44 protein-coding genes and 1 pseudogene (1 of these 45 running past the window's edge) are annotated in these 57,671 nt (G+C 68.5%); 28 read left to right on the top strand and 17 right to left on the bottom strand.

What is annotated here, in order from left to right; all coding sequences use genetic code 11:
* The 3 genes from BSE24067_RS25955 to metH all read left to right on the top strand — a co-directional run.
* Positions 1-148, top strand: partial view of a BTH_I0359 family protein gene (locus BSE24067_RS25955; protein ID WP_006477667.1) — the 3' portion only. Its footprint begins 110 nt before the window's first position; the window shows 148 of its 258 coding nt (coding positions 111-258); the start codon falls outside the window, past its left edge; the stop codon is at positions 146-148.
* A gap of 309 nt (positions 149-457) precedes the next feature.
* Positions 458-1,525 (top strand): homocysteine S-methyltransferase family protein, encoded by a 1,068-nt coding sequence (locus BSE24067_RS25950; RefSeq protein ID WP_151065609.1) that lies wholly within the window; start codon positions 458-460, stop codon positions 1,523-1,525.
* A gap of 42 nt (positions 1,526-1,567) precedes the next feature.
* Complete coding sequence (metH, locus tag BSE24067_RS25945; protein ID WP_151065610.1) at positions 1,568-4,285, top strand: methionine synthase; 2,718 nt, start codon at positions 1,568-1,570, stop codon at positions 4,283-4,285.
* Between the two features lie 107 nt (positions 4,286-4,392).
* Here metH and BSE24067_RS25940 read toward each other — a convergent pair whose 3' ends face one another.
* A complete protein-coding gene (locus BSE24067_RS25940) occupies positions 4,393-4,716 on the bottom strand; it encodes a DUF1840 domain-containing protein (RefSeq protein WP_040142233.1) in 324 nt (107 codons plus the stop codon).
* Positions 4,717-4,917: 201 nt separating this feature from the next.
* On the opposite strand from BSE24067_RS25940, the gene argS reads away from it, so the two are divergent.
* From argS to BSE24067_RS25910, 6 genes are all read left to right on the top strand, one after another.
* The gene (gene argS, locus BSE24067_RS25935; RefSeq protein ID WP_151065611.1) at positions 4,918-6,699 is read left to right on the top strand and encodes an arginine--tRNA ligase; all 1,782 of its coding nucleotides are present in this window, start codon (positions 4,918-4,920) and stop codon (positions 6,697-6,699) included.
* A gap of 96 nt (positions 6,700-6,795) precedes the next feature.
* The gene (locus BSE24067_RS25930; protein ID WP_151065612.1) at positions 6,796-7,686 is read left to right on the top strand and encodes an SPOR domain-containing protein; all 891 of its coding nucleotides are present in this window, start codon (positions 6,796-6,798) and stop codon (positions 7,684-7,686) included.
* A gap of 69 nt (positions 7,687-7,755) precedes the next feature.
* Positions 7,756-8,397, top strand: coding sequence for a thiol:disulfide interchange protein DsbA/DsbL (locus BSE24067_RS25925; protein WP_151065613.1), 642 nt, complete (start codon positions 7,756-7,758; stop codon positions 8,395-8,397).
* A 19-nt stretch (positions 8,398-8,416) separates the two neighbouring features.
* A complete protein-coding gene (locus BSE24067_RS25920) occupies positions 8,417-9,190 on the top strand; it encodes an SDR family oxidoreductase (protein WP_151065614.1) in 774 nt (257 codons plus the stop codon).
* 437 nt (positions 9,191-9,627) lie between these two features.
* Entirely contained in the window at positions 9,628-11,223 is a 1,596-nt protein-coding gene (locus BSE24067_RS25915) for an ABC transporter substrate-binding protein (RefSeq protein ID WP_151065615.1), read from the top strand.
* Positions 11,224-11,369: 146 nt separating this feature from the next.
* Positions 11,370-13,013, top strand: coding sequence for an ABC-F family ATP-binding cassette domain-containing protein (locus BSE24067_RS25910; RefSeq protein WP_151065616.1), 1,644 nt, complete (start codon positions 11,370-11,372; stop codon positions 13,011-13,013).
* A gap of 16 nt (positions 13,014-13,029) precedes the next feature.
* On the opposite strand, the gene BSE24067_RS25905 is transcribed toward BSE24067_RS25910, so the two are convergent.
* Positions 13,030-14,109, bottom strand: a complete 1,080-nt coding sequence (locus BSE24067_RS25905; RefSeq protein ID WP_151065617.1) for an MBL fold metallo-hydrolase — start codon at positions 14,107-14,109, stop codon at positions 13,030-13,032.
* Between the two features lie 325 nt (positions 14,110-14,434).
* Between BSE24067_RS25905 and aceK the strand changes: the two genes are divergently transcribed.
* The 10 genes from aceK (at position 14,435) to BSE24067_RS25855 (ending at position 25,382) form a co-directional block, all read left to right on the top strand.
* Positions 14,435-16,261, top strand: a complete 1,827-nt coding sequence (aceK, locus tag BSE24067_RS25900; protein ID WP_151065618.1) for a bifunctional isocitrate dehydrogenase kinase/phosphatase — start codon at positions 14,435-14,437, stop codon at positions 16,259-16,261.
* Between the two features lie 65 nt (positions 16,262-16,326).
* Positions 16,327-17,094, top strand: coding sequence for a carbonate dehydratase (can, locus tag BSE24067_RS25895; RefSeq protein WP_151065619.1), 768 nt, complete (start codon positions 16,327-16,329; stop codon positions 17,092-17,094).
* A gap of 154 nt (positions 17,095-17,248) precedes the next feature.
* A complete protein-coding gene (locus BSE24067_RS25890) occupies positions 17,249-17,926 on the top strand; it encodes an SDR family oxidoreductase (protein WP_151065620.1) in 678 nt (225 codons plus the stop codon).
* A 39-nt stretch (positions 17,927-17,965) separates the two neighbouring features.
* Entirely contained in the window at positions 17,966-18,403 is a 438-nt protein-coding gene (locus tag BSE24067_RS25885; protein WP_151065621.1) for a YchJ family protein, read from the top strand.
* Between the two features lie 107 nt (positions 18,404-18,510).
* The gene (locus BSE24067_RS25880; protein WP_151065622.1) at positions 18,511-19,785 is read left to right on the top strand and encodes a dienelactone hydrolase family protein; all 1,275 of its coding nucleotides are present in this window, start codon (positions 18,511-18,513) and stop codon (positions 19,783-19,785) included.
* A gap of 546 nt (positions 19,786-20,331) precedes the next feature.
* Positions 20,332-21,675 carry an adenosylmethionine--8-amino-7-oxononanoate transaminase gene (bioA, locus tag BSE24067_RS25875; protein WP_151065623.1) on the top strand — a complete coding sequence of 448 codons (1,344 nt, stop codon included), beginning with the start codon at positions 20,332-20,334 and terminating at the stop codon, positions 21,673-21,675.
* A complete protein-coding gene (gene bioF, locus BSE24067_RS25870; protein ID WP_151065624.1) occupies positions 21,672-22,865 on the top strand; it encodes an 8-amino-7-oxononanoate synthase in 1,194 nt (397 codons plus the stop codon). Before bioA ends, bioF begins: the two co-directional genes overlap by 4 nt.
* Positions 22,866-22,992: 127 nt before the next feature.
* Positions 22,993-23,712 (top strand): dethiobiotin synthase, encoded by a 720-nt coding sequence (bioD, locus tag BSE24067_RS25865; RefSeq protein ID WP_151065625.1) that lies wholly within the window; start codon positions 22,993-22,995, stop codon positions 23,710-23,712.
* A 35-nt stretch (positions 23,713-23,747) separates the two neighbouring features.
* Complete coding sequence (gene bioB, locus BSE24067_RS25860) at positions 23,748-24,767, top strand: biotin synthase BioB (protein ID WP_151065626.1); 1,020 nt, start codon at positions 23,748-23,750, stop codon at positions 24,765-24,767.
* A 213-nt stretch (positions 24,768-24,980) separates the two neighbouring features.
* Positions 24,981-25,382, top strand: coding sequence for a hypothetical protein (locus BSE24067_RS25855; protein WP_151065627.1), 402 nt, complete (start codon positions 24,981-24,983; stop codon positions 25,380-25,382).
* A 41-nt stretch (positions 25,383-25,423) separates the two neighbouring features.
* On the opposite strand, the gene BSE24067_RS25850 is transcribed toward BSE24067_RS25855, so the two are convergent.
* Positions 25,424-26,149, bottom strand: coding sequence for a copper homeostasis protein CutC (locus tag BSE24067_RS25850; RefSeq protein ID WP_151065628.1), 726 nt, complete (start codon positions 26,147-26,149; stop codon positions 25,424-25,426).
* Between the two features lie 74 nt (positions 26,150-26,223).
* Positions 26,224-27,510, bottom strand: a complete 1,287-nt coding sequence (locus BSE24067_RS25845; RefSeq protein ID WP_151065629.1) for a sensor domain-containing phosphodiesterase — start codon at positions 27,508-27,510, stop codon at positions 26,224-26,226.
* Between the two features lie 290 nt (positions 27,511-27,800).
* Between BSE24067_RS25845 and BSE24067_RS25840 the strand changes: the two genes are divergently transcribed.
* Positions 27,801-29,468, top strand: coding sequence for a Na+/H+ antiporter (locus BSE24067_RS25840; protein ID WP_151065630.1), 1,668 nt, complete (start codon positions 27,801-27,803; stop codon positions 29,466-29,468).
* 118 nt (positions 29,469-29,586) lie between these two features.
* On the opposite strand, the gene BSE24067_RS25835 is transcribed toward BSE24067_RS25840, so the two are convergent.
* The 4 genes from BSE24067_RS25835 to BSE24067_RS25820 form a co-directional block, all read right to left on the bottom strand.
* Positions 29,587-33,162 carry an indolepyruvate ferredoxin oxidoreductase family protein gene (locus BSE24067_RS25835; protein WP_151065631.1) on the bottom strand — a complete coding sequence of 1,192 codons (3,576 nt, stop codon included), beginning with the start codon at positions 33,160-33,162 and terminating at the stop codon, positions 29,587-29,589.
* Positions 33,163-35,278: 2,116 nt separating this feature from the next.
* Positions 35,279-35,704, bottom strand: a complete 426-nt coding sequence (locus tag BSE24067_RS25830; protein WP_244130478.1) for a lysozyme inhibitor LprI family protein — start codon at positions 35,702-35,704, stop codon at positions 35,279-35,281.
* Positions 35,705-35,709: 5 nt separating this feature from the next.
* Positions 35,710-36,270 carry a LysM peptidoglycan-binding domain-containing protein gene (locus BSE24067_RS25825; protein ID WP_244130477.1) on the bottom strand — a complete coding sequence of 187 codons (561 nt, stop codon included), beginning with the start codon at positions 36,268-36,270 and terminating at the stop codon, positions 35,710-35,712.
* A gap of 576 nt (positions 36,271-36,846) precedes the next feature.
* A complete protein-coding gene (locus BSE24067_RS25820; RefSeq protein WP_151065632.1) occupies positions 36,847-37,404 on the bottom strand; it encodes a sugar O-acetyltransferase in 558 nt (185 codons plus the stop codon).
* Between the two features lie 554 nt (positions 37,405-37,958).
* On the opposite strand from BSE24067_RS25820, the gene BSE24067_RS25815 reads away from it, so the two are divergent.
* Positions 37,959-38,573, top strand: coding sequence for a glutathione S-transferase family protein (locus BSE24067_RS25815; protein WP_151065633.1), 615 nt, complete (start codon positions 37,959-37,961; stop codon positions 38,571-38,573).
* 76 nt (positions 38,574-38,649) lie between these two features.
* On the opposite strand, the gene BSE24067_RS25810 is transcribed toward BSE24067_RS25815, so the two are convergent.
* Together BSE24067_RS25810 and BSE24067_RS25805 are read right to left on the bottom strand one after the other, a co-directional pair.
* Positions 38,650-39,621, bottom strand: coding sequence for an ion channel (locus BSE24067_RS25810; protein WP_151065634.1), 972 nt, complete (start codon positions 39,619-39,621; stop codon positions 38,650-38,652).
* A 151-nt stretch (positions 39,622-39,772) separates the two neighbouring features.
* Positions 39,773-40,792, bottom strand: a complete 1,020-nt coding sequence (locus tag BSE24067_RS25805; protein ID WP_151065635.1) for a sulfate ABC transporter substrate-binding protein — start codon at positions 40,790-40,792, stop codon at positions 39,773-39,775.
* A gap of 449 nt (positions 40,793-41,241) precedes the next feature.
* Between BSE24067_RS25805 and dapA the strand changes: the two genes are divergently transcribed.
* Entirely contained in the window at positions 41,242-42,135 is an 894-nt protein-coding gene (gene dapA / locus BSE24067_RS25800; RefSeq protein ID WP_151065636.1) for a 4-hydroxy-tetrahydrodipicolinate synthase, read from the top strand.
* Between the two features lie 333 nt (positions 42,136-42,468).
* On the opposite strand, the gene BSE24067_RS25795 is transcribed toward dapA, so the two are convergent.
* Positions 42,469-43,503 carry a LysR substrate-binding domain-containing protein gene (locus tag BSE24067_RS25795; RefSeq protein WP_244130476.1) on the bottom strand — a complete coding sequence of 345 codons (1,035 nt, stop codon included), beginning with the start codon at positions 43,501-43,503 and terminating at the stop codon, positions 42,469-42,471.
* A 106-nt stretch (positions 43,504-43,609) separates the two neighbouring features.
* On the opposite strand from BSE24067_RS25795, the gene BSE24067_RS25790 reads away from it, so the two are divergent.
* On the top strand, positions 43,610-44,878 hold the full coding sequence (locus BSE24067_RS25790) for an MFS transporter (RefSeq protein ID WP_174904902.1): 1,269 nt from the start codon (positions 43,610-43,612) through the stop codon (positions 44,876-44,878).
* A 53-nt stretch (positions 44,879-44,931) separates the two neighbouring features.
* Here BSE24067_RS25790 and BSE24067_RS25785 read toward each other — a convergent pair whose 3' ends face one another.
* Both BSE24067_RS25785 and BSE24067_RS25780 read right to left on the bottom strand, forming a co-directional pair.
* Entirely contained in the window at positions 44,932-47,133 is a 2,202-nt protein-coding gene (locus BSE24067_RS25785) for a TonB-dependent receptor (protein ID WP_151068577.1), read from the bottom strand.
* Positions 47,134-47,264: 131 nt separating this feature from the next.
* Positions 47,265-47,903 carry a glutathione S-transferase family protein gene (locus BSE24067_RS25780; RefSeq protein WP_151068576.1) on the bottom strand — a complete coding sequence of 213 codons (639 nt, stop codon included), beginning with the start codon at positions 47,901-47,903 and terminating at the stop codon, positions 47,265-47,267.
* A gap of 112 nt (positions 47,904-48,015) precedes the next feature.
* Between BSE24067_RS25780 and BSE24067_RS25775 the strand changes: the two genes are divergently transcribed.
* Positions 48,016-48,933 carry a LysR substrate-binding domain-containing protein gene (locus BSE24067_RS25775; RefSeq protein WP_151068575.1) on the top strand — a complete coding sequence of 306 codons (918 nt, stop codon included), beginning with the start codon at positions 48,016-48,018 and terminating at the stop codon, positions 48,931-48,933.
* A gap of 18 nt (positions 48,934-48,951) precedes the next feature.
* On the opposite strand, the gene BSE24067_RS25770 is transcribed toward BSE24067_RS25775, so the two are convergent.
* From BSE24067_RS25770 to BSE24067_RS25760, 3 genes are read right to left on the bottom strand one after another with little or no spacing between them, the layout of a single operon-like run.
* A complete protein-coding gene (locus BSE24067_RS25770; protein ID WP_151068574.1) occupies positions 48,952-51,177 on the bottom strand; it encodes a xanthine dehydrogenase family protein molybdopterin-binding subunit in 2,226 nt (741 codons plus the stop codon).
* Entirely contained in the window at positions 51,174-52,175 is a 1,002-nt protein-coding gene (locus BSE24067_RS25765) for an FAD binding domain-containing protein (RefSeq protein WP_151068573.1), read from the bottom strand. Before BSE24067_RS25765 ends, BSE24067_RS25770 begins: the two co-directional genes overlap by 4 nt.
* An 18-nt stretch (positions 52,176-52,193) precedes the next feature.
* Entirely contained in the window at positions 52,194-52,949 is a 756-nt protein-coding gene (locus BSE24067_RS25760) for a (2Fe-2S)-binding protein (RefSeq protein ID WP_174904901.1), read from the bottom strand.
* Between the two features lie 569 nt (positions 52,950-53,518).
* Between BSE24067_RS25760 and BSE24067_RS25755 the strand changes: the two genes are divergently transcribed.
* Both BSE24067_RS25755 and BSE24067_RS25750 read left to right on the top strand, forming a co-directional pair.
* The gene (locus BSE24067_RS25755; protein ID WP_151068234.1) at positions 53,519-53,803 is read left to right on the top strand and encodes a hypothetical protein; all 285 of its coding nucleotides are present in this window, start codon (positions 53,519-53,521) and stop codon (positions 53,801-53,803) included.
* Positions 53,804-53,862: 59 nt separating this feature from the next.
* Entirely contained in the window at positions 53,863-55,983 is a 2,121-nt protein-coding gene (locus BSE24067_RS25750; RefSeq protein WP_151068235.1) for a phosphocholine-specific phospholipase C, read from the top strand.
* Between the two features lie 62 nt (positions 55,984-56,045).
* Here BSE24067_RS25750 and BSE24067_RS25745 read toward each other — a convergent pair whose 3' ends face one another.
* Positions 56,046-56,669 (bottom strand): RBBP9/YdeN family alpha/beta hydrolase, encoded by a 624-nt coding sequence (locus BSE24067_RS25745; protein ID WP_151068236.1) that lies wholly within the window; start codon positions 56,667-56,669, stop codon positions 56,046-56,048.
* A 391-nt stretch (positions 56,670-57,060) separates the two neighbouring features.
* Here BSE24067_RS25745 and BSE24067_RS25740 point away from each other — a divergent pair, with 391 nt between their 5' ends.
* Both BSE24067_RS25740 and BSE24067_RS25735 read left to right on the top strand, forming a co-directional pair.
* A complete protein-coding gene (locus BSE24067_RS25740) occupies positions 57,061-57,498 on the top strand; it encodes a VOC family protein (RefSeq protein WP_170297555.1) in 438 nt (145 codons plus the stop codon).
* 4 nt (positions 57,499-57,502) lie between these two features.
* Positions 57,503-57,671: pseudogene (locus BSE24067_RS25735) on the top strand (glyoxylate/hydroxypyruvate reductase A); the annotation flags it as partial.

Here is a 57,671-nt window from a genome sequence, read left to right as displayed (position 1 = left end):
GCGCGAGATCTTCATCGACGGCGAGCTCGCCGAGCGGTTCCGCGCACACGTGAAGCAGCTGATCGAAGATGAACCGTCGCTCGACGAAGTCGACGAGTTCCTCGGACAATTCGACAGCCTGATGATGATGCCGGTCGTGCTGCACTGACGACCTTGCGGCCCGGCCGAGCGCCGGGCCGTTCGCCGCGCGCTTGCGCGGCATCGCGAGCACTCCGATCCAAGCCCCCGCCCCGGTTCGCCGGGCGGGGGTTTTCGTTTGGTTCCGGCCCGCGCGCGTTCGTTGCGCGGGCAACGCTCGAACGCAAGCGTCGTGGGGGCACGGCTTCGCACGCGGCAACGGCGCAACGGGCGCGCCACGCGCAGGCCGCGCTGCGCGGCCACGCGCCGCGCAAGGCCGGGCGGCGCACCGGCGCACCGGCTACAATGACGGTTTTCCCGTCTTCGCCCGTCTTCCGCCATGTCTGCGACCCCTCTCGCCGCTTCCGCCCCGCTCGACGCGCGCTACACGCGCGGCGCCGAACTGCCCGCGCTGCTGAAATCGCGCATCCTGATCCTCGACGGCGCGATGGGCACGATGATCCAGCGCTACAAGCTCGACGAGGCCGCGTATCGCGGCGAGCGCTTCAAGGACTTCCCGCGCGACATCAAGGGCAACAACGAACTGCTGTCGCTCACGCAGCCGCAGATCATCAGCGAGATCCACGATCAATACTTCGCGGCCGGCGCGGACATCGTCGAAACGAACACGTTCGGCGCGACGACGGTCGCGCAGGCCGACTACGGGATGGAAGACCTCGTCGTCGAGATGAACGTCGAATCGGCGCGGCTCGCGCGCGCGTCCGCCGCCAAGTATGCGACGCCCGACAAGCCGCGCTTCGTCGCCGGCGCGATCGGGCCGACGCCGAAGACGGCGAGCATCTCGCCGGACGTCAACGACCCGGGCGCGCGCAACGTCACGTTCGACGAGCTGCGCGACGCGTACTACCAGCAGGCGAAGGCGCTGCTCGACGGCGGCGTCGACCTGTTCCTCGTCGAGACGATCTTCGACACGCTGAACGCGAAGGCGGCGCTGTTCGCACTCGACGAGCTGTTCGAGAACACCGGCGAGCGCCTTCCGATCATGATCTCGGGCACCGTGACCGACGCGTCGGGCCGCATCCTGTCGGGCCAGACGGTCGAGGCGTTCTGGAATTCGCTGCGTCACGCGAAGCCGCTCACGTTCGGCCTGAACTGCGCGCTCGGCGCGGCGCTGATGCGCCCGTACATCGCCGAGCTCGCGAAGCTGTGCGACACCTACGTGTCGTGCTACCCGAACGCGGGCCTGCCGAACCCGATGAGCGACACCGGTTTCGACGAGACGCCGGACGTCACGTCGGGCCTGCTGAAGGAATTCGCGCAGGCCGGGCTCGTGAACCTCGCGGGCGGCTGCTGCGGCACGACGCCCGAACACATCGCCGAGATCGCGAAGGCGCTCGCCGACGTGAAACCGCGCCGCTGGCCGAGCCAGTACAGCGACGCCGCCTGACCGATAGCCTCAACGCCCCACATCACACGAATTCGCACCGCCATGACCGATCACACGATGCGCCTTGCCGGCCTCGAGCCGTTCAACGTCACGTCCGGGACGCTCTTCATCAACGTCGGCGAACGCACCAACGTCACCGGCTCGAAGGCGTTCGCGCGGATGATCCTCAACGGCCAGTTCGACGAGGCGCTCGCCGTCGCGCGCCAGCAGGTCGAGAACGGCGCGCAGGTGATCGACGTCAACATGGACGAGGCGATGCTCGATTCGAAGGCGGCGATGGTGCGCTTCCTGAACCTGATCGCGTCGGAGCCGGACATCGCGCGCGTGCCGATCATGATCGACTCGTCGAAGTGGGAAGTGATCGAAGCCGGCCTCAAGTGCGTGCAGGGCAAGGCGATCGTGAACTCGATCTCGCTGAAGGAAGGCGAGGACGCGTTCCGCCACCATGCGAACCTGATCCGCCGCTACGGCGCGGCCGCGGTCGTGATGGCGTTCGACGAGACGGGCCAGGCCGACACCTACCAGCGCAAGATCGACATCTGCAAGCGCTCGTACGACTTCCTAGTGAACGAAGTCGGCTTCCCGCCGGAAGACATCATCTTCGACCCGAACATCTTCGCGGTCGCGACCGGCATCGAGGAGCACAACAACTATGCGGTCGACTTCATCGAAGCGACCCGCTGGATCAAGCAGAACCTGCCGTATGCGAAGGTGAGCGGCGGCGTGTCGAACGTGTCGTTCTCGTTCCGCGGCAACGACCCGGTGCGCGAGGCGATCCACACCGTGTTCCTGTACCACGCGATCCAGGCGGGGATGGACATGGGCATCGTGAACGCGGGCCAGCTCGGCGTGTACGCCGATCTCGACCCGGAGCTGCGCGAGCACGTCGAGGACGTGATCCTGAACCGCCGCGCGGATTCCACCGACCGCCTGCTCGAGATCGCCGACAAGTTCAAGGCCGGCGGCGCGAAGAAGGAAGAGAACCTCGAGTGGCGCAACCAGCCGGTCGAGAAACGGCTGTCGCATGCGCTGGTGCACGGGATCACGACCTTCATCGTCGAGGATACCGAGGAAGTGCGCGCGAAGATCGCCGCGGCCGGCGGCCGCCCGATCAACGTGATCGAAGGCCCGCTGATGGACGGGATGAACATCGTCGGCGACCTGTTCGGCCAGGGCAAGATGTTCCTGCCGCAGGTCGTGAAATCGGCGCGCGTGATGAAGCAGGCCGTCGCGCACCTGATCCCGTTCATCGAGGAAGAAAAGCGGCTGCTCGCGGAAGCGGGCGGCGACGTGCGCGCGAAGGGCAAGATCGTGATCGCGACCGTCAAGGGCGACGTGCACGACATCGGCAAGAACATCGTGTCGGTCGTGCTCCAGTGCAACAACTTCGAAGTCGTCAACATGGGCGTGATGGTCCCGTGCAACGAAATCCTCGCGAAGGCGAAGGTCGAGGGCGCGGACATCATCGGGCTGTCGGGCCTCATCACGCCGAGCCTCGAGGAAATGGCGTACGTCGCGTCCGAAATGCAGCGCGACGACTACTTCCGCGTGAAGCAGATTCCGCTGCTGATCGGCGGCGCGACCACGTCGCGCGTGCACACGGCCGTGAAGATCGCGCCGCACTACGAAGGCCCGGTCGTGTACGTGCCGGACGCATCGCGCTCGGTGTCGGTCGCGTCGAACCTGCTGTCCGACGAAGGCGCGGCGAAGTACCTCGACGAACTGAAGTCCGACTACGAACGGATTCGCGACCAGCACGCGAACCGCAAGGCGCAGCCGATGGTCACGCTCGAGCAGGCGCGCGCGAACAAGACCAAGATCGACTGGGCGAACTACACGCCGGCGAAGCCGAAGTTCATCGGGCGCCGCGTGTTCAAGAACTACGACCTGAACGAGCTCGCGAACTACATCGACTGGGGCCCGTTCTTCCAGACCTGGGACCTCGCGGGCCCGTACCCGGCGATCCTGAACGACGAGATCGTCGGCGAATCGGCGCGGCGCGTGTTCTCCGACGCGAAGTCGATGCTCGCACGGCTGATCCAGGGCCGCTGGCTGACCGCGAACGGCGTGATCGCGCTGCTGCCGGCGAACACGGTGAACGACGACGACATCGAGATCTACACCGACGAATCGCGCTCGGAAGTGCTGCTCACGTGGCGCAACCTGCGCCAGCAGAGCGTGCGGCCGGTGGTCGACGGCGTGATGCGCCCGAACCGCTCGCTCGCCGATTTCATCGCGCCGAAGGATTCGGGCGTCGCCGACTACATCGGGATGTTCGCGGTGACGGCCGGCCTCGGCGTCGACGTGAAGGAAAAGCAGTTCGAAGCCGACCACGACGACTACAGCGCGATCATGCTGAAGGCGCTGGCCGACCGTTTCGCGGAAGCGTTCGCCGAAGCGATGCATGCGCGCGTGCGCCGCGAGCTGTGGGGGTATGCGAGCGGCGAGACGCTCGACAACGATGCGCTGATCGCCGAAAAGTACACGGGTATTCGTCCGGCGCCCGGCTACCCGGCGTGCCCGGATCACCTCGTGAAGCGCGACATGTTCGCCGCGCTGCACGCGGACGAAATCGGGATGAGCGTGACGGATTCGCTGGCGATGCTGCCGGCGGCGAGCGTCTCGGGCTTCTATCTCGCGCATCCGGACAGCCGCTACTTCTCGGTCGGCAAAATCGGGCAGGATCAGCTCGTCGACTATGCGCGGCGGATGGCGCTGTCGCTGGACGACGCACGGCGCGCACTGGCGCCGCAACTGTAACCGCGCACGCGACGGGCGCCGTTCGCCCGTCATTTGATCAGACGAATCAAAAAGCCCGCATCGTGCGGGCTTTTTCTCGTCTTACCGAACCTTCTGCATTCGCCTGATCAGAAGCCCCAATGCACGTCAGCCTGCCCGGCCTTCGCTTCGCGAAGCATCGTGAGGAACGGGGCGACGCGCTGCGCGAGGCTCGGCGGCACTTCGTGGTGCGCGTGGTCCGCATCGTCTTCGTGGAAATGGCCCGCGTGCTCGGCGCGCTCCTGCTTGGCCTGCGCGACCGCGCCTTCCAGCTTCGCGATCGCGTGGTCCAGTTCGTCGTGCGTAATCACGCCGCGTTCGCCCAGCTGCTTGCCGACGAGGCCCAGCACGTATACGGCGAAATCCTTCAGCACGTCGAGATCCTGTGCCGCCTTGCTCTTGAACGTAATCATGACAATTCCCTTTTCATCTTGTTGTGCCTGCGCGGCGCGGTTGGGGGGACGCCGGCAGGCCGGCGTCCGGCCTCGCGGACGCGGGGCGCCTGAGCGGCATATTAGCACCTGTTAAAATTCTGCGATCCCTGAAACGCGCGCTTAAAAAGCGCGCCGGCCGGCCGGCGTTTCCGGCCGCCACCAACGAAGCCTTCTACCAGCATGCTGCCAGCACACAAACAGACCCTCGAAGCCCTGCTCGCGGATAGCGTCACGCAGGTCGCACACGCGCTGAAAGGCGCCGACGCAGCGTTCGTCGCCCCCGCCATCACGCTCGAGCGCCCGAAGGTCGCCGCGCATGGCGACGTCGCGTGCAACGTCGCGATGCAGCTCGCCAAGCCGCTCGGCACGAACCCGCGCCAGCTCGCCGAGAAGATCGTCGCCGCGCTGACGGCGCAGCCGGCCGCGCAAGGCCTCGTCGATGCGGCCGAAATCGCGGGCCCCGGCTTCATCAACCTGCGCCTCACCGCCGCCGCGAAGCAGGCGGTGATCGGCGCCGTGTTCGCGCAGGGCCGCGCATTTGGCACGTCCGACCGCGAAAAGGGCAAGCAGGTGCTGCTCGAATTCGTGTCCGCGAACCCGACCGGCCCGCTGCACGTCGGCCATGGCCGCCAGGCGGCACTCGGCGACGTGCTCGCGAACGTGATCGCGAGCCAGGGCTACGCGGTGCACCGCGAGTTCTACTACAACGACGCCGGCGTGCAGATCGCCAACCTCGCGATCTCGACGCAGGCGCGCGCACGCGGACTGAAGCCGGGCGACGCGGGCTGGCCGGAAGCCGCGTACAACGGCGAATACATCGCCGACATCGCGCGCGACTACCTGAACCGCGAGACGGTCGCGGCGAAGGACGGCGAGCCGGTCACGGGCGCGGGCGACATCGACGATCTCGACGCGATCCGCAAGTTCGCGGTCGCGTACCTGCGGCACGAGCAGGACATGGACCTGCAGGCGTTCGGCGTGAAATTCGACCAGTACTACCTCGAATCGTCGCTGTACAGCGAAGGCCGGGTCGAGAAGACGGTCGACGCGCTGGTCAAGGCCGGCATGACGTACGAGCAGGACGGCGCGCTGTGGTTGCGCACGACCGACGAAGGCGACGACAAGGATCGCGTGATGCGCAAGTCGGACGGCACGTACACGTACTTCGTGCCGGACGTCGCGTATCACGTGACGAAATGGGAGCGCGGCTTCACGAAGGTGATCAACATCCAGGGCTCGGACCACCACGGCACGATCGCGCGCGTGCGCGCCGGCCTGCAGGGTCTGCACATCGGCATCCCGAAGGGCTATCCCGACTACGTGCTGCACAAGATGGTCACCGTGATGCGCGACGGCCAGGAAGTGAAGCTGTCGAAGCGCGCGGGCAGCTACGTGACGGTGCGCGACCTGATCGAATGGTCGGGCGGCGCGGCGCCGGGCCAGGAAGCGGCCCCCGACCTGATCGACGAGGCCACCATCACGCGCGGCCGCGACGCGGTGCGCTTCTTCCTGATCTCGCGCAAGGCCGACACCGAGTTCGTGTTCGACATCGACCTCGCGCTGAAACAGAACGACGAGAACCCGGTCTATTACGTCCAGTACGCGCATGCGCGGATCTGCTCGGTGCTCAACGAACTGAAGGCACGCTACAACGTCGACGTCGCGCAACTGCCGGGCGCCGATCTGTCGCAGCTCACGAGCGCGCAGGCCGTGTCGCTGATGCAGAAGCTGGCCGAATATCCGGACATGCTCACGCACGCGGCGAACGAACTGGCGCCGCACGCGGTCGCGTTCTACCTGCGCGATCTCGCTGGTGAATTCCACTCGTTCTACAATGCGGAGCGCGTGCTGGTCGACGACGAAGCGCCGCGCAACGCGCGCGCCGCGCTGCTCGCCGCCACCCGGCAGGTGCTCGAGAATGGCCTGACGGTGCTCGGCGTGTCCGCGCCCGCCAAGATGTAAGCAGCCCGGACCGGGGCAGCGAATGGCCGCGGCAGCGGCCGCCGTCGGGCGGCCGTCCCGGCCTTTTCACGATTCTTTTTGCAGGTGACTCAAGCAATGGCACAACCACGCCGAACTTCGAAGCAATCGAAACAAGCCGGAGGGACATTTCTTGGAATCGTGCTGGGCCTGATCGTCGGCCTCGCGATCGCGGTGGTGGTGGCGCTCTACATCACGCGTTCGCCGTCGCCGTTCGTGTCGAAGGTCGCGCCGCCGCCGGCCGACAGCGGCGCGAGTCAGCCACAGCAGTTCGATCCGAACCGCGCGCTGCAGGGCAAGACGCCCGGCCAGCCGGTGCCGCAGGCCGCGCAGTCCGCGCCGCCCAATACCGCGCCCGGCCAGGCCGCGAACCAGACCCAGGGCGGCCTGCTGCCCGAGCCGCAGATCGTCGAAGTGCCGCCGTCGGGCAATGCGAACGGCTCCAGCGGCTCGAACAACACCACCGCTTCGAACAACGCGTCGTCGGGCAACGGCGTCGCCGTCGCGCCGAAGCCGGCCGACACCACGCCGCCGCCGAAGAAGACGCAGCAGGCACAGCAACAACAGCAAGGCGGCGAGGACGACCTCGCGCGCTTCGCCGCGCAGAAGCAGGCGCAGCAGGCTGCCGCGCAAAAGCAGCAGCAACAGCAACTGGCGAACAACACGCCGAAGCCGACGTCGTCGGCCACGGCCGCCGCGGCAGCGAAGCCGCCGACCGCGAACGACGCGAACACCGGCTACTTCCTGCAGGTCGGCGCGTACAAGACGGAAAGCGACGCCGAGCAGCAGCGTGCGCGCCTCGGCTTCCAGGGCTTCGAATCGAAGGTGTCGAAGCGCGACGTCAGCGGCGTGACCTACTTCCGCGTGCGCGTCGGCCCGTTCTCGAAATTCGAGGATATGAACTCGGCCCGTCAGCGCCTGTCCGATGCAGGTGTCGACACGGCGGTGATCCGTTTCACGAAGCAGTAAGCAACCGGCCGCGCCCACGCAGATTCCGTTACGTTTCGTAACCCGAGCAACTGATTCGACGTTCACAACATGAAAAAACTGCTTAGCACGCTCCTTCTGTCCCTGGGTCTGGCCGCCGCCGGCTTAGCCCAGGCATCGCCGGCCGCACCGGCGTCCGGCAAGGACTTCGAGGTGATGAAGTCGCTGCAGCCGGTGTCCGCGCCGGCCGGCAAGGTGGAGGTCATCGAATTCTTCTGGTACGGCTGCCCGCACTGCTACGAATTCGAGCCGACGATCGAGGCGTGGGTGAAGAAGCAAGGCAACAACATCGACTTCAAGCGCGTGCCGGTCGCATTCCGTGACGATTTCATTCCGCACTCGAAGCTGTTCTACGCGGTGTCCGCGCTCGGCATCTCGGAGAAGGTCACGCCGGCGATCTTCAACGCGATCCACAAGCAGAAGAACTACCTGCTGACGCCGCAGGCGCAGGCCGACTTCCTCGCGACGCAGGGCGTCGACAAGAAGCAGTTCATGGACGCGTACAACTCGTTCAGCGTGCAGGGTCAGGTCAAGCAGTCGGCCGAGCTGCTGAAGAACTACGCGATCGACGGCGTGCCGACGGTCGTCGTCCAGGGCAAGTACAAGACGGGCCCGGCTTACACGAACAGCATCCCGGGTACCGCGCAGGTGCTCGACTACCTCGTGAAGCAAGTCCAGGACAAGAAGCTCTGATCCCCGCCCGCGCGCCGGCATGACTACTCCGCTGAAGGTCTTCATCACCGGCGCGTCGAGCGGCCTCGGCCTCGCGTTGGCCGACGAATACGCGCGCCAGGGCGCCACGCTCGCCCTCGTCGCGCGCCGCACCGATGCGCTCGATGCGTTCGCGCGTCGCTTCCCGAAGCTGTCCGTTTCCGTCTACTCCGCCGACGTGCGCGACGCCGATGCGCTCGCGACGGCCGCCGCGTCGTTCATCGCCGCGCACGGCTGCCCCGACGTCGTGATCGCGAATGCGGGCATCAGCCAGGGCGCCGTCACGGGCCAGGGCGATCTCGCGACGTTCCGCGACGTGATGGACGTCAACTACTACGGGATGGTCGCGACGTTCGAGCCGTTCGTCGGCCCGATGACGGCCGCGCGCCACGGCACGCTGGTCGGCGTCGCGAGCGTCGCCGGCGTGCGCGGGCTGCCCGGCTCCGGCGCGTACAGCGCGTCGAAGTCGGCCGCGATCAAGTATCTGGAGGCGCTGCGCGTCGAGCTGCGCCCGGCCGGCGTCGGCGTCGTGACGATCGCGCCCGGCTATATCCGCACGCCGATGACCGCGCACAACCCTTACCGGATGCCGTTCCTGATGGACGCCGATCGTTTCGCGGCCCGCGCCGCGCGTGCGATCGCGCGGCAGCACGCGTTTCGCGTGATTCCGTGGCAGATGGGCGTCGTCGCGAAGGTGCTGCACGTGCTGCCGCGCTGGCTCTACGATCGCCTGTTCGAGAAGGCGCCGCGCAAGCCGAAGGCCGGCGCGCACTGAGTTCAGCGCGCGCCTGGCGCGCTGCCGTGCCGCGTTGATGTTGCGCTGATAGCGCCGCGGCCGGTCCGGTTCATTGCGCATCGCACGCGGCCGCCGCGAGGCCGACGGTTCCGCGCCACTGATCGGCGCATTTCCGCACCGGGTTCGTCGCCAGCCCGCCGTCTCAACTGTCTCGTGTGCCTCACTGCCTCACCTGCCCACCCACCTCAGCCGCGTCGACTCGCTGTCTAGCGTCGCTCGCGCTCCCGCCGCCGCAACACGCATTCCGTCGCGAACGCAGCCGTTTTTTCGCTCAATTCACCGCGTTCCGACGCCTTATTCCACGCGCCGTGCGCTTTGACGGTATGCTATTCGCCAGCCGCGCGGCCCTTGTCCCCGACCGGGCCGCGCCCGCATTCCGGCATCCAGCAAAAATCACAAATCAGATGGGAGAACCTATGCACGTCAAGCTGTTCGCCGCGGCCGCGCTCGCCGCCGCCCTCGCCGCCCCGGGCCTCGCCGCCGCCAAGCCGCTCACCGTGTGCACGGAATCGAGCCCGGACGGCTTCGACGTCGTGCAATACAACTCGCTCGTCACGACCAACGCATCGGCCGACGTGATCTTCAACACGCTCGTGTCGTACGACGAAGCCGCGAAGAAGGTCGTGCCCGCGCTCGCCGACAAGTGGGAAGCCAGCGCCGACGGCCTTACATACACGTTCCACCTGCGTCCGAACGTCGCGTTCCAGACGACCGACTACTTCAAGCCGAGCCGCCCGCTGAACGCGGACGACGTCGTGTTCACGTTCTCGCGCATGCTCGACGATGCGAATCCGTGGCACAAGGTCGCCGGCGCGAGCGGCTTCCCGCACGCGCAGTCGATGGGCCTCGTGAAGCTCGTGAAGTCGGTCGCGAAGGTCGACGACAACACGGTGAAGTTCGTGCTGAACGAGCCGAACGCGACGTTCGTGCCGATCCTGACGATGGGCTTCGCGTCGATCTACTCGGCCGAATACGCCGACCAGCTGCTGAAGGCCGGCAAGCAGGCCGACCTGAACGCGAAGCCGATCGGCACCGGCCCGTTCGTGCTGAAGAGCTACACGAAGGACGCGCTGATCCGCTACGACGTGAACCCGACCTACTGGGGCGCGAAGCCGAAGGTCGACCGGCTGATCTACGCGATCACGCCCGATCCGTCGGTGCGCATGCAGAAGGTGAAGGCCGGCGAATGCCAGATCGCGCTGTCGCCGAAGCCGCAGGACGTGCTCGCCGCGAAGGGCGAAAGCGCGCTGAAGGTCGTGCAGACGCCCGCGTTCATGACCGCGTTCGTCGCGCTGAACACGCAGAAGAAGCCGCTAGACAACGACAAGGTGCGCGAGGCGCTGAATCTTGCGTTCGACCGCGCGACCTATCTGAAGGTGGTGTTCGACAACACGGCGACGCCGGCGAACAACCCGTATCCGCCGAACACGTGGAGCTACGCGAAGGACGTCGCGCCGTACGCGTACGATCCGGCGAAGGCGAAGCAGCTGCTCGCGCAGGCCGGCTTCCCGAACGGCTTCTCGACGACGATCTGGACGCGCCCGACCGGCAGCGTGCTGAACCCGAACCCGAAGGCGGGCGCCGAACTGCTGCAGGCCGATCTCGCGAAGATCGGCGTGAAGGCGGAAGTGAAGGTGATCGAATGGGGCGAGCTGATCAAGCAGGCGAAGCTCGGCCAGCATGACATGCTGTTCATGGGCTGGGCCGGCGACAACGGCGATCCGGACAACTATCTGTCGCCGCTGTTCAGCTGCAACGCGGTGAAGTCGGGCATCAACTTCGCGCGCTTCTGCGACGCGCAGCTCGACAAGCTGATCGGGGACGGCAAGTCGACGGCCGACCAGGCCAAGCGCGCGAAGCTGTATGAAGCGGCGCAGAAGATCATCCACGACCAGGCACTGTGGATTCCGCTCGGCTACCCGACCGCGGCCGCGCTCACGCGTCCGAACGTGAGCGGCTATCGCGTCAGCCCGTTCGGGCGGCAGAACTTCACGACGGTCGCCGTGCAGTAACCGCGCGTGGCGCGCTTGCTACACTGCGCGCTCATTCCTCGTACCGGACGCCAGCCAAAGTGAACAACTAAGCCTTTCCAAAAATGTTTTCGCCGCCGTGCCACGCACGCCGCGCGAAGGGTTTCACGCATTTTTCGGAGGTGCTTATGGCTGCTGCCACGCCGACCGGCGCGCTCGTCGCGCTTCATCACGTTTCCTTCCGCTTCGACGACGGCATCACGCTGTTCGATTCGCTCGACCTTTCCATCGACCGCACGCCGACAGGCATCGTCGGCCGCAACGGCGCCGGCAAGAGCCTGCTTGCGCAGTTGATCGCGGGCCGGCGCACGCCGAGCGCGGGCACGATCGAGCGGCACACGCCGGTCGTGTACGTCGCGCAGCAGCACGACGACACACCGGCCGGCGGCCCGCGGACGGTGGCGCAGATCGCCGCGCTCGATGCGCCGCTCGCGGCACTCGCGCGTGTCGCGGACGGCCGCGCGAGCGCGCACGACTTCGACCTGATCGGCGCTCGCTGGGACTTGGCCGAGCGGCTGCGCGCGGCGCTGGACGCAGCGGGCCTGCACGACGTGCATGCCGACATGCCCGCGGATGCATTGAGCGGCGGCCAGATGGCGCGCGTCGCGCTGATCGGCGCATTGCTGTCGGACGCCGGGCTGCTGGTGCTCGACGAACCGACGAACCACCTCGATGCGCCGGGCCGCGCGTGGCTGCGCGCGGCGCTCGACGGCTGGCGCGGCGGCGTCGTGCTCGTCAGCCATGATCGCGCGTTGCTTGCGCACGTCGAGCGCATCGTCGAAGTGACGCCGCACGGCGTGCGCACGTATGGCGGCAACTATGCGCTGTATCGCGCGCAGCGCGACGCGGAGCAGGATGCCGCGCAGGCCGCGCTCGATCACGCGCGGGCCGAGCGCGGGCGCGTCCGGCGCCGGCTCGAACGGGAACACGACACGATCCAGCGCCACGCGGCCGGCTCGCTGCGCGATGCGAAGACGGCCAACCTGTCGTCGATGGCGCGCCAGAGCCGCAAGGGCGCCGCACGCAACATCATGGGGACGGTCCGGCGCGATCAACGCGCATTCAAGGCGACGCTCGACGCGCGCGTGCACGACGCGGCCGCGCGCGTCGAAGCCGACGCGCCGGTGCTCGTGGCGTTGCCGGGCACCGAGGTCAGCGCGCGCCGCCAGCTGTTCGCGCTCGAATGCGCGCAATTGCCATGGCCCGCCGCGGGCCGCACGCACGCGCTCACGTGGTCGGCCAGCGGCCCGGTGCGCATCGCGCTGACGGGCCCGAACGGGTGCGGGAAATCCACGCTGCTGCGCATGCTCGCCGGCGAACTCGCGCCGCGCGCGGGCACCTGCACGACGCACGTGAGCACCGCGTATCTCGACCAGCGGCTCGCGCTGCTCGATCCGGATCGTTCGATCGTCGAGCAGTTGGGACGCCTCGGCACGCCGCTCGCCGAAGGCGACCTGCGCACCCGCCTCGCGCTGCTGCAGCTCGATGCCGCGCGCGCGACGCAGCCGGCGCACCGCCTGAGCGGCGGCGAGCGGTTGAAGGCCGCGCTCGCGTGCGCATTGTGGCGCGCCGTGCCCGCGCAGTTGCTGCTGCTCGACGAGCCGACCAATCACCTCGATCTCGAATCGGTGCGCGCGATCGAAGCCGCGCTGGCCGGCTTTCCCGGCGCGATCGTGGTCGCGTCGCACGACAGCGCGTTTCTCGCGGCGCTCGAACCGACGCACACGATGCAATGGCAGCACGACGCGTGGCGCTACGAACCCGCCGCGTGACGGCGACGATGCGCGCTCAGCGCGCGGTGCGGAAGCGAATCACGCCGTCGTCGCCCGGCTCGCGCACGAGTTCGCCCGCGAGCCACAGCAGGTTCAGGTGCGCGAGCGCCTCGCCGAGCGCGAACGTCATCTGGTGGATGTCGAGCTCGCGGCGGCGGAACATGATCGGCACGATGTCGGCCGCGCTCGCCGGCTGCTCCGCGCACGCGGCACGCACTTCGTCGAGCCGCGCGTCGTGGTGCGCGCGCAGTTGCGCGATGCGCGTGCGCACGCCGCGGAACGGCTTGCCATGCGACGGCAGCACGAGCGTGTCGGGCGCCATCGTCTCGTAGCGGCCGAGCGATTCCAGGTACAGCGCGAGCGGGTTCGCCTCCGGTTCGAGATCGAACACCGATACGTTGGTCGAGATCCGCGGCAGCACCATGTCGCCGGAGATCAGCACGCCGTCCGCGTCGCTGTGGAGTGCGCAATGTTCGGGCGAATGGCCGTAACCGGTCACGACGCGCCACGTGCGCGCGCCGATCGTCACCGCGTCGCCGTCGCGCAGGCGCCGATAGCGCGGCGGCACGGCCGGCACGAGATCCGAGTAGTAGCTGCGGCGGCTGCGCAGCTTGTCGAGCGCGACCGGATCGGTCAGCCCGTGGCGCGCGAAGTGATCGGCCGCAGCCGCGCCGCCGGCGTTCGAACCGTTGCCGGCGGCCATCAGGCAGCCGAACATGTATTCGCCGAGCGTCATCCACAGCCGTACGTTCCAGCGGCCCTTGTCGCCGCCTTCGCAGATCCAGTTCGCGAGGCCGAAGTGATCGGGATGACAGTGCGTGACGAGCACGCGCAACACCGGCAGCCCGTCGAGATGCGCATCGAAGATATGTTCCCAGTGCGTACGGATCGCGTCCGACGAAATTCCGCAGTCGACGATCGTCCAGCCGGCCTGCCCGTCGATCTCGTCACGCAGCAGCCACAGGTTGATGTGGTCGAGCGAAAACGGCAGCGGCATGCGCAGCCAGCGCACGCCGGGCGCGACCTCGAACGTGTCGCCCGCGGCGGGCAGCGTGTCGGCGAAGGGATAGTCGAGTTGGTGTTCCAGTGCGTTCATCGGTGGGGTGTCTCGTCGTTGTCTGGCCGAATGCGGCGGCGAATCCGGGAGCCGGCGCGCGCGGGCGGCGCCGCGGCAGGCATCGCGCCGATTCTATCGCCGTCGCGCGGAACGCGTGTCCGGGCGGCGCCGGCCGGTCAAAAAGTTCGTGTCAGAATCGGTTCCGTACCCGTATCTTTACGCGAAGATGCACCGAACGGCATTCAACGGCCAATAAACTGCCGATTGGCGACGCTCGGCACCGGACCCCGAAACTCATTGAAACGCCGACTTGGGCGCTAAAATGGCGAGTGCTTACAGTCCCTCTCGAACGAGCCTGCACGCAATGAATCACTTCCCCAAACTGCTGTCGTCGCAGATCGGTTTCGACGTCGCGCAGACGATGCTCGAATACTTCGACCGCCACTACCGGATCTTCCGGGAAGCGGCCGTCGAAGCGAAGACGCTATACGAGCGCGCCGACTGGCACGGGCTGCAGCGGCTGGCGCGGGAGCGCATCACGTCGTACGACGATCGCGTGAAGGAGTGCGTGGAGGTGCTGCAGGACGAATACGACGCAGAGGACATCGACGACGACGTGTGGCAGCAGATCAAGCTGCACTACATCGGCCTGCTCACGTCGCATCGCCAGCCGGAGTGCGCGGAAACGTTCTTCAATTCGGTGTGCTGCACGATCCTGCACCGCTCGTATTTCAACAACGATTTCATCTTCGTGCGGCCGGCGATCTCGACCGAATACCTGGAGAACGACGAGCCGGCCGCGAAGCCGACCTATCGCGCGTACTACCCGGCCACCGACGGGCTCGCGGCCACGCTCGAGCGCATCGTCACGAACTTCCAGCTGGAGCCGCCGTTCGAGGATCTCGCGCGGGACATCGGCTGCGTGATGCAGGCGATCACCGACGAATTCGGCCAGTTCGACGAAGCGCCGAATTTCCAGATCCACGTGCTGTCGTCACTGTTCTTCCGCAACAAGAGCGCGTACATCGTCGGCCGCATCATCAACGGCGATCGCGTGCTGCCGTTCGCGGTGCCGATCCGCCACGTGCGCCCGGGCCTGCTCGCGCTCGACACCGTGCTGCTGCGCCGCGACCAGCTGCAGATCATCTTCAGCTTCTCGCACTCGTATTTCCTCGTCGACATGGGCGTGCCGTCCGCGTACGTGGATTTCCTCTGCACGATCATGCCGGGCAAGCCGAAGGCGGAAATCTACACGTCGGTCGGCCTGCAGAAGCAGGGCAAGAACCTGTTCTACCGCGACCTGCTGCACCATCTGTCGCATTCGAGCGACCGCTTCATCATCGCGCCCGGGATCAAGGGCCTCGTGATGCTCGTGTTCACGCTGCCGTCGTTCCCGTACGTGTTCAAGATCATCAAGGATCACTTCCCGCCGCCGAAGGAAACGACGCGCGCGCAGATCATGGAGAAGTACCAGCTCGTGAAGCGCCACGACCGGCTCGGGCGGATGGCCGACACGCTCGAGTATTCGAGCGTCGCACTGCCGCTCGCGCGGCTCGATCACGCGCTCGTGCGCGAGCTGGAGAAGGAAGTGCCGTCGCTGCTCGAATACGAGGACGACAACCTCGTGATCAAGCACCTGTACATCGAGCGCCGGATGACGCCGCTGAACCTGTACCTGCAGAACGGCACCGACGCGGACGTCGAGCACGGCGTGAAGGAGTACGGCAACGCGGTGAAGGAGCTGATGAAGGCGAACATCTTCCCCGGCGACATGCTGTACAAGAACTTCGGCGTCACGCGCCACGGCCGCGTCGTGTTCTACGACTACGACGAGATCGAGTACCTGACCGACTGCAACGTGCGCCGCGTGCCGCCGCCGCGCAACGAGGAAGACGAACTGTCCGGCGAACCGTGGTACACGGTCGGCCCGCACGACATCTTTCCGGAGACCTACGGTCCGTTCCTGCTCGGCGATCCGCGCGTGCGCGCGGTCTTCATGAAGCATCACGCGGACTTCTTCGACCCCGCGCTGTGGCAGGCCAGCAAGGACAAGCTGCTGCAGGGCGAGTTGCCCGATTTTTACCCGTACGACGCGTCGCTGCGCTTTTGCGAGCGCTACCGCGCACGCTTCGACGCGACGGCAGACGCCGGCGACAGCGACCGCGCGGCCGCCGCGCAGCGCGCCGCGTGACGCACGGCCGATACGAACCGATCCCAACCTTTATCGACCGCTTTCCGCCAACGGAATCCACACCGATGAATACCCAAGACAATCCGCTTTCACATCTGTTCGACAACAACGACGCATGGGTCAAGCGCCAGCTCGCCGACGATCCGGAATTCTTCGCGCGTCTCGCGGACCAGCAGGCGCCTGAATATCTGTGGATCGGCTGCTCGGATTCGCGCGTGCCCGCGAACCAGATCATCGGCCTGCCGCCGGGCGAAGTGTTCGTCCACCGCAACATCGCGAACGTCGTCGTGCACAGCGACCTGAACTGCCTGTCGGTGATCCAGTTCGCGGTCGACATCCTGCGCGTGAAGCACATCATGGTCGTCGGCCACTACGGCTGCTCGGGCGTGAACGCCGCGCTGCACAACCGCCGCGTCGGCCTCGCGGACAACTGGCTGCATCACGTGCAGGACGTGCGCGAACGCCACGCGGCGCTGCTCGACGAATGGCCGGTGGGCGAAGCGCGCTATCGCCGCCTGATCGAGCTGAACGCGATCGAGCAGGTGGTCAACGTGTGCCGCACGACGATCGTCAACGACGCGTGGGCGCGCGGCCAGTCGCTGACCGTGCACGCGCTCGTGTACGGCGTGCACGACGGCCGGATGCGCAACCTCGGGATGGCCGTGTCGAACTTCGATGCGCTCGACGATACGTACAAGCGCTGTGTCGCCGCGCTCACCGCGCGCGGCCAGCATGCGCCGGACAACGACATGGTCGCGGCCGACGCCGCGCGGCTCGAGGGCGTCGCGCAGGCGGTCGCCGATACGCTGAAGCCGTGCGGCGACGCGCAGTAACCGGCGCCGTGGGCAACGCGGCGCGGCGCAGCGCCGCGCGTCGCGTTGCGTCATCCGGACGAATACGTGTCATCACCGCGGCCGCGACGGCATCGAACTGATCTGACACCGATACACTGCCGCGACGGCGGTGCAACGCAAAGGAGCGGCGAACATGAAAACCGTATTGATCGTCGGCGCATCGCGCGGCCTCGGACGCGAATTCGTCCGGCAATACCGGCGCGACGGCTGGAACGTGATCGCGACCGCGCGCGACGACGCGTCGCTCGCCGCGCTGCGCAGCCTCGGCGCGCACGCGCACGCGCTCGACATCGCGCAGCCCGAACAGATCGCGGCGCTCGGCTGGAAGCTCGACGGCGAACGGCTCGACGCGGCCGTGCTGGTGTCGGGCGTGTACGGGCCGCGCACCGAAGGCGTCGAGACGATCTCCGCCGAGGATTTCGACGCGGTGATGCATACGAACGTGCGCGGACCGATGCAGTTGCTGCCGCTCCTGCTGCCGCTCGTCGAGGACGCGCGCGGCGTGCTGGCCGTCGTGTCGAGCCGGATGGGCAGTATCGCGGAAGCGACCGGCACGACCGGCTGGCTGTACCGCGCGAGCAAGGCGGCGCTGAACGACGTGCTGCGCATCGCATCGCTGCAGACGCGCCACGCCGCGTGCATCTCGCTGCATCCCGGCTGGGTGCGCACCGACATGGGCGGCGCGCAGGCCGCGATCGATCCGGAAACGAGCGTGACCGGCATGCGCCGCGTGATCGCCGAAGCCGGTGCGGACGTGTCGCAGGCCAACGGCCGTTTCTTCCAGTACGACGGCGTCGAGCTCAGCTGGTAAGCCGGCATCACAACCCGGCGTCGTTAATTCCCGATTCGCATGATTTTGAACCGACCCGACGCGTGCCCGTGCGGCGGCGCGTCCCCTGCCCCGGCCGGCAAAGCCGCGCCGCCGCGCTACGCGGCCTGCTGCGGCCGCTTCATCGACGGCGGTGAAGCCGCTTCCACCGCGCTCGAGTTGATGCGCTCGCGGTACAGCGCGTACGTGCTCGGCGCGACCGGCTACCTGCGCGCGACCTGGGATGCGCGCACCTGCCCGGCCGATCTGGATGCCGACCCGAATGCGCCCGACGCGCCGCGCTGGCTCGGCCTCGCGGTCAAACGCCATGTCCAGTTCGACGAACGGCGCGCGGAGGTCGAATTCGTGGCCCGCTACAAGGTCGGCGGGCGCGCATACCGGCTCCACGAGACGAGTCGCTTCACGCGCGACGAGCACGGTTTCTGGCGCTATGTCGACGGCGAAGTAAGCGAACGCTGACAAATGGTTGCTGTGTCAGACGCCGGGTAATTCCTGCATTGCACAACCTGATTTTGTCGGGCTAGGATGGCCGTCAGATTGGTCATGTTGCATGGCAGGGCTTACGAATGGCGTTCAGCAAGGTATTGGTGGGATGGATGGCGGCCTGTGCGCTGTCGGCCGCTCAGGCCGGTACGCTGTCGAACGCAAATGCCGGTGCGGCCACGGCCAGCGGATCGCTCGCTCACGCCGAGCGCTTCGATTACGGCGACTCGCGCCTCCCGCAGGTCGCCGCGAACCTCAACGAACAGATCATCAGCATTCCCGCCAACGCCGCGGGCTCCGTGATGCTCGAGGCCACGCTATTCAAGCCGGACGGCCCCGGCCCGTTCCCGCTCGTCGTCTTCAACCACGGCAAGAACGCCGGCGATCTGCATCAGCAGCCGCGCAGCCGGCCGCTCGCGTTCGCGCGCGAATTCGTGCGCCGCGGCTATGCGGTGATCGCACCGAACCGCCAAGGCTTCGCCGGATCGGGCGGCACGTATCAGCAGGAAGGCTGCAACGTCGGCAAGAACGGCCTCGCGCAGGCGGCCGACGTCGCCGCGACCGTGCGCTACATGTCGCATCAGTCGTACATCGACGCATCGCGCATCGTCGTCGCGGGCACGTCGCACGGCGGGCTCGTGTCGGTCGCGTACGGCACCGAAGCGGCGCCCGGCGTGCGCGGCATCATCAACTTCTCCGGCGGGCTGCGCCAGGATCTCTGCGACGGCTGGCAGCGCAACCTCGTCGAAGCGTTCGACCAGTACGGCGCGCATACGGCCGTGCGCTCGCTGTGGCTGTACGGCGACAACGATTCGGTGTGGACGCCCGCGCTCGTCGCGCGGATGCACGACGCATACGTGTCGCACGGCACGCAGGCGCAGTTCATCGATTTCGGCCGCTACAAGGACGACGCGCATCGGCTGATCGTCGATCGCGATGGCGTGCCCGTGTGGTGGCCGGCCGTGCATGCGTTCCTCGCGGAGCTGAACCTGCCGACGTCGGTCCGCTACGCCGTTGCCGACCCGCACGAACCGAAAGCGACCGGCTACGCGTCGATCGATGCGGTCGATGCGGTGCCGTTCGTCGACGAGGCCGGCCGCGAAGGCTATCGCCGCTTCCTGAGCCAGCATCCGAGCCGCGCATTCGCGGTGTCGTCGGAAGGCGCGTGGTCGTGGGCCGAAGGCGGCGACGATCCGATGGCGCTCGCGCTCGACAACTGCGCGAAGCAAGGTGCGGGCGCATGCCGGCTGTATGCGGTGAACGACCGCGTCGTGTGGAGCGGCAACGCGACGCAGACGGCCGATAACGGCGACAGCAGCACGCACGACGCCGCTACGCACGCGCTGGCTTCGCGCTGACGCGCGACCGCGCAAGTCGGCGTGACGCTTCGCGCGTCGAACTTTTCCTTCTTTCCCGTTTCCTGAACGCACTCGCCGGCCGCGACGGCATTCCCATGCCCGTTCCCGCGCTCATGCGACGCATCGGTATCTTCCGTCGCCCGCGCGCGTCCGCCGGCGCCCTTTCCCGGCCTTCGCCGGACCCCGGCCGTGCCAGAGTCGCGGCCTCGGTTGCCGGTTGCCGGTTGCCCCGGCATCTCATCCTCGCTCACGCCCCATTTGTATTCCCGCCCCTATTTCCCGCCTGTCGCGCAGACGCGCGCCGTACGATTTTTTTCTGTCGGGGGGTGTCACTCGAACGTCGTCATCTGCTGCGATTTCCGGACATTTGGCGAGTACCGCCCCGAGCCCCGCCGAACTGCGTCGAACTCCCGCCCGGCAAGGCTTTGCGGCGTTTGTAACCGGTAGTGCAACGTGCGGCGGAACACGCTAATCTCAGCGCGTTTTCCGTCTGTCGCCGCGCGGTATCCGCTCGATACCCGCCGCCGTTTGATCCCCGGAGTTGCCTTGAGTACGCCAGCCACCGATGACTGGGTCGCGCGCAGCCTGCGCGCGGTCTGGCATCCCTGCACCCAGATGAAACACCACGAGCGCCTGCCGCTGATCCCCGTCGCGCGCGGCGCCGGCGTGTGGCTGTTCGACCGCGACGGCCGCCGCTACTTCGACGCGATCAGCTCTTGGTGGGTGAACCTGTTCGGCCATGCGAACCCGGACATCAACGCGGCGCTGAAGAACCAGCTCGACACGCTCGAGCACGCGATGCTCGCCGGCTGCACGCACGAGCCGGCGATCGAGCTCGCCGAGCGGCTGCACGCGCTCACCGGCCGCACGCTCGGCCATGCGTTTTTCGCGTCGGACGGCGCATCGGCCGTCGAGATCGCGTTGAAGATGAGCTTCCACGCGTGGCGCAACCGCGGCCGCGCGGACAAGCGCGAATTCGTGTGCGTCGCGAACGGCTATCACGGCGAGACGATCGGCGCGCTCGGCGTGACCGACGTCGCGCTGTTCAAGGACGCGTACGACCCGCTGATCCGCAACGCGCACGTGGTCGCGTCGCCCGACGCCCGCGGCGCGCTGCCGGGCGAGACGGCCGCGGACGTGGCAGGCCGCGCGCTCGCCGGCGTCCGCCGCCTGTTCGCCGAACGCGCGGACAAGATCGCCGCGCTGATCGTCGAGCCGCTCGTGCAGTGCGCGGCGGGCATGGCCATGCACGACCCGTCGTACGTGCGCGGGCTGCGCGCGCTGTGCGACGAATTCGGCGTGCACCTGATCGCCGACGAGATCGCGGTCGGCTGCGGCCGCACCGGCACCTTCTTCGCGTGCGAGCAGGCCGGCGTGTGGCCCGACTTCCTGTGCCTGTCGAAGGGGATCAGCGGCGGCTACCTGCCGCTGTCGCTGGTGCTCACGCGCGACGACGTGTTCGCGGCGTTCTACGACGACGACACGACGCGCGGCTTTCTGCACTCGCACTCGTACACCGGCAACCCGCTCGCGTGCCGCGCGGCGGTCGCGACGCTCGACCTGTTCGCGCGCGACGACGTGCTCGCCGCGAACGCGCGCAAGTCGGACGCGATGCGCGCGGCGCTTGCGCCGCTCGACGCGCATCCGCAGGTGCGCCACCTGCGCGAGCGCGGCACGCTGTTCGCGTTCGACGTCGCGCTCGACGGCGACGCGGCACGCGGCTTCTCGCGGCGCTTCTTCGAGCGTGCGCTCGAACGCGAATTGCTGCTGCGCCCGATCGGCACGACCGTGTACCTGATGCCGCCGTACGTGATGAGCGACGACGACATCGCGTGGCTCGCGCAGCGCACGCGCGACACGCTCGATGCGACGCTCGCGGAGGCCGCATGACGACGACCGGCCTCCTCGGCACGCTGCAGCGCGGCCTCGCCGAACTCGACGCGCAGGGCCTGCGCCGCGTGCGCCGCACCGCCGACACCGCATGCGACGCGCACATGCGCGTCGACGGCCGCGACATCGTCGGGTTCGCGAGCAACGATTACCTCGGCCTCGCCGCGCATCCGGCGCTCGTCGCCGCGTTCGCCGAAGGCGCGCGGCGCTACGGCGCCGGCAGCGGCGGCTCGCATCTGTTCGGCGGCCATTCGCGTGCGCACGCGACGCTCGAGGACGAGCTCGCCGGCTTCGCGGGCGGCTTCTCCGACGCGCCGCGCGCGCTGTACTTCAGCACCGGCTACATGGCGAACCTCGCCGCGATGACGGCGCTTGCGGCCAAGCACGCGACGATCTTCTCCGACGCGTTGAACCATGCATCGCTGATCGACGGGATCCGGCTGTCGCGCGCGAACGTGCAGGTCTATCCGCATGCGGACATGGCCGCGCTCGCCGCGCTGCTCGATGCGTCGGACGCCGAAACGAAGCTGATCGTCAGCGATACCGTGTTCAGCATGGACGGCGACATCGCGCCGCTCGCGGAGCTCGTCGCATTGGCCGAGCGCCACGGCGCATGGCTCGTCGTCGACGACGCGCACGGCTTCGGCGTGCTCGGCCCGCAGGGCCGCGGCGCGCTCGCGGCCGCCGCGCTGCGCTCGCCGAACCTGCTCTACGTCGGCACGCTCGGCAAGGCGGCCGGCGTCGCGGGCGCGTTCGTCGTCGCGCACGAGACGGTGATCGAATGGATGATCCAGCGCGCGCGCAGCTACATCTTCACGACGGCCGCGCCGCCGGCGGTCGCGCATGCGGTATCGGCAAGCCTGAAGGTGATCGCCGGCGACGAAGGCGACGCGCGACGCGCGCACCTCGCCGCGCTGATCGAACGCACGCGCGCGCTGCTGCGCACGACGCGCTGGCAGCCGGTCGACTCGCACACGGCCGTGCAGCCGCTCGTGATCGGCAGCAACGACGCGACGCTCGCGGCGATGCGCTCGCTCGACGCGCACGGCCTGTGGGTGCCCGCGATCCGGCCGCCGACGGTGCCGGCCGGCACGTCGCGGCTGCGCATCTCGCTGTCGGCCGCGCATTCGTTCGACGATCTCGCGCGGCTCGAAGCCGCATTACTGGAAGCCAGCAACGAAGCACGATGAACCGCTCCTCCGCTCAGAAGCTTTGCATGGGACCGCAGTACGCGCGAAAGCGCCACTCCGGATCGACACGTCCGCTGCCCGCCGAAGCGGCGGCCGCCCTGCCCGGAACAGACCGGCAGGAGGCAGCATGACTGCACCACTCTCCGTCTTCGTCACCGGCACCGACACGGAAATCGGCAAGACCTTCGTGTCGGCCGCGATGCTGCACGGTTTCGCGCGGCACGGGCTGCGTGCGGCCGCGCTGAAGCCGGTCGCGGCCGGCGCGTATGAGCGCGACGGCGTGTGGCGCAACGAGGACGCCGACCAGCTCGACGCAGCCGCGAACGTCGTGCTGCCGCCCGAGCTGCGCACGCCGTTCCTGCTGAAGGCGCCCGCCGCACCGCATATCGTCGCCGCGCACGAAGGCGTGACCCTCGACATCGACACGATCGTCGCGAGCCATCGCGAAGCGCTGACGCGCGCAGACGTGGTCGTCGTCGAAGGCGTCGGCGGCTTTCGCGTGCCGCTGAACGACACGCAAGACACGGCCGACCTCGCGGTTGCGCTCGGCCTGCCGGTGGTGCTCGTCGTCGGCGTGCGGCTCGGCTGCATCAGCCACGCGCTGCTGACGGCCGATGCGATTGCCGCGCGCGGCCTCACGCTCGCCGGCTGGGTCGCGAACCACGTCGACCCGGCGATGTCGTATGCCGACGAGAACGTCGCGACGATCTGCGACTGGCTCGCGCGCGAGCATCGCGCGCCGCTCGTCGGCCGCATCGCGCACATGAACCCGGCCGCTCCCGAATCCGCCGCGGCGATGCTCGACATCGCCGCGCTCGTCGACACGCTGCGCGCCGCGCGGCATTGACGCCCCGATCTCCGCATTCACGAAGGAAAACCACCATGACCCAAGCCCAGACCGCAGCCGTGCAACCCGACGCGATCGCCGTGGCCGCTCCGGCGCCGCAGCGCTGGCGCGTCGCCGACGTCGTCGCGCTGTTCGAACTGCCGTTCAACGACCTGATGTTCCGCGCGCAGCAGGTGCACCGCGAGCACTTCGACGCGAACGCGGTGCAGCTGTCGACGCTGCTGTCGATCAAGACGGGCGGCTGCGAGGAAGATTGCGGCTACTGCTCGCAGTCGTCGCACCACGACACGGGCCTGAAGGCCGAGAAGCTGATGGACGTCGACGCGGTGCTCGACGCCGCGCGCGCGGCGAAGGCGAACGGCGCGAGCCGCTTCTGCATGGGCGCCGCGTGGCGCAACCCGAAGGAGCGCCACATGCCGGCGCTGACCGAGATGGTGCGCGGCGTGAAGGAGCTTGGCCTCGAGACCTGCATGACGCTCGGCATGCTCGAGGACGAGCAGGCTCGGCAACTCGCCGACGCCGGCCTCGACTACTACAACCACAACCTGGACACGTCGCCGGAGTTCTACGGCCAGGTGATCTCGACGCGCACGTACCAGGATCGCCTCGACACGCTCGACCGCGTGCGCGATGCGGGCATCAACGTGTGCTGCGGCGGCATCATCGGGATGGGCGAATCGCGCCGCGAGCGTGCGGGCCTGATCTCGCAGCTCGCGAACCTGAATCCGTATCCGGAATCGGTGCCGATCAACAACCTGGTCGCGATCGAAGGCACGCCGCTCGAAGGCACCGCGCCGCTCGACCCGTTCGAGTTCGTGCGCACGATCGCGGTCGCGCGCATCACGATGCCGAAGGCGGTCGTGCGCCTGTCGGCCGGCCGCGAGCAGCTCGACGACGCGATGCAGGCGCTGTGCTTCCTCGCCGGCGCGAACTCGATGTTCTACGGCGACCAGCTGCTGACGACGAGCAACCCGCAGACGCAGCGCGACCGCGCGCTGTTCGAGCGGCTCGGGATTCGCGCGAGCCAGGCCGATGCGCTGGAGGAGCGCGCGTAAGCGACCGCAGTAGCGGCGCGCATCGCGCGCAAATGACGAAGCCGGGCATGCCCCGGCTTTTTTCATGCTTCGTCGCAGAACGTTGCCGATCGCGTGCACGGACGCGGGCTCCGCACTAACATTGCGGGTCCGCCGCGAAACGGCGGGTGTGCCGGATGCACCGGATGCCCGTCGATCGCGCGGGCATCCAGTCACACAACCGGGGAAACAGCCATGAAGAAAACGGCACTGATGCTGCTGGCCGCCGTCGCAACCACCGCGCACGCCGCGGCGCCGAAATGCTCGACGCAGACGCTGAACGGACACGCCAGCGAACTCTGCGTGACGAGCGTACCGTTCCAGCACGACTACTACACGCTCAAGGTCGACCGCGCGCTGATCTTCGTTTTACCGGACGACTATATCGAGGACGTCGCGCTCACGCACACGATCCCGAAGGACGCGGCGATCGAATTCCCGCTGTCGCAGCAAGGCACGCCCACCGTGAAGATCTCCGGCGGCTGCGCGCCGGTCAGCGAAACGCAGGACGGTCACGCGGTCGAGGTCGGCCGGCGCTGTTCGTTCAAGTGGGGCAATGTCGAGATCCTGAAGGATCTGACGATCCGTTACGACTGACGCGCGCCGGCGTGCGTATCGGCGTGCGGGTCGCGGCGGCATCACACGTGCGCAGCCGCCCCGTCGAGCGCCGCGCGCACGCGTTCGATCTGCCGTTCGTCGACCGGCGCCAGCACTTCGCCGCGCAGCCGCACGCCGGAGCCGAAATGCACGGCGCGCACGCCGGTCGCGCGAACGAAGTCGCCGACCGCATCGACCGTCAGCCCCGAGCCGGCCAGCACCGCACATGTCGAGCCGGCCGCGTGCCGCACGAGCCGCGTGATCGTCGCGGCGGCGTCGAGCACCGACGGATGGCCGCCCGACGTCAGCACCGACGTGACGGCCGGCACGCGCAGCAGCGCATCGAACGCGGCATTGAGATCGCGCGACACGTCGAACGCGCGATGAAACGTCAGGTCGCGCCCGTCGGCGGCAGCCGCGACGCGCTCGAGCGCGGCGAGATCGACGTCGCCGCGCGCATCGAGCGCACCGAACACGACACCGTTCGCGCCGGCCGCGCCGGCCGCGCGCACGTCGCGTTCGACCACGCGCAGGTCGTCCGCGTCGTAGACGAACGAGCGGCTGTGCGGGCGCACGATCACGTTCACCGGAATCGGCACCGCGGCGACGACGGCCTCGATCAGGCCGACGCTCGGCGTGAGGCCGCCCTCGGTGATCGCGGTGACGAGTTCGAGGCGGTCGGCGCCCGCGCGGGCGGCGGCCTTCGCGTCGCCGACGGTCGTGGCGATCACTTCGAGGAGGACGGTGGAAGCGGCGGTGCGGGTCATCGGCGGCTCGCGAATCGTCTGGACAATTCGCGCATCCTAGCCGAGCGGCGTGAACCGCGCCAGCGCCGCGCCCGCTATGCGCCGCCCGCGTCCTCGTCGGCCCAGTCGATATCGCCGCACAGCACGTGCAGCGCATCGCCGATGCGCACGGCCACCGACAGCGTCACGCACGGCTGCGCCTCGTTGATCGACAGGTACGGGCGCGTCACTTGCACGCGTCCGGGCTCGCCGATCGCCGTGCGGAAATACGGCCGGCGCAGCCAGTTCGCCCCCTGCGCGTCCGCGAGCGGCGAGAAGCGCGCCTCGGCAAGCGCGCGGTCCGCGCGCAGCACGACGTTGCGGCCCGCCTGGCGGCCCCGCGCATCGAGCAGGAAGCAGCGCGCCGCATCGTCGAGCGCGAGGAAGTTCCAGCACACCTCGTCGAGCGGCTCGCCGGCCGCCAGCCGCTCGGCCGCGCGGTCGAACGCGCGCAGGTACGGCGCGAGCCGCTGCGCGTCGCGCCGCTCGCGCGCTTCGGTCTGCTCGCGATACCGCTCGGTCAGCTCGCCGATGCAGCCGGTCGCCGTCGCACTGTCGGGCAGACCGGGCGCCGGCCGGCCGAAGTAATAGCCCTGCACGAAATCGGCCTCGCACGCCAGCGCGATCTGCGCGTCGTGCTCGGTCTCGATCCCTTCGACCAGCACGAGCTTGCCGGCCTCGTGCAGCAGCGTGACGAGCCCGTGCAGGATCGCGGTGAGCCCGGTGCGGTGCGCCGCGTGCGACAGCATGATCCGGTCGAGCTTCACGATGTCCGGGTTCAGTTGCCAGATGCGCTCGAGATTCGAGTGCCCGGCGCCGAAATCGTCGAGCGCGATCAGGAAACCCTGCGCGCGGAATTCGCGCACGGCTTCGGCGAGCCGCTCGACGTCCTCCGCGCGCTGCTCGAGCACTTCGAGCACGATGCGGCGCGGCGGCATCCCGAGCCGCTTCAGGTTCGCGAACAGCGCGGCGGCCTGGAACGGGTCGGTGAGCACGCCCGGATGCACGTTCAGGAACAGCCACTCGCGCTCGGCGCCGAGCAGCGCGAAATTCTCGAGATGCAGCGCCTGCGCGAGCCGGTCGAGCTGCAGCAGCTCGCCTTGGCGCGCGGCCTCGCCGAACACGTCGAGCGGCGACACCGCGCGGTCGAGCGCATCATGCGCGCGCAGCAGCGCCTCGTAGCCGACCGCGCGCTGGTGCGACAGGCTGAAGATCGGCTGGAACACGGTCGTGAGCGTCAGGTCGCGATGCTGCGTGGCCAGGCGTTCGAGGCCGGAGCTCATCTCCCGCTCGAAACGGTACGGCGACGCGGCGGCCGGACGCTCCTGCTGCACGATCGTCATGGCGCCCTCCTGGCGATGCCGCGGATCGCGGCGGGTGAACGGGACGGCGTGCGCAATGTCATGGTGGAATCCTCGGTTGTCCGGCCGGTGCCGGACGGTACGCAAGCATTAAGCAAGCTCCGTGCAAGCGCTGAACACGGGTGTGGTGCGCGGGTTCCGCGCCGCCGCACCAGCGTGGCGCGGACCGGACGCACCGTTTGCGTGCATGCGCACCGGCGCACTCGAACGCACCGCTCACGCCGTCACGCTACACTCCGGACGAATATTTCATTCTCCCAGTTGCCGTATCGATGGAAATCGTTTTCACAGTCCTGATCCTGCTGCTCACCGTCGCGCTGTCCGGCGCGATCACGCGCGTGCTGCCGTTGCGGCTTCCGCTGCCGCTGATGCAGATCGTGTTCGGCGCGATGCTCGCGTGGCCGAAGCTCGATCTGCACGTCACGTTCGATCCCGAAATCTTCATGCTGCTGTTCATTCCGCCGCTGCTGTTCGCGGACGGCTGGCGGATTCCGAAACGCGAGCTGTACCTGCAGCGCCGCGCGATCCTGATGCTCGCGTTCGGGCTCGTGTTCATGACGGTACTCGCGGTCGGCTACTTCGCGCATTGGCTGATACCCGAGTTGCCGCTGCCGATCGCGTTCGCGCTCGCGGCCGTGCTGTCGCCGACCGACGCGGTCGCGCTGTCGGGCATCGCCGGCAAGGGGCGGATTCCGCCGCAGCTGATGCACATCCTCGAAGGCGAGGCGTTGATGAACGACGCGTCGGGCCTCGTCGCGCTGAAGTTCGCGATCGCGGCCGCGCTCACCGGCGTGTTCTCGCTGCGCGACGCGTCGATCACGTTCGTGATCGTCGCGGCCGGCGGGCTCGCGACGGGCGCGATCGTCGCGTGGCTGTTCAGCGCGCTGTCGACGCGCTTCCTGAACGCCGAGCAGGAAGGCGATCCGGCCCCCGGCATCGTGATGACGCTGCTCGTGCCGTTCGCCGCGTATCTGTTCGCCGAGCACCTCGATCTGTCCGGCGTGCTCGCGGCCGTATCGGCCGGGATGATGATGAATTACACGAGCTTCTCGCGCAAAAGCACCGTCGCGTCGCGCGTGCGGGCGGAAAGCACGTGGGCGATGATCGAGTTCGTGTTCAACGGCATGGTGTTCATCATGCTCGGGCTGCAGTTGCCGCACATCATCGGCCGTGCGCTCGTCGACGCGCATCACACGAGCGACGCGCTCGTCGGCCGGATGATCTTCAACGTATGCGCGATGATGCTCGCGCTGTATGCGATCCGCTTTTTGTGGGTGTGGCTGCTGCGCTGGATCGCGAGCCGCCGCGCGGCGCGCCACGGCCTCGCCGGCACGATGGCCGGCGTGCGCACGATCGCGGTGATGACGGTCGGCGGCGTGCGCGGCGCCGTCACGCTCGCGGGCGTGCTGTCGATTCCGGTCGCGCTGTCCGACGGCACGCCGCTGCCCGGGCGCGACACCGCGATCTTCGTCGCGTCGGCGGTGATTCTCGGCTCGCTGATCGTCGCGGTGATCGGCCTGCCGCTGCTGTTGCGCGGCGTGCGCTCGACGCGCAATCCGCTCGCCGACGAGGAGCGCCGCGCGCGCGCCGCCGCCGCGCAGGCGGCGATACGTGCAATCGATGCGTCGCACGACGCGATCTCGGCCGATCTCGACGAATCGGGCGCCGCGCGCTGCGCGGACATCTCGGCGCGCGTGATGGACCAGTATCGCCGCCGCCTCGCCGCGCTCGCGGAGGACGGCCCGACGCCGCGTGCGCAAGCGAAGCAGGCGGAAACGATGGAACTGCAGATGCGGATCGCCGCGGTGCGCGCGGAACGTTCGGTGCTGTACCGGCTGCGCAGCGAAAGCAGGATTTCCGACGAGACGCTGACGAAGCTGATCCGGGAGATCGATCTGTCGGAGACGGCGCTGTCGACGCGCAAGAAAGGGATCGTCTAGCAGGATGCTGGACTATCCCCTCGTTGCACGGGAGCGGCTCTCCGACGGCCGTCTCCGGGTGGGTCGCCCATCATGAGCGTCACCGTTTGCACATCCGGCACATCCGCGCGCGTTCGCGTTACTTCGCGACCACGACCGGGATCCCCTTCAGCATGCCCGCGCCCTTCATCTCGTCGAGCGCGTGCTGCACGGCCGCGCTCGTCGCCGCGTCGATGCCGAGCTGCAGCGCGAGCTCGCGCTCCGCACGCTTCACGCCGGCGAGGTTGCGCACCTTCACGTGACCGAAGCCGCGCACGCGCGCATGCAGATCCGCCAGCTGCGTGACCTGCGCCGCATTCTCCGCGGTCATCGCAGCGAGCGCACGCGTGAGCGTCGCCTCGTAGTCGTCCGCGAGCGCACGCTCCATCCTGCGCTCGGCCGTGCGGCCGAACGGATCGAGCCACGTGCCGCGCAGGCCGCGCACGCGCGCGAGCGTGCCGAGCACCGGCCACATCCACTGGCCGAACACCCGCTTCTTCGGCGCGCTGCCGTCGCGGCCTGCCTTCGCGACCGTCGGCGGCGCCAGATTGAACTTCACGCGATAGTCCTGCCCCGGCACGCCTTCGAACTGCGCTTCGAGCGCGGTGCGGAACTCGCCGTCCGCGTACAGCCGCGCGACCTCGTATTCGTCCTTCACCGCTAGCAGCCGGTAGAACGTCGTCGCGACCGCGCGCGTCAGCGCATCGTCGCCCTTCGCGCGCGCCGCGTTCACCAGCGCGCGGTAGCGCTCGACGTAGCGCGCGCCGCCGTACGCGTCGAGACGCGCCTCGCGATCGGCGATCAGCTCGGCGAGCGTCTGCGGCGCGGCATGCGTGGCGGCCACCGTGTGACGCGCGTTCCACAACGCATCGAGGCCTGCGGCGTCACCCGCGGCCATCCGGCCGATCGAGAACGCGAGCTTGTTCATCGGCACCGCGACGTTGTTCAGCTCGATCGCGCGCATCATCGCGGCGAGCGACACCGGCACGAGGCCGAGCTGCCACGCGTAGCCGAGCATCAGGATGTTCGCGCCGATCGAGTCGCCGAGGAATTTCGCGGCGAGCGCCTGCGCGTCGCAGCTCGACAGATAGCCGTTGCCGGCCGCGTGGCGCATCTTCTCGAGCAGCGCGTCCGCGTGCAGGCTCGCGTCGGGGTTCTGCACGAACGACGCGTTCGGAATCCGGTGCGTGTTGACGACGATGCGAGAACGCCCGTGGCGCACCGTCTGCAGCGCCTCGGCGCTCGCGCCGACCACCATGTCGCACGCGAGCAGCACGTCGGCCTGCTGCGTGTCGATGCGCACCTGGTTCAGCCAGCGGTCGCTCGACGCGATCCGCACGAACGACAGCACCGAGCCGCCCTTCTGCGCGAAGCCCATGAAGTCGAGCACCGACGCGCTCTTGCCTTCGAGGTGCGCGGCCATGCTGATCAGCGCGCCGACCGTGACGACGCCCGTGCCGCCGACGCCCGTCACGAGCATGTCGTACGGCGCCGCGTCGAGGTGCGTCGCGGGCACCGGCAGCGCGTCGACGCGCGCGGCGAGCGCCGCTTCGTCGAATGCGGCGCCGGCCGCCTTCTTCAGCGCCGCGCCTTCGACCGTCACGAAGCTCGGACAGAAGCCGTTCACGCACGAGTAATCCTTGTTGCACGACGACTGGTCGATGCGGCGCTTGCGGCCGAGCGGCGTCTCGAGCGGCTCGACCGACAGGCAGTTCGACTGCACGCCGCAGTCGCCGCAGCCTTCGCATACCGCGTCGTTGATGAACAGGCGCTTGTCCGGGTCGGGGAACTCGCCCTTCTTGCGGCGGCGGCGCTTCTCGGCCGCGCAGGTCTGGTCGTAGATCAGCACGGTGACGCCCGGCGTCTCGCGCAGTTCGCGCTGCACCGCGTCGAGCTCGCTGCGGTGGTGGAACGTCGTGCCCTTCGGGAACAGCCCGTGATGGCCGTCGTACTTCTCCGGCTCGTCGGACACCACGACGAAGCGCGACACGCCTTCCGCCTCGACCTGCCGCGCGATCTGCGGCACCGAGATGCTGCCGTCGACCGGCTGGCCGCCCGTCATCGCGACCGCGTCGTTGTAGAGGATCTTGTACGTGATGTTCGCCTTCGCGGCGACCGCCTGGCGGATCGCGAGGATGCCCGAGTGGAAGTAGGTGCCGTCGCCGAGGTTCTGGAACACGTGCTTCGTGTTCGTGAACATCGCATGCGCGGCCCAGTCGACGCCCTCGCCGCCCATCTGGATCAGGCCCGTGGTGTCGCGCTCCATCCACGACGCCATGAAGTGGCAGCCGATGCCGGCCTGCGCGATCGAGCCTTCCGGCACCTTCGTCGACGTGTTGTGCGGGCAGCCCGAGCAGAAGTACGGCGTACGCTTCACCGCGTCCGCTTCGTTCGACAGGATCTGCGGCGCGACAAGATCGACGACGCGCTCGCGCCGGTCGAGCGCCGGCTTGTGGCGCGCGAGCCAGTCGGCGAACACCGGCAGGATCCGCGACGGCCGCAGTTCGCCGAGTTCGGACAGCAGGCACGCGCCGGCCGCGTCGTGCTTGCCGAGCACGCGCGGGCGCGCGCCGTCCGCGCGGTTGTACAGGTAGTCCTTGATCTGCTGCTCGATGACGGGGCCCTTCTCCTCGATCACCAGCACTTCGGCGAGCCCGTCGACGAACGTCTCGATGCGCGTCATCTCGAGCGGATACGACAGGCCGACCTTGTAGATCCGCACGCCGGCCGCGTCGAGGTCGCCGACCGTCAGGTCGAGGCGGCGCAATGCCTCCATCAGGTCGAGGTGGGCCTTGCCGCAGGTGACGATGCCAACGTTCGCATGCGTGCTCGGCGCGATCCACTTGTCGATGCTGTTGGTGCGCGCGAAATGACGCACCGCGTCGAGCTTCGCGGCGAGGCGCGCTTCGATCGTCAGGCTCGGCAGGTCGGGCCAGCGGTTGTGCAGGCCGCCTGCCGGCGGCGTGAAGCCCGGCGGCGCCGGCCATTGCGTGTGCAGTGCGTCGAGATCGACGGTCGAACCGGACTCGACGGTCTCCGAGATCGCCTTGAAGCCGACCCACGCGCCCGAGTAACGCGACAGCGCCCAGCCGTACAGGCCGAATTCGAGCATGTCGGCGATGTTCGACGGGTTCACGATCGGCATGTGCCACGCGATCATCGCGAAGTCGCTCTGGTGCGGCATCGACGACGACACGCAGCCGTGGTCGTCGCCTGCCACCACCAGCACGCCGCCGTGCGGCGACGAACCATATGCGTTGCCATGCTTGAGCGCGTCGCCCGCGCGGTCGACGCCCGGGCCCTTGCCGTACCACATCGCGTACACGCCATCGACGGTGCGCTCCGGGTCGGCCTCGACACGCTGCGTGCCGAGCACCGCGGTGCCGCCGAGTTCTTCGTTGATGGCGGGCAGGAAGCGCACGCCGCCGGCATCGAGCAGTTTCTTCGCCTTCCACAGCTGCTGATCGACCATCCCGAGCGGCGAGCCGCGGTAGCCGCTGACGAAGCCCGCCGTGTTCAGGCCCTGCGCGGTGTCGGCCGCGCGCTGCATGAGCAGCAGGCGGACCAGCGCCTGCGTGCCGGTCAGGAAGATCCGGCCGCGCGTCGCGGTCAGGTTGTCGGTCAGACGGTAGTCGGATAGTGCGGGCGTGCCGTCGACTGGCAGGCGGGCGGTCATGGGGATGTCTCCTGATTGTGCTGTTCTGGGGCCGATCGCGGCGGCATCGGGCGACGCCGGCCGGAGCGGCTGGATGGCTCTATTTTTTCGCGGGGAGACGAGAAAGTTTTTTCTCATCTTGCGCGGGACCGCGCGGGGTGAGAAAAAGCGCGCAGGTTTTGGGTCGGAATTGAGAGAGTTTTCGCGCGGGGTAGATCGGTGCGGTTCGAATGGCAGCGCGGCGGGCGGCAGAAGGCGGTACCGCTCCCGGCTGCGGAATATCGGCCCGATGCCGGGGACGGCGGCGCTCGAGACCCGCGCGACGCGGGTTTCGGCGGTTGCGGGCCAATGCCCTCACCATGGAAAAGCACAGCATTGCGAGTCGTTCGGCCAACGGGATGTCCACAAGGCCGCGCAACCCGGACGGTTGGGTCGCGCGCTCACCGTTCGAACCCACAGCGTTTCGAGTGGCGTCGATGCCCGGATATCCGCAAGGGAATGGCCACGCAGCTTGATCGGGACTCGGCGCTCACCGTTGAAAACCACAGCGCCGCGAGTGATTTGGGTGTGGACATCTCCCTCGGCGACCAGTCGAATCCCTGTGCATTTCATCGGTGAGCACCGGCACGCGATTCGGGCAGGACCCGGAGTCACACGTGGACGCCCGACCCCGACACCACTCGAATTGCTGTGCATTTCGATGGTGAGCGTCGGCGCGCGATCGAAACGGGGGCTCCAGCCGCGCGTGGACGCTCGATTCCCGACACCACTCGAATCGCTGTGCGTTTCGACGGTGAGCGTCGGCGCGCGATCGAAATGGGGCCCCAGCCGTGCGCGGATGCTCGATTCCCGACACCACTCAAATCGCTGTGCATTTCGACGGTGAGTGCGCGGGCACGTGATCGAAATGGGACCCCAGCCGCGCGTGGACGCTCGATTCCCGCCACCACTCGAATTGCTGTGCGTTTCGACGGTGAGTATGGGCACGCGATCGAACCAGCGTCCCGAGCACTGCATGGAGACTCGATTCCCGCCACGACTCCAATCGCTGTGCGTTTCGACGGTGAGTATGGCCGACGTGATCGAGCCGCCTGTCCGCACGCGAGTGGAAACTGATCACCGAACCCCGCCCGACTCTGCGTATTAGGGGTCTGAAGGCAAAGCCAAGATCGGATGCGCCGCCCCGATGTGGATACCCGCCCCCGCAATCCGCGGTCCGAATCGATCCCGTTTCACACGCTCACCATTGAAATGCACAGGCATCGAAGTGGTTTTCGGGTGCCGATATCCACATGGAAGGTCGGTGCTGCTCTTCGACGCCTTGCACGCTCCGAGCGATTGCGCGCATGATGCGCCAAGTCGCTTCGGCGGTCGGACAGACGCGTCGACACGCGCGCCGCGCCTAGCGGACGCATGCCCTGACCATTGCGATGCACAGCGCTGCGAGTCGCTTCGGGTGTCATATATCCACACCAACGCACGCACGCGAATCGATTGCACTTTCACGCATACCGTTAGAATGCCGGCATGCCGCGACGCGCCGGAGATCGGCAACTCGTGCCGAAACAGGCACCTCGTGCGATCGGCCGCCGGCGCTCACCGTTCAAATCCACAGCATTTCGCGTCGTTTCACCGTGCGGTTATCCACACCTGACGGCACACATTCCACCGCGTGAGTTCACCCTCACCGATGAATTGCACAGCGCGCCGAGTCGTTTCGACGTTGGGATATCCACAATGAACACGACGGCACGGTCAGTTCCCGATACATCGGCGCGAGCGCGTCCCGCTCCCATCCGGAACAAGTCGGCGAGCGCCTGACAGGGCTTTGTCTACAGCTCGCGCAGCACACTCACCATTCGAACGCACAGCGTTTCGAGTGGGATGGAAAGCCGATTGTCCACATCGAGCCGATCGCCGGCCACCGAGCGGGCGCGCCGTCTCGGCCTGACCCGGCGAGCGAATGGTGACGCGCGCTGGATTGCCGCCGACCAACGTCTTCGGCGGCACGTCCCGTATCACGTCGGTCGCCGCCGGCCCACCGCGCTCTCTGCGACCGTCACGCCGCCGCCGAGCCTCGTCACACCAGCCGGTTCGCATTTCGTTGCGGCCGGGCTGGACGACGTGTGCGTCGACGCTACTTCAACGGCAAGTCCGATACGGCGTGGCGTAGCTGCTGAGCGCGTCTGTTGTTCAGTTCTGCGACACACGCCAAGCGCCCCATTTCGCGGGCGTTCCCCGCGCCACCGCCGCTCAGGGAAGCGGAGAATTCACATTGAGCCGCGCGATATTTCTCGAATTCCTTATTCGATACCATCAAGACCAACTCGGATGCGTGAATATATTTATTATCTTCATCCCATTTTTTTATAGCAGCAAGCGCATCGGATTCGGCCTTTTTTAAATATATTCGACTCTCACTGGCCTTCTGCGCAAAGCAGTCCTTCATATCAGCTTGCGAATAGGCACTGCACTCTTCGTACAGGTCCTTCTCGCTATCGACGATGTTGTCGGGTGCGGCGATCGACAGGAGCGGAAACGCCAGCGCGAACGCGAAGCCCATTCTTCTTACTGCGCGCATAAAATCTCCGCTCCCCCTTGCACCAAACTCCATGCGAAATCACGTTTCTTTGCGTAGTTCTGATCGCGACGCATTGAGTTGTACCGTAACGCCACCGATGTCGCAGTGAACGGCCGCCACCCCGTGATGACACGCGCGACTGCGGCCTTCTGACACTTCAACACTTGTCCAGGCCGCAACATCGTGATCATTGGATTCAGCTTTTTCAGCACGTCGATCGTGCTGCCGTGGGCCTTTGCGATTTTATCGAGGCTATCGCCCGGCTTGACTGTGACGTCATAGACCCTGGCGCCCGCACCAACCACGCTCCGATGCTCGAAGGTTGCCATGCGCATAAGCAAGTAGCCGATTCCGGCCCTGAGATTATGCTGAGGGATCGTTCTCGCGGACTCCACGGTTAGCTGTCCTTTCCAGGCGGACGGCAGAATCAAATCACCGCCTTCGTTAACCGAAAGGAATGATGTCAAACCTGGGTCCCCCGATACCCCGATCTGCAATGGTTTGATCTTCCACTCCGAGCTATTCGCCCCGGTTTCAACCCACAGCATTGCCTTAATCAGAAGCCAGTCCAGTGGTCGGTAGCCGGTAAACCCCCGACAAATGTCGATTGTATTCGCTCACTGCCATCTGAATTTCGCAATCCCAGATATCCCACTTGACATCGCCGGCTGCCTTACCGATACCGTCCCTCCATTTTTCGAAACCGCTCTTCGTTGGCTCTTGAACCGCCATACCTTCCCCTTCCGACTGGATTGACAATGTTCTTTCCGTTCTGCACAAGACCAGTAGTTGCATACGCATCGGTTCGATACCCTACACGTCGGCACCGAAATCAGAACGCCAGAAACAATGCAGGGGCTTCCATCGCATTTCAATTTTCGAGATAGCTCCCGATCAACCGAGCGACAGCCAGAAACCGCTCAAAGCGAGATCGATGCGAGGAAAAGGATGGCAAAAGGTCAACGGCACACGTCCGGCTACCAGTGCCCTTGCGTCACCGCCTTATCGGCCGCGCCATTTCTGCATGCGCCCGCGCGCTCACCGTTCGATTTCACAGCGTTCCGAGTGAATGGAAGCGCCGGTTATCCACATTCGCGCGGCGGCGCGCGTCATCGGCAAGCCCGTCACTCCGCGATCGAACGGATGACCCGCGCCGGGTTTCCGCCGACCAGCGTATCCGGCGGAACGTCTTTCGTCACGACCGCCCCCGCGGCGATCACCGCGTTCTCGCCGACTGTCACGCCGCCGATGATCGTCGCGCCCGCGCCGATCCACACGTTGCGCCCGATCACGATCGGCCGCGCGACGACGGCGTCACGCCGGCGGGACGGCTCGATCGGATGGCCCGACGTGATGAGGCTCACGTTCGGCCCGATCATCACGTCGTCGCCGATATCGAGGCCGCCGAGGTCATAGAACGTACAGTTCTGGTTGATGAACACGTTACGGCCGACCCGCGTATCCGCGCCGCCCGTCGCGTAGAACGGCGGGATCAGCAGGAAACCGCCATCCATCGCCGTGCCGATCAGTTCGCCGAACAATGTACGAACCTGGTCCGCATCGTCGAACGTCAGCCGGTTGAGCCGGGCCGTGATTGCCATCGCCCGCGTGAGCTCGGCGCGCATCGCGGCCGATTCGGGCGTTCGCCGGGGAATGATCGTGATGCGATCGTCGTGCGTCATGCGTTGTTTTTCTCCGTGCGCGATAGAGCCGGCATGCGCGGCGCGTGACGGCCGCGCGCGATTCGCCGAATACGCTCGCATAGGCTTGAATTCGATTACTCGGACGAGCCGCGCCACACCGTCCGAGTATGGTGTGCCGGCCGCTGCCGCGCGCATCTTCGAGCGCCTGCCGGGCGGCCCTTCGTTGTTCCCATTATGACGCGCCTTCCTTCTGCCGCCGTCCGTCGAAAGCGATGCCTCGAGCGTTCGTCCGACCAAGCCGCGACGCCGGCGCAAATTTGCGCCGGACAGTGTAGCGGTGCCGACTCGAAGCGCCCAAACGTCGGCCAATCCCCGAATAGTCATTAAATTACTAGTTGTACATAGAACTTCCGTCGCACGCCGCTTTCCGGGAGATTCGTGGCGAATTCGCGCTCGCGCGACCTCGCATGACTATTAATCCGCGGCCATGCCGCGCCCGTCCGCTTCCCCATTCGCCGCTGTCCGAACCGCTGCCGCTCGGGTACGCTTGAGCATCGACCGACCCGACACGCACACCGATACGCGGAGGCGCGATGAAACTCTACTACTGGCCGAAAACCCGGGCATTCCGGGCGCTGTGGATGCTGGAGGAAATCGGCGCCGTCTACGAGCTCGTGCCGATCGATCTGCGCTCGCACGAACAGCGCAGCGACGCGTTCGTCCAGGTCAATCCGATGGCGAAGCTGCCGGCGCTCGACGACGGCAGCGAACCGTTCGCCGAATCGGGCGCCGTGCTGCTCTATCTCGCCGATCGCTGCCCGGGCGCCGGCCTCGGCGTTGCGCCCGACGATCCGCTGCGCGGCCGCTTCCTGCAATGGATGTTCTTCACGCCCACCTGTCTCGAGCCCGCGATGGCCGAGAAATTCACCGGCGCGTCGGGCAATCCGGTCGCGTTCGGCTGGGGCAACATCACGCGCGTGCAGCGCGCGCTCGCGCAGACGCTCGCCCATAGCCAGTGGCTCGTCGGCGATCACTTCACCGCGGCCGATCTGCTGCTCGCCAGTACGCTGAAGATCGCATTCGACGCGCACCTGCTGCAGCACGAAGGCGTGCTCGGCGACTACATCGCCCGCGCCGAGGATCGCGACGGCTACCGCCGCGCGATGGCCGTCGAACAGCGCGAAGCGGCGCGGCTGCTGCACGCGTGACACGTCGCGAACGGCACGGCATCGGATCGCGGCGATCGCGCCCGGATGCCGCGACCGGTCGCGCGTGGCACCCGCGCTACGCCGCCGGCCCGGATGCGGGCGGCGCCGACACGCCGGCATCGACGATCACACCCGGCGAACCTCGCTCGTCGCTATCGAGGTCCACCGGCACGACATCGTGAAAATGGGTGTAGTCGATGTGCGTGACGCCGTCCTCCTCGTGCATCAGATCGACATAGCGGTGCAGCCAGCGGATGTCCGCATGCGTCCATGAGTAGCGCGCCTGCATGACCTGCGACGTCGTTTCGTCGGAGCCTTCGATCGTGATCAGCAGCGACGCATCGCGCGCGGCGAGCGACTCGACCGTCTCGCCGAACAGCGGGCTCGTTTCGTCGATCACGTGCATCAGGTTCCAGCCGAGCAGGAAGATCGGATGCTCGTTGCGCACGAGCGGCAGGTCGTGGATCTTGCGCAGCGTATAGCCCTCGTGCGTGCCTTCGATGCGCATCAGCCGCAGTTTCGCCTGCGCTTCGGCGATCACGTTCTGGCGCGCATTCGCGGCACGCACCATCAGCGTCATCCGGCCGTTGAGCGGCCGCACGATCGCGTAGCGCGCGAACAGGATCTTCGCCTGCGGCCGCGAGAACCGCGCGAACACGAGGCCGGTCGCCAGCGCGATGCCCGACATCCCGATGAAGATCTCGAACGTCGAGACGAGGTGCGCGTAGACCGTCTGCGGATGCATGTCGCCGTAGCCGACGGTCGCGAGCGTCTCGACGCTGAAGAAGAACGCGCCGGCGAACCCGGCCGGCGACTGGTTCGCGATCGGCGCGTGACCGAGCAGATAGAGCATCGCGAAGCCGCCGTTGAGCAGCAGAAACAGCACCGCGAGCGACAGGAAGAACACGGGCCAGCTCACCGTCAGCGCGCGATGGTAGAGGTCGCGCCAGCCGAGCGGCGGCATCCCGTACGCGATCACGGGGCGGGTGCCCGACCAGAGCTTGCGGCCACGGCCGCGGGAGGCGGGGGAAGACGAATCGACGGTCATCGCGCGAGGCCTGGAGCAAGGAGGCGATGAGCGTAGCACGCGCAGACGGCGGCCGGAATGCACGGCGCTGCCGCAGCGCATGTCTGCCGGCGCACGACGAAAAAAAACCGGCCGCATGAGCGGCCGGCTGCGCAACGTGCGTGCGCCGCGCCTACTTCCGGTCGACGATCACGCGGTCGAACGTGCCGCCGTCCGCGAAGTGGATCTTCTGCGCGTTCGCCCAGCTGCCGAACACCTGCTCGACGCTGAACGTCTTCAGCGGCTTGAACTCGGCCGCGTGCTTCTTCAGCACGTTCGCGTCGCGCGGGCGCAGGTGGTGCTGCGCGATGATCTCCTGCGCCTGCGGCGTGTACAGATAGTCGAGATACGCGTGCGCGACCTTGCGCGTGCCCTTCTTGTCGGCAACCTTGTCGACGACGGCGACCGGCGGCTCCGCGAGGATGCTCGCCGACGGGTACACGGCGTCGAATTCCGCGCCCGACGCGCCCGTATCCATCAGCGCGACTTCGTTCTCGAACGTGACGAGCACGTCGCCGATGCCGCGCTGCGTGAAGGTCGTCGTCGCGCCGCGGCCACCCGAGTCGAGCACCGGCACGTTGCGGAAGATCGCCTTCTCGAAATCGAGCGCCTGCTGGTCGGTCGCGCCCTTCTGCTTCTGGTAGCCCCATGCGGCAAGGTACGCGTAGCGGCCGTTGCCAGACGTCTTCGGGTTCGCGATGATCACCTGCACGCCCGGCTTCGCGAGATCGCTCCAGTCCTTGATCGCCTTCGGATTGCCCTTGCGCACGAGGAACACCATCGTCGTCGAGTACGGCGAGCTGTTGTCCGGAAAGCGCGCGCGCCAGTCCTTCGGCAGCAACTGGCCGCGCTCGGCGAGCAGGTCGATGTCGTTCGGCTGGTTCATCGTCACGACGTCCGCCTGCAGCCCCTGCAGCACCGACAGCGCCTGCGCGCTCGATGCGCCGTGCGACTGCTTGATCGTCACGGTTTCGCCGGTCTGCTGCTTGTACGCGGCGGCGAAGCTCGTGTTGATGTCCTTGTACAGCTCGCGCGTCACGTCGTACGACACGTTCAGGATCGACGTGTCCGCGTGCGCGGCCGTTGCCGCGACGATCAGCGCCGCCGCGGTGCCCGTGTGCAGCCAGCGGCCGATCCCCTTGATGCTTGCCATCGTGTTGTGCCCCGTTCAGTGGTGGTGAATGTGCGCGACGGCGCGCGTACGCGCTGTCATCGAAACGTAAGCGGGCATTCTAGCGGCCGCGCGCGGCGTGCCTTCCAATCTGTCGTGGAAAGCAAATCTCTAATCCTGCTAAGCGGCATGCGGCGCTCGCGGGCGCGCCAGATCCGGTGTTAAGATTGCCGCTCAGCCCTTTCCCGGTTCATCCATGTCCGCTTCCCTGCGCTCGCCCTCGATCCTTGCCGCCGTCGCGGCAGGTGCGCGCGCGGCCGGGCTGAAACTCAAAAAACGACTCCTCGACTGACGGGGACGTCGCGTCCCGTCAGGCGAATGCCGGACGGGATGCCCGCAGGTCGTTTCATTCTCCTTGCTCGCACGCCTCGCTCCGGCATACCGCTGGCGGAACGGTTTCCTCCCACTCCGTTTCCACCATGAGGCTTTGCATGCACACACGTTTCGAAGGTATCTGGCTGCCGATAATCACGCCGTTTCATGACGGCGACGTCGATCACGGCGCGCTCGCGCAGCTCGCGCGCCACTATGCGGCCACCGGCATCGCCGGGTTCGTCGCGGGCGCGACGACCGGCGAAGGCGTGCTGCTCGACGCGCGCGAACAGGACGCCGTGTTCGCGACGCTGCGCGACGCGGTGCCCGGCCTGCCGATCGTCGTCGGCCTGACCGCGAGCGCGACGCACTTCGCGGCCGCCCGCGCACGCGAGCTCGCCGCGCTGCGGCCCGACGGGCTACTCGTCACGCCGCCCGTCTACGTCCGGCCCACGCAGGACGGGATCCGCCGCCACGTCGAAGCGATCGTCGAAGCCGCCGACCTGCCGGTGCTCGTCTACAACATTCCATATCGCACCGGCGTGAACGTCGAACTGGAGACGCTGCAGTCGCTCGCATGCGATCCGCGCGTCGCGGGCATCAAGGAGTGCGGCGGCACGCTCGACCGGATGAGCCGGCTCGTGCACGACACGCCGCTCGCGATCCTGTCCGGCGACGACAACCAGAACTTCGCGGCGCTTTGTGCGGGCGCACACGGCGCGATCGCGAGCAGCGCGCACGTGCTGCCCGAATGGCACGTGCGCATCCATGCGCTGCTGCGCGACGGCCGGCTCGCCGATGCGCGGCGGCTGTCGGTCGCGTTGCAGCCGCTCGTTGCGGCGCTGTTCACGGAACCGAACCCGGCACCCGTGAAGGCGGTGCTGGCCGCGCACGGATGGTGCGAAGACGGGCTGCGGCTGCCGTTCGTGCCGGCCAGTGCGGCGTTGCGCGAGAAGCTGGCTGCGATTCTTGGCACCCTCGCCGAATTCGAGCCGGACGCGGCTGCCGCATAAGCGGCGATGCGATCCGCGGGTCGCGCAACAGGCGCATCACGTCCGTCGAACGCGTCCGGCAAAGACGCCGCCAGCGGCGCATCGATGTCATCTGCGATCCGGGCCTAGCCTTCGAGCACACCGGACCGAACGGGCAGTTCCCGCCGCGCGATTCGATCGGCGGGCGCGCCGTCGGTCGCGCTCGACATGTCGCCAAGTTGCGATGGACCGATTGAAAGGCCGTTGCGCGCATTCGGGTTGGGGATGATGACGTCCGTTTCAGGTGTCCATCACTGTAGCCGCGTTCGGCCGAGGATTACGCGCACACGCCGCGCCGCTGCTCCGGGATGCCCGTCATGCCGCGAGCACCGCCGGCTCCCGCTGCGTCGCGTCGCGCACCGCCTGCGTGACGATTCGCGCGAGCCGCTCGACGGTCGGCGTCGCCGACGACGTCCGCCGCAGCAGCATCAGCGGCAGGCTCGGCAGCGCCGGCAGCCCGAACGACGACGCATCGAGCACGCGCACCGATGCGGGCAACCCGTAGTGCGAGCGCACCGTCAGCCCCAGGCCGGCCGCCGCCGCGGCCCACAGCCCCGCCAGGCTCGGCGTCGTGAACGCGACGCGCCACGGCACGCGCGCGCGGTCGAGCGCGTCGGTCGCCGCGCCGAAGAACCGGCACGGCCGGTCGAACACGACGAGCGGCAGCGGCTCGCCGGACGCGCGCCGCGCACGAATCCCCGCATCGCCGGTGGCCGCCGCATCCGCATGGCCACCGCCGTCGGGCATCCCGAAGCCGCTGGCGCCGACCGCCGCGATCCACTGCATCGGCACCTGCGCGATCGCGTCGGCGTCGATGCCCGCGCGCGACACGAGCGTCGCCGACGCGGGATCGCCCCACACGAGCGCGAGATCGAGCTGGTTCGCGTCGAGCCGCTCGAGCAGTTCGGCATTGCGCGCGACGCGCGCCTCGATCCGCACCTTCGGATGCGCGCGCGCGAAACGCCCGAGCACGTCGGGCAGGATCGCCTCGCCGAAATCCTCCTGCAGGCCGACTCGCACCCAGCCGTCGAGATTCACGCCACGCACGGCCGCGGCCGCTTCGTCGTTCAGCTCGATCATCCGGCGCGCATAGCGCAGCATCGCGTCGCCCGCGTCGGTCAGCGCGAGCCCGCGCCCAGCCTTCACGAACAGCGGCGTGCCGGCCTGCTCCTCGAGCTTGCGGATCTGCGCGCTCACCGCCGACGTGGAACGCGCGACGCGATCGGCCGCCCTCGCGAAGCTGCCGAGGTCCACGCCGGCGACCAGGCTGCGCAACGCCGCGACGTCGAAGTTCGGCCGGGCGAACGCGGCGTCGGGCGTCGCGTGTTGGGCATCGTATTGTCCGGACATCTCAATCATCCTGTTTCATCGAACGATTCATCAAAAACTTTCTGATTTTCAGGATCAATGTAGGCGGCCACACTGGCGATGTCAATTTCAGAACGGCTCTGTCGTCATGGATACCTCCTGCCTCGCTTCCCCGCCGTCGGCCGAGCGCGATGCGCACGGCCCGGCGCATCGCTGGCGCGTGCTTGCGGCCGGCGTCGCCGCGAACATGAGCTTTTCCGCCGCCGCGGCCGGCATTCCGACCACCGCCGTGTGGATGCGCTCCGCCTATCAGCTCGACAACGGTGCGCTCGGGCTCGTACTCGGCGCGCTCGGCTTCGGCGTCGCGCTGTCGGAGCTGCCGTGGGGCATCGCCGCCGATCGCTTCGGCGATCGGCGCGTGCTGCTCATCGGCCTGATCGCGACCACGGCGATGCTCGCGCTGATGGCGGCGACGATCGTCCCGAGCACGCACGCGGTGCCGCCACGCATGCGCGTCGTCGCGGCGATGTGCTGCGTCGGCCTGCTCGGCGGCAGCGTGAACGGCTCGAGCGGCCGCGCGGTAATGCGCTGGTTCGGCGAGCGCGAACGCGGCCTCGCGATGAGCATCCGCCAGACGGCCGTGCCGCTCGGCGGCGGCGTGGGCGCGGCGCTGCTGCCGTCGCTCGCGTCTCATGCGGGCTTCGCCGCGGTGTACGGCGCGCTGATGCTGCTGTGTGCCGGCTCGGCCGCGCTGACGTGGCGCTGGCTGCACGAGCCGCCCGATGCGCCGGCAGCGACGCGCGCGGCCGCAAGCCGCCCCGCCGTGCCGCAACCGGCAGCCGCGCCCACGCGCAGCCCGCTCGCGAGCGGCCGCGTGTGGCGCATCGTGGTCGGCATCGGCACGCTCTGCGCGCCGCAGTTCGCGGTGCTGACGTTCGCGACCGTGTTCCTGCACGATTTCGGCCGGCTCGGCCTCGCCGGCATCAGCGCGGCGATGGTCGCGCTGCAACTCGGCGCAATGGTGATGCGCGTGTGGAGCGGCCGCCATACCGACCGGCACGGCAACCGGCGCGCGTACCTGCGCCGGTCGGTTTGCGTTGCGGCCGGATCGTTCGCGCTGCTTGCGGCCGCGACCGCCGGCAGCCCGCACGTGCCACTCGCGGCGATCGTCGCGATTCTCGTGTTCGCCGGCATCGGCGTGTCGGCCTGGCACGGCGTCGCGTACACCGAGCTCGCGACGCTCGCGGGCGCGAACCATGCGGGCACTGCGCTCGGGATGGCGAACACGATCGTCTATCTCGGACTGTTCGCAACACCGCTCGCGATTCCGCCGCTGCTGGCGGTCAGTTCGTGGAGCGTGGTGTGGCTCGCGACCGCGCTGATCGCCGCCGCGACCTATCCGCTGTTTGCGCGATGACGGGTGCGCGGCGGCCAGCGGCGTCGAGCGTCGGCCGTCGCTGCGCGACACCGTCAGAACTTGTACACGGCCGACAGCATCGCCGAACGGCCGTCGCCGAGTTCGACCGCCGACGACCGCGATTCGCTGCCCGACACCTGTCGCACGCGTTCGGCGTACGCGCGATCGAACACGTTGTCGACGTTCAGCTGGATGCGCAGCCGGCGGTTCACGTCGTAGCCGGCCATCAGGTTGTGCACCCAGTACGCGCCGAGCTTGCCGTCACCCTGCGACGTCACGTTGCGCCGGCCGACGAAGTGCGAACCGTAGCCGAGCGTCCAGCCCGCCGGCAACCGATAGGTCGTCCACACGTTGAACGCGTGCCGCGGCGTGTTGCCGAGCGCCGGCCCGTCGCGTCGCGGCGACGAAGGCGAGCTGAGCGTCACGCTCGCCAGATACGTATAGTTCGCGAACACGTCCCACCGCGGCGTCACCTTGCCTGCGGCACCGAGCTCGACGCCGCGCACGCGTTGCCGGCCCGCCAGCGCATAGCTGCCGTCGGCCATGCGTTCGCGCGCATTCTTCTTTTCGGTCTGGAACAGCGCGCCGTTCAGCGCGATGCCCGCGAGCCCTTCCCATTTCGCGCCGAGCTCGAAGCTCTCGTTTTTCTCGGGCGCGAGCGCCCCGGTCGCCGCGCTCACGCCCGAGCCGGTGGTCACGAGAAATTCGGCGGACGGATTGAACGACGTGCCGTACGCGAAATACGCGCGACCGTTGTCGGTCGGCTTGAACACGAGCCCCGCGCGCGTGCTCAGATGGCGATCGGCAGTATCCGCGCGCTCGGTGGGTTTGCCCGCCGCGGTGCCTTCGGACCAGCCGTCGATCCAGTCGTGCCGCAGCCCGACGTCGATGTCCCAGTAGCGGCCGATCGAAATCGTGTCGAACGCGTACAGCGCCTTCACGACCAGCGCGGTGTCGTTGCGCGCGTTGTCCTGGCGCCGCGCCGGGCCGCGCCACACGCCGGGCGGCGCGGCAAGCGCGAAGCCGCCTGCCGGGTAAAAGCCGTTCAGCCCGTACGAATAAGTCGTGCGGCCGTACGTCTCGCGCGAGATCTCGAAGCCCGTGACGAGCGTGTGCTCGACGCCGAACGTCGAAAATGCGCTGGTGACGTTCGTCTGGTTCGCCCACATCGCGGTCGACGCGTCGCGGCCATAGCCCTGCGGCCCGGCCGGCTTGTAGCGCCCCGGCGGCAGCCCCTGCAAGTTGACATGCGACGCGGAAATCACCGTGTCGCGATCCAGGTGCGCATAGCGGCTCAGGTTCTGCACCTTCAGGCCGGACGACACGTCGTGTTCGGCCTTCACGGTGAACGCATCCGACGTGATGCGTTCGCGGTCGAGATTGCGCCAACCGAAATAGCGGTCGCGCGACACGCCGCCCAGCACTTGGCCGTTGTGCGCGGGCAGCCCGTAATCGGGCAGGTTGTTGTCGTACTGGTGGAAATAGCCGAGCGTGACGCGCGTCGGCGTGCCGAGACCAAACGCGAGCGACGGCGCGATGCCCCAGCGCCGCTTGCGGACGTCGTCGCGGCCCGGCACGTCGTTGACGTGCGCCATCGCGTTCAGGCGGAACGCCGCACGGCCGTCGGCGCCCGGCAGCGGCCGGTTCGCATCGAGCGTCACGCGGCGGTAGCCGGACGTGCCGAGCATCGTGCCGGCTTCGGTGAACGCGCCGGCCTTCGGCGTCTTGCTGACGAGGTTCACCGAGCCGCCCGTCGTGCCGGCGCCGCCGAACACGGAGTTCGGCCCCTTGATCACCTCGATCGCCTCGACGTTGAACAGGTCGCTGCGAGTGTTCTGCGCGCTGTCGCGCAGCCCGTCGAGCTGCAGGTTCGCGTTCGCGCCGAAGCCGCGGATATTGAACATGTCGCCCGATCCGCCGCCGCCCTCGCCGGCATTGAACGTGATGCCGGCGACGTTCGACAGCGCTTCGCGCAGGCTCAGCGCCTGCTGTTCGTCGAGCACCACGCGCGGCACGACGGTGATCGTCTGCGGCACGTCGAGCAGCGGCGTCGCGTATTTCGCGGAGCCCGACCGGTCGACGCGCGAACCGGCGTCGCGCGCGCCGTGCACGAAGATCGGGCTCAATTGCCGCGCATGGCGCGGCTCGGCGTCGTCCGCGCATGCCGGCGCGGCCGCACAGGTCATCATCGCGAACGCGACCGATGTGGCCGCGCGCCTCGGCGGCGTCGTGCTCGACTGAATGCAACCGCTCATGTTCACTCCACTCCATTGATGAGAATGATTCTCATTCAAATGGATTGGGCTCGACATGACAATTGGACACGTCCGAACTTCGTGATCCGAACGAACCGTCGACCGACACGGCCGGCGCGCCCGCCACCGCGTCAGCCGCCCTCGCGTGCCAGCGCGCGCCGCGCAGCCGGCCGCTCGGCCTCGCGCTGCGCATGCGCGGTCCATGCAGGATGGCGCGTCATGTCGAGCCCGATCGCGCCGCCCCAGCGATACAACACCAGCAGGAACGGATCGACGATCGAATGGCCGCCCGGCTCGGCCCACGTGCGCCCGTCGGCAAGCGTGGCTTCGATCGTCGCGTTCGCGGCGTCGATCACGCCGCGCCCGTGCGCGCTGATCGCGCCGTGCAGCGCCGGGTCGCCGATGAAACGCCCTGGCCGCCACAGCGCGCCGTAGCCGACACCGTGCACCCAGCCGACCAGCCACGCGAGCCATTCGTGGCAACGCGCCTCGCGCAGCGGATCGTCGAGCGGCAGCAGCCGCGCATCCGGATGGCGACGCGCGAGATACGTGAGGATCGCGGGCGTTTCGGTCAGCACGCGCGGCTCGCCCGGAATCGCGAGCACGGGCACGCGCGCCTTCGGGTTGATCGCGAGATAGCGTGCGTCGAGGTTCTGCCCGTCGCGCACGGACACGACCTCGACGTCGAACGGCGCGCCGGTTTCCTCGAGCGCGATGTGGGCGGCGAGCGAACACGCGCCCGGCGAAAGATAGAGACGATATGCGTTCATGATGGCGTTGCCCGGCGGGCCTGTTGAAAGACGGAACCGAGTGTAGGAATGCATGGGCCGCCGCCGCAAACGATGAATTGTCGTGCTCGGGCATTAGTGTTACTAATGCGTGATGCGACGCATTCACCTTCCTCCGCTGCAGACGCTCCGTGCGCTCGAAGCCGCCGTGCGGCTGCAGAGCTTCACGCGCGCGGCCGACGAACTGGCGCTCACGCAGGGCGCGGTCAGCCAGCACATCCGCACGCTCGAGGCGCAGCTCGGCTATCCGCTGTTCACGCGCGAACGCAGCGGCGCGACGCCCACGCATGCCGCGCATGCGCTCGCGCTGCAGGTGCGCCAGGGCCTGAGCGTGCTCGAACGTGCGTTCGAGCCGGTGCTCGCCAAGCGCAAGCCGCGCGCGTGCGACGCCACGCTGAACGTGAGCGTGCTGCCGAGCGTCGCCGAGCGCTGGCTCGCGCCGCGCCTGCCGCGCTTCGCGGCCGCGCATCCGCACATCGCGATCGTGCTGCATCCGGACGCCGCGCTTGCGCCGCTGCGCAAGCGCGACCGCATCGACGTCGCGCTGCGCTACGGGCCCGGTACGTGGCCGGGCGTCGTCGCCGAAAAGCTGATGAACGAGACGGTATTTCCGGTCGCGAGCCCCGCCTATCGCAATCGCGACGGCGTCGCGCCGCGCACGCCGGCCGATCTCGTACGCGCGACGCTGCTGCGCCATCCCGCGCAGCCGTGGGAGCCGTGGTTCCAGGCCGCGCGGCTCGACCTCACCGAATCCGCGCGCGCACCGCGCTTCGCCGATGCGAACGCGTTGATCGACGCGGCGCTGAAGGGGCACGGCGTCGCGCTCGCGCGCCGCTCGCTGATCGAACCGGAACTCGCGGCCGGCACGCTCGTGCGCGTGTCGACGGTGCGCATCACCGACGTATACGCGCACTACGTGGTGTGGCGCCCCGATCATCCGCGCGAAGCGGCGATCCGCACGTGGCTCGACTGGCTGCGCAGCGAAGTGCGGCGCAGGACGCCGCGCCGCTGACGCCGGCCGCCGACGCGCTCATGCGCGCGCCGGCATCGCCACCTTGTCGAGCGTGATCGGCAGATCACGCACACGCACGCCGGTCGCGTGATAAACCGCGTTGGCGATCGCGGCCGGCACGCCGGTGATCCCGATCTCGCCGATTCCGCGGATGCCGAGCGGATTGAAATGCGTGTCGCTTTCGTCGACGAAGCTCACGTCGAGTTCGCCGATATCCGCATTCACCGGCACGTGATATTCGGCAAGGTTCGCGTTCGTGAAGCGGCCGTGCCGCACGTCGAGATGCGAGCCCTCCTCCAGCGCGGTGCCGAGCCCCCACACCATCCCGCCGATCAGCTGGCTGCGCGCGGTCTTCGCGTTGAGCAGGCGGCCGACGCTGTACACGCCGACGATACGCGGCACGCGGATCGTGCCGAGCTCGGCGTCCACGTGCACTTCCGCGAACACCGCACCGAACGAATGCGACGCATAGCGCGACTTCTCGTCGCCGGGCTTCGACGTCGCCTGCGCGTCGATCGGCTGGCCACCCGCACGCGCGATCACCGCGGCGGCCGGATCGCGCCGCGCCGGATCGCCGCGATGCACGACCCAGCCGTCGTCGATCGTCACGTCGTCGGCCGCGGCGCCGTGCAGCGGCGAGCCGGCATCGGCGATCGCCAGCGCGATCAGCTTCGCGCGCGCGTGCAGCGCGGCCTCGCGCACGGCCGGCGCCACGCTCGCGGCCGACTGCGAGCCGCCCGATACCGGCGCGCGCGGCAGGCTCGAATCGCCGAGCGAAAAACGTACGTTCCGCGGCGCGAAGCCGAGTGCGTCGGCCGCGACCTGCGTCATCACCGTGTAGGTGCCGGTGCCGATGTCCTGCGTGCCCGACGCGACTTCCGCCGTGCCGTCCGGCAGGATGCGCGCCCGCGCCGATGCCTCGCTGCGGTTCGCCGGGTAGGTCGCAGCAGCCATCCCGAGGCCGATCAGCGTGCCGCCGTCGCGCATCGTGCGCGGCGCGCCGGTGCGGCGCGACCAGCCGAAGCGCTGCGCGCCCGCGCGGTAACACTCGCGCAGCTCGTTGCTCGACCACGGCTTGCCGTCCTGCGGATCCACCTGCGCGTAATTCGCGAGCCGCAGCGCGACCGGGTCCATCCCGAGCTGCCACGCGAGCTCGTCCATCGCCGATTCGAGCGCGAACGAGCCGGTCGCCTCGCCGGGCGCGCGCATGAACGTCGGCGTGCCGACGTTCAACGACACGATCCGGTGCGTGGTCGCGTGGTTCGGCACCGCATACATGATCCGCGACGGCATGCCGCACATCTCCGTCCAGTCCTCGAACGTCGACGTGGTGACGATCGAGTCGTGGCGCATCGCGGTCAGCGTGCCGTCGCGGCGCGCGGCCAGCACGACGCGCTGCTCGGTGAACGGCCGGCCGCCGACCGGGCCGAACATCTGCGGCCGCGTGAGCGCGAGCCGCACCGGCCGGCCGACCTGCTTCGCGGCCATCGCGCACAGCGCCACGTGCGACCACGACGAGCCCTTGCAGCCGAAGCCGCCGCCGAGAAACGGCGAAATCACGCGCACGTGCTCCGGCGCAATGCCGAACACCGCGGCCACGGCCGTGCTCGCGCCCGACACGCCCTGCGTCGCGTCGTGCAGCGTGAGCGTCGGGCCGTCCCAGCGCGCCATCGTCGCGTGCGGCTCGATCGGGTTGTGGTGCTGCATCGGCGTCGTGTACGTTGCGTCGACGCGCACCGCGCCTTCGCGCAGCCCTGCGTCGATGTCGCCGCGCTGCGTGTCCATCGGGCGCCCCTGCTGCTTCGGCGGCACGCGCGCGCCGTGCTTCTCGCGCGCGAAATCGAGCGCCGCATCGCGCGTGCGATAGCGCACGTGCACGGCATCCGCGGCGGCGGTCGCCTGCTCGAGCGTCTCGGCGACGACGACCGCGACGGGCTCGTTGCTGTAGCGCACCGTGTCGTCCTGCAGCAGCGTGAGCCGGCGCCCCGCGGGCGGGGACAGCGGCGGCCGGCCGCCGTTGGGCAGCCGCATCGCGTTCTCGTGCGTCATCACGAGCAGCACGCCGGGCATCGCGCGGGCGCGCGCCGTGTCGATCGACTCGATCCGCCCGGATGCGATCGTGCTCGTGACGAGCACCGCATGCGCGAGCCGCGCATCGGGAAATTCGGCCGCGTAATGCGCACCGCCCGTCACCTTCAGTACGCCGTCGACACGGTCGAGCGGCTGTCCGGTCAGCGTGTTCATGCGATACCTCCGGTCGTTCCGGCAGCGGTTGTCACCGCGCGCACGATCGCGCGCTGCGCGAGCGCGACCTTGAAGCCGTTGCCGTCGAGCGGCCGTGCATCGCGCAGCGCGAGTGCGGCCGCTTCATTCAGCCTGGCATCGTTCAACGTCTGGCCGGCGAGATGCTGCTCCGCGTCCGTCGCGCGCAGCGGCTTGTGCGCGACGCCGCCGAGCGCGATCCGCGCCTCGGCGACGCGTGCGCCGTCCATCCGCAATGCGGCGGCCACCGATACCAGCGCGAACGCGTAGCTCGCACGGTCGCGCACCTTCAGGTAGTGCGCATGGTCGGCGAAGCGCGGCGGCGGCAGATCGACCGCAGTGACCAGTTCGCCGGGCTCGAGCGTCGTGTCGAGATCGGGCCGATCGCCGGGCAGCCGGTGAAACGACGCGAACGGAATCTGCCGCGCGCCGCGCGGGCCGCTCACCTGCACGGTCGCATCGAGCGCCGCGAGCGCGACGCTCATGTCCGACGGATTCACCGCGACGCACTGCGCGCTCGCGCCGAGTATCGCGTGCATCCGGTTGTGGCCGCCGATCGCCGCGCAGCCGCTGCCCGGCTCGCGCTTGTTGCATTGCGCGAACGCCGGATCGTAGAAGTACGGGCAGCGCGTGCGCTGCATCAGGTTGCCGCCGACGGTCGCCATGTTGCGCAATTGCGCGGACGCGCCGGCGAGCAGCGCCTGCGACAGCAGCGGATAGTCGGCGCGGATGCGCGGATGGTCGGCCGCGTCGCTGTTGCGCACGAGCGCGCCGACGCGCAGGCCGCCGCCGGGCAGCGCGTCGACCGCATCGAGCCCGGCGATGCGCGTGATGTCGATCAGCGCGACCGGCCGCGCGACGCCGCCCTTCATCAGGTCGAGCAGGTTCGTGCCGCCGCCGATGAACGCGGCGCCCGGCCGCTGCGCCGCGCGCACCGCCGCGGCGACGTCGGTCGCGCGTTCGTAGGAAATCGCATCCATTGCGGTGTCCTCCGTCGGCTAGCCGTGCGCCGCGTGCGCGGCGCGCACGGCGGCGACGATGTTCGGATACGCGCCGCAGCGGCACAGATTGCCGCTCATCCGTTCGCGAATTTCATCGTCAGACAGTTGCGCGGGGCGCTGCCGCACGTCGGCGGTAGCGGCGCTCGCGGCGCCGGCCGCGAACTCGTCGAGCAGCGCGGTCGCGGAGCAGAGCTGGCCGGACGTGCAGTAACCGCACTGAAACGCATCGTATTCGACGAACGCGCGCTGCACCGGGCTCAGCACGCCGCCGCGCGCGAGGCCTTCGACCGTCGTGATCCGCTGGCCTTCGTGCATCACCGCGAGCGTCAGGCACGCGTTGATGCGCCGCCCGTCGACGAGCACCGTGCACGCGCCGCACTGCCCGCGGTCGCAGCCTTTCTTCGTGCCGGTGAGCCCCGCGTATTCGCGCAGCGCGTCGAGCAGCGTGACGCGCGGTTCGAGCTGCAGCGTGTAAGCGTGCCCGTTGATGTCGAGGTGAACCGGTTGTGCGCGCACCGTATCGCGATGCGGGACGGCCGGCGCCGACGCCGCGTGCGCGGGCGGCGGATGAACGTGCGACGCGGCGCCGACCGTCGCGGCGGCGGCCGCGGATTGCAGAAAGCGGCGCCGCGCGGCACTCGACGGCGTGTCGTGCGCCGCCGGCAGCGCCGCGCAATGGCCACGCGCGGGCGTCGGCGGGCCGGCGTCGCGCGCGGGTTCGGCAGAGGGGGAATCGGGTCGATCGGTGGACATGACTTCTGCTCGCTCCATGATGTGATGGACGCGGATGTGCGGCCCCGGCGCGGCTGGCCGCGCGGGGCGACACGCGCGTCGGCGCAGCGAGCAATTCCGGTGCCGCGGCCGAGCGGCGCCTCGCCCGCGCGCGACGCCGGTATCGATATGGGGTGCGTACGGGCTGCGAACAGGCGGCTCGACGCCTTTCCTGGCGCCAGCATGTCGCCACGCTGTCGCGCGGCTGTCCGCGCACTGGCGGAGCGGCAAAAACGCCCGCTTTTTCGGTGGCGCCGGCCGCTTGCGGGCCAACGATTGCCGATTGCCGTCGCGCTTGCGCGTGCGCGGGGCGGCACACGCGCATCGCGATGCCGTGCGCCGCCGCATGACGCGCAGCGAGCCACTGCGTGCGCCATCTGCAACGGCTGCGAAAATTCCGCCATGCGCGCACGCGGATCGCCGCGAAAGCGTTCGGTCAGCTTCGCGAAAGCCGTTCGCGATCATGCTCCGGTCGCAAACGATTCACCGAAACGTCGCATCGCACCGGCATACTCGAAAGCGGTCCCCATCCGTCTGCCAGGAGAGAAGTCATGCGTCGCGTTGCCCTCGCCGTCGTTCTGTGTGCCACCGTGTTCGCCGCCGCCTGCAGCGACGACGCGCCGCACGACGCGCACGCGGCCGACGCGTCGCAACCGGCGCGCGCATCGTCCGGCTCCGCGAGCGCGTTCAACAGCGATGCCGGCGCGAGCGCCGCCACGTCCGATGCCGCACCGCTCGCGCCGCCGGTCGTCCACTACCCGCCCGACGATGACGACGACGCGAAGCCCGCGATGAACGCGGGCGCATCCGGCGTCGCCGCGGCGCCGTCGCACTGATCCCGCCGTTGCTGTTCGTGTCCCCGTCCCCCCCGATCGCAGAACCGAGGTGAAATAACATGACGTCATCCAGCCGCCGCCGTTTCCTGCATACCGTCGCGCAGTCGGCGGGCGCCGCCGTCGCGCTCAACGCGTTCCCCGAGTCGATCCGCCGCGCGCTCGCGATTCCCGCCGCGCGCGGCACCGGCACGATCCGCGATGTCCAGCACATCGTCGTGTTCATGCAGGAGAACCGCTCGTTCGACCATTACTTCGGACACCTGCGCGGCGTGCGCGGCTACAACGACCGCTTCCCGATCCCGCTGCCGAACGGCAAGCCGGTGTGGTACCAGCCGTCGAAGGAAGATCCGGCGAAGCCGGTGCTGCCGTTCCGGCTCGACACGAAGACGACCAGCGCGCAGTGCGTTGGCGCGCTCGACCATTCCTGGGCGAAAACGCACGCGGCGATCGACGGCGGCCGCTACGACCAGTGGCCCGCGAACAAGACCGACATGACGATGGGCTATCACGTGCGCGAGGACATTCCGTTCCACTACGCGCTCGCCGACGCGTTCACCGTGTGCGACCACTACTTCTGCTCGCTGCCGGGGCCGACGCACCCGAACCGCGCGTACCTGATGACGGGCACGATCGATCCGACCGGCAAGTTCGGCGGCCCGCTGCTCGACAACGCGGACTACGTCGACGGCGACCTGCCGCCCGCGTACCAGCTGCTGTCGTGGACGACCTTTCCGGAGCGGCTGGACGCGCACGGCGTGTCGTGGCAGATCTACCAGCAGGGGCTCACGTGGGCCGATCCGTACAACGGCAACTACGGCACGAACATCCTGCAGAACTTCACGAACTTCATCGACGCGAAGCCGGGCTCGTCGCTGTACCAGCGCGCGCAGACGGTGCGCACGCTCGACAACCTGAAGGACGACGTGATCAACGACCGGCTGCCGCAGGTGTCGTGGCTGCTGCCGCCGGCCGCGTTCTCCGAGCATCCGAAATACACGCCCGCGTACGGCGCGAACTACACGTCGCAGATTCTCGACGCGCTGACGTCGAACCCCGACGTGTGGGCGAAGACGGTGCTGTTCATCATGTACGACGAGAACGACGGCTTCTTCGATCACGTCGTGCCGCCGCAGCCGCCGACGTCGGCCGCGCAGGGCGCATCGACCGTGACGACCGACGGCGAGCTGCATACGGTCGTGAACCCCGGCCGCGGCGGCAGCTACACCGCCGACGGGCTGCCGTACGGCCTCGGGCCGCGCGTGCCGATGACCGTCGTGTCGCCGTGGTCGAAGGGCGGCTTCGTGTGTTCGCAGGTGTTCGACCATACGTCGGTGATCCGCTTCATCGGCGAGCGCTTCGGCGTCGACGAGCCGAACATCACGCCGTGGCGCCGGACCGTGTGCGGCGACCTCACCGCCGCGTTCGACTTCCGCTCGTCCGATGCGACGTTCCCCGCGCTGCCCGATACGAGCCAGTACCGCTCGATCGCGGACCAGCAGTGCACGTCGCAGCCGGCGCCCACGGTGCCCGCGACGCCGTCGCCGATCGATCCGCAGGAGCCCGGCGTGCGGCCCGCACGCGCGCTGCCGTACGAACTCCACGTGAACGCGAGCATCTACGGCGGCAACACGCTGCGCATCGAGTTCGCGAACCGCGGCAATCAGGGCGCGCACTTCCACGTGTATGCGACGAACCGCACCGACGGCCCGTGGCGCTACACGGTCGGCGCGCGGCGCGTGTTGCATGCGGACTTCGACCTGACGGAGACGAACGGCGTGTACGCGTTCTCGGTGTACGGGCCGAACGGGTTCGTGCGGATGTTCGCGGGCAACGTGTCGGCCGCGACCGCGCGCCGCCGCAACCAGGCGCAGCCGGAAGTGAAGGCCGGCTACGACATCGCGAACGGCAACCTATATCTGAAACTGCGCAACCACGGCAGCGGCCACGTCACGTTGACGCTGACCGACAACGCATACGGCGCGCCGTCACGGCAGATCACGCTGCACGGCGGCGACGAGCGCGTCGAGCAATGGGCGCTCGCGTCGAGCCACCACTGGTATGACGTGACGGTGAGCGACGGCGCGAACGGCACGTTCTCGCGCCGCTTCGCGGGTCACGTCGAGAACGGCCGGCCGAGCTACTCGGATCCGGCCGCGGTGCGGCCGGTGTCTGCGTCGTAAGCGCGGCGGCGCGCGGCAGCGGCAAGGGCCGCACGGCGCGGCGCGGCGCGGCGCGTGGAAGATTAGATCGCGTGCGCGAGCGCGCGATCGACGAGCGCGGCGTCGAAGCCGTCGTCCGTGTCGCGAAAGCGCAGCGGCGCCGCGCAATGCACCAGCGTGTCGATGAAGTACTTCGCGCGCGGCCACGGCCCGAAGCCGGCCGCGGTGTTGATGTGCCCGGCGTCGCCCAGGTTCACGAACGCGCTGCCGAGCCGCTGCGCGAGCGTGCGCGCGTCGGCGAGCGGCATCCACGGATCGGTTTCGCTGCCGATCACGATCGACGGCGCCGCGAGCCGGCGCGCGTCGAACGGGCCGGCGAACGTGAATTTCTTCGGGCTGGCCGGCGCGACGAGCAGCACGCCCGCGACGTCGGCGACCTGCGGCCATTGCGCGAGCGCGTGCGCGGCCGCAAGGCAGCCGAAGCTATGCGCGGCCAGCACGAACGGACCGCGCTCGCGCTCGAGCAGCGCGCGCACGGACTGCGCCCAGCGCGCGAGATCGGGCGCGTCCCAGTCGGCCTGTTCGACGCGCAGCGAACGCGGGAACTGCCGCTCGAGCCAGGTCTGCCAGTGAGCGCCTTCGCTGCCGTGCAGGCCCGGAACGGTCACGAGCCGCGGCGGCCACGCCGATTTGCTGCATGCGCGCATGATTGCCCTCGCTTGCTGTTGCTTGGAGACGAGCTTCGATTGTGGCGCACAGTGCGCGGCGGCTGAACCAATATTTTGTGCTTTGCTTTTTGCGACGGACGGCCGGGGTGGCGGCCACCGGCGCCGCCACCGACGGACGGCCGCTCGCGCTCTCTGGGCTGTCTGGGCTGTCTGGGCTGTCTGCGTTGTCTGCGTTGTCCGCGTTGTCCGCCCCTCCTCTCCGTCTGCTCCGCCCGCTCCGTCGAAGCCGCCCGCGCCGCCCCCGCCGCCCGCGCCCACCGCCGCCCGGCGGCGCAACGCGCCGCGAAACCGTAGAATGTGGGCTTCCCGCTTGCCATGCATCGGAACGACCCGCGCTGCCGCGCCGGTTCCGATCGACAGGAGACGCCCGATGTCCGCTACGCCCGCCGGCGCGCTGCGCCCGTTCCATCTCGCCTTCCCCGTGTCGAGCCTCGCCGATGCGCGCGCGTTCTACGGCGGCCTGCTCGGCTGCGCCGAGGGCCGCAGCTCCGATCACTGGGTCGACTTCGACTTCTTCGGCCACCAGCTCGTCGCGCATCTCGCGCCGGACGAAACCGGCAAGAGCGCGGTGAACCCGGTCGACGGCGACGACGTGCCGGTGCGCCATTTCGGCGTCGTGCTGTCGATGGACGAATGGCATGCGCTCGCCGACAAGCTGAAGGCCGCGCACACGCGCTTCGTGATCGAGCCGCACATCCGCTTCAAGGGCGAGGTCGGCGAACAGGCGACGATGTTCTTCCTCGATCCGTGCGGCAACGCGCTCGAGTTCAAGGCGTTCGCCGACATCGGCCAGCTGTTCGCGAAATAAGCGCATGAAGATCCTGTTCTACTCGCCGCAGCAGCACGCCGCCGCATGGCGCGACGCGATCGCGCACGCGCTGCCCGAGGCCGAGCTGCGCGCGTGGGAGCCGGGCGACACGGCCGCCGCCGACTACGCGCTCGTGTGGCGCGCGCCGCGCGAGCTGTTCGCGCCGCGCGACG

Origin of the sequence: Burkholderia latens, from assembly GCF_902499045.1 — a bacterium.
Lineage (GTDB): Bacteria > Pseudomonadota > Gammaproteobacteria > Burkholderiales > Burkholderiaceae > Burkholderia > Burkholderia latens.
This window is presented reverse-complemented; position numbering and strand designations above follow the sequence as displayed.

Bases quoted from the DNA above. Each gene is read 5' to 3' on its own strand.
- BSE24067_RS25790 (WP_174904902.1), top strand. From the start codon at position 43,610: ATGGATACCTCCTGCCTCGCTTCCCCGCCGTCGGCCGAGCGCGATGCG.
- BSE24067_RS25810 (WP_151065634.1), bottom strand. From the start codon at position 39,621: ATGACCGTCGATTCGTCTTCCCCCGCCTCCCGCGGCCGTGGCCGCAAG.
- BSE24067_RS25825 (WP_244130477.1), bottom strand. From the start codon at position 36,270: ATGCTGTGGGTTGAAACCGGGGCGAATAGCTCGGAGTGGAAGATCAAA.
- BSE24067_RS25950 (WP_151065609.1), top strand. From the start codon at position 458: ATGTCTGCGACCCCTCTCGCCGCTTCCGCCCCGCTCGACGCGCGCTAC.
- BSE24067_RS25750 (WP_151068235.1), top strand. From the start codon at position 53,863: ATGACGTCATCCAGCCGCCGCCGTTTCCTGCATACCGTCGCGCAGTCG.
- bioB (WP_151065626.1), top strand. From the start codon at position 23,748: ATGACCCAAGCCCAGACCGCAGCCGTGCAACCCGACGCGATCGCCGTG.
- BSE24067_RS25890 (WP_151065620.1), top strand. From the start codon at position 17,249: ATGAAAACCGTATTGATCGTCGGCGCATCGCGCGGCCTCGGACGCGAA.
- BSE24067_RS25850 (WP_151065628.1), bottom strand. From the start codon at position 26,149: ATGACCCGCACCGCCGCTTCCACCGTCCTCCTCGAAGTGATCGCCACG.
- BSE24067_RS25755 (WP_151068234.1), top strand. From the start codon at position 53,519: ATGCGTCGCGTTGCCCTCGCCGTCGTTCTGTGTGCCACCGTGTTCGCC.
- BSE24067_RS25770 (WP_151068574.1), bottom strand. From the start codon at position 51,177: ATGAACACGCTGACCGGACAGCCGCTCGACCGTGTCGACGGCGTACTG.
- BSE24067_RS25830 (WP_244130478.1), bottom strand. From the start codon at position 35,704: ATGGGCTTCGCGTTCGCGCTGGCGTTTCCGCTCCTGTCGATCGCCGCA.
- BSE24067_RS25835 (WP_151065631.1), bottom strand. From the start codon at position 33,162: ATGACCGCCCGCCTGCCAGTCGACGGCACGCCCGCACTATCCGACTAC.
- BSE24067_RS25925 (WP_151065613.1), top strand. From the start codon at position 7,756: ATGAAAAAACTGCTTAGCACGCTCCTTCTGTCCCTGGGTCTGGCCGCC.
- aceK (WP_151065618.1), top strand. From the start codon at position 14,435: ATGAATCACTTCCCCAAACTGCTGTCGTCGCAGATCGGTTTCGACGTC.
- bioF (WP_151065624.1), top strand. From the start codon at position 21,672: ATGACGACGACCGGCCTCCTCGGCACGCTGCAGCGCGGCCTCGCCGAA.
- BSE24067_RS25795 (WP_244130476.1), bottom strand. From the start codon at position 43,503: ATGTCCGGACAATACGATGCCCAACACGCGACGCCCGACGCCGCGTTC.
- BSE24067_RS25920 (WP_151065614.1), top strand. From the start codon at position 8,417: ATGACTACTCCGCTGAAGGTCTTCATCACCGGCGCGTCGAGCGGCCTC.
- BSE24067_RS25760 (WP_174904901.1), bottom strand. From the start codon at position 52,949: ATGTCCACCGATCGACCCGATTCCCCCTCTGCCGAACCCGCGCGCGAC.
- BSE24067_RS25855 (WP_151065627.1), top strand. From the start codon at position 24,981: ATGAAGAAAACGGCACTGATGCTGCTGGCCGCCGTCGCAACCACCGCG.
- BSE24067_RS25885 (WP_151065621.1), top strand. From the start codon at position 17,966: ATGATTTTGAACCGACCCGACGCGTGCCCGTGCGGCGGCGCGTCCCCT.
- BSE24067_RS25765 (WP_151068573.1), bottom strand. From the start codon at position 52,175: ATGGATGCGATTTCCTACGAACGCGCGACCGACGTCGCCGCGGCGGTG.
- BSE24067_RS25880 (WP_151065622.1), top strand. From the start codon at position 18,511: ATGGCGTTCAGCAAGGTATTGGTGGGATGGATGGCGGCCTGTGCGCTG.
- BSE24067_RS25930 (WP_151065612.1), top strand. From the start codon at position 6,796: ATGGCACAACCACGCCGAACTTCGAAGCAATCGAAACAAGCCGGAGGG.
- BSE24067_RS25845 (WP_151065629.1), bottom strand. From the start codon at position 27,510: ATGACGATCGTGCAGCAGGAGCGTCCGGCCGCCGCGTCGCCGTACCGT.
- BSE24067_RS25915 (WP_151065615.1), top strand. From the start codon at position 9,628: ATGCACGTCAAGCTGTTCGCCGCGGCCGCGCTCGCCGCCGCCCTCGCC.
- dapA (WP_151065636.1), top strand. From the start codon at position 41,242: ATGCACACACGTTTCGAAGGTATCTGGCTGCCGATAATCACGCCGTTT.
- BSE24067_RS25840 (WP_151065630.1), top strand. From the start codon at position 27,801: ATGGAAATCGTTTTCACAGTCCTGATCCTGCTGCTCACCGTCGCGCTG.
- BSE24067_RS25940 (WP_040142233.1), bottom strand. From the start codon at position 4,716: ATGATTACGTTCAAGAGCAAGGCGGCACAGGATCTCGACGTGCTGAAG.
- BSE24067_RS25805 (WP_151065635.1), bottom strand. From the start codon at position 40,792: ATGGCAAGCATCAAGGGGATCGGCCGCTGGCTGCACACGGGCACCGCG.
- BSE24067_RS25905 (WP_151065617.1), bottom strand. From the start codon at position 14,109: ATGAACGCACTGGAACACCAACTCGACTATCCCTTCGCCGACACGCTG.
- BSE24067_RS25820 (WP_151065632.1), bottom strand. From the start codon at position 37,404: ATGACGCACGACGATCGCATCACGATCATTCCCCGGCGAACGCCCGAA.
- BSE24067_RS25815 (WP_151065633.1), top strand. From the start codon at position 37,959: ATGAAACTCTACTACTGGCCGAAAACCCGGGCATTCCGGGCGCTGTGG.
- BSE24067_RS25780 (WP_151068576.1), bottom strand. From the start codon at position 47,903: ATGAACGCATATCGTCTCTATCTTTCGCCGGGCGCGTGTTCGCTCGCC.
- BSE24067_RS25745 (WP_151068236.1), bottom strand. From the start codon at position 56,669: ATGCGCGCATGCAGCAAATCGGCGTGGCCGCCGCGGCTCGTGACCGTT.
- BSE24067_RS25910 (WP_151065616.1), top strand. From the start codon at position 11,370: ATGGCTGCTGCCACGCCGACCGGCGCGCTCGTCGCGCTTCATCACGTT.
- argS (WP_151065611.1), top strand. From the start codon at position 4,918: ATGCTGCCAGCACACAAACAGACCCTCGAAGCCCTGCTCGCGGATAGC.
- can (WP_151065619.1), top strand. From the start codon at position 16,327: ATGAATACCCAAGACAATCCGCTTTCACATCTGTTCGACAACAACGAC.
- BSE24067_RS25785 (WP_151068577.1), bottom strand. From the start codon at position 47,133: ATGAGCGGTTGCATTCAGTCGAGCACGACGCCGCCGAGGCGCGCGGCC.
- BSE24067_RS25740 (WP_170297555.1), top strand. From the start codon at position 57,061: ATGTCCGCTACGCCCGCCGGCGCGCTGCGCCCGTTCCATCTCGCCTTC.
- metH (WP_151065610.1), top strand. From the start codon at position 1,568: ATGACCGATCACACGATGCGCCTTGCCGGCCTCGAGCCGTTCAACGTC.
- bioD (WP_151065625.1), top strand. From the start codon at position 22,993: ATGACTGCACCACTCTCCGTCTTCGTCACCGGCACCGACACGGAAATC.
- BSE24067_RS25775 (WP_151068575.1), top strand. From the start codon at position 48,016: ATGCGACGCATTCACCTTCCTCCGCTGCAGACGCTCCGTGCGCTCGAA.